Below are 57,671 nucleotides of genomic sequence, written 5' to 3'. Positions count from 1 at the left end.
GATGTCGTGGCAGGCTATAGGCGCCTCATTCGACCTGTTGTTCGATCACGCCGCGCCAGCCGAGCCCGCTATAGGTCTCGTAGCCGGGGGTCTCGTGGAAGGCGACGAGGCGGTCCCGCTCGTCGCGGTAATGGCCCTGGGACCGTCCGTCCGTGCGCAGGCGGTAGGTCTCGCTCAGCACCCCCTCGCCCCGGGAGCAGGCGATCACGCGGTTGCGGGCGTCGAGCAGCATCACGCGAGTCCGCTCCCGCTCGCCCGCGCCCAACCGGACGCCCTGGACGATGGCGCGGGCCTGCGGCTGCCAGTCGAAATGGATGGCGAGAATGCCGAGTGGCGCCCCCTCCGGGCGACCGCCGTCCCGCACGCTGGCGCAGTAGGTGGCGACCTGCGCCCCGCGCAGGCGCGGCTCGGTCCGCACGTCGACCGCCGTGAAGGCGTCGCCGCTGTGCAGGGCGCAGGCATCCCGGAACCACGCCTCGGCCTCGACCTGCGCCCCGACGACGCCGGGATAGGTGTCGGGCCGGCCGCTGGCGATCACCCTGCCCTGGAGATCGCACAGCCAGAGATCGAGATAGACCGTGTAGGCCGAGAGAATCACGCCGAGCCGCTCGGCCGCGTAGGCCGCGGCCTCCGGTGCGGGATGCTGTGCGCAAGCGACCAGGGCGGCGTCGGTCGCCCACCAGCGCACGTCGCAGGTGCGCTCGTAGAGATTGCGGTCGATCAACTCGACGGCGTTCAGCGCGAGGTCCACGCAGCGGGTGGCGCGGGCCTCGCCTGCCAGCCGCGCGACGGCCCCGGTGAGGTCGTCCACGCCGGTTCTGAGGCCGAGCCCGAGCGCGGCGGCCAGGGTCTCGACCTCGCCCGAGACGGTTCGGACTTCCTGCGCGACGACCGAGAAGCCCGCGCCCTTCTCGCCGGCATGGGCCGCCTCGATGAGCGCGTTCAGGGCCAGCAGCTTCATGCGGCTCGCAATCGACTGAATGGCACCGAGATTCGATGAGGCCTCGTTCTTCAGGGCGCGCGCAGACGCACCAACCACCTCGGCAAGGGATAAGTCGTTCATGCAACCCCCGAGAGCACTCTACGGCTGTGCTTCTTAGCATTGATCAGACTGTGCTGAGGTTTAGCGAAATTGTTCTTAAATTACTTCTAAAATACCTTTCAGTTTGCTTGGCTATTATTTTGGCGGTTGGCGTGTTTTTGGGCGATTCCATCGGGTTTAGGCTTGGGCCGAGAGATATTGGCCCGCGATAGGCTCACGGCGGACCGGATTGAGGCGACCGACCGGCCGGCTTTCCTGGCCGATCCGCAGGCCACCGCGATCGACGACACGATGCGGGCCGATGGCAGGACGAACCCGAAGGTCTCGACCTCAGAAGTCGTGCGGACGCACGATGCCGGAACCCCGGATGGGTCTGGGGCCGAATCCGGTTCGGCTCAGGCCGGAGGCCCGGCCAGTCGGTCTCCGGCACCGCGGACCGCGTCCGATCCGCCTTCCCCGCCGCGCAGAGCAGGTCGGCGTTGCCGTCGTACCCGTTCCGTTCTAGTGGTTTCGGGCCGCTGGGAACCCATCTCCGTCCCCGGATACTGTTTTCCCGCGCGGCACGCCCGTTGCCGTCCGAACGATCGAGGGGGCGCCGCATCCGGGCGGCCCGGATCCGCCGCAGAGAATTCGTCGCCCATGGCCACAGCCAAAGCCCGCAAAGCCGAGACCACGGCCAAGGATGCCAAGATCAAGGATGCCAAGATCAAGGACGCCAAGAACAAGGCCTCCACGAATAAAGTGGGAAGCCAGGACACGGCCGAGGCGAGGACCGACGCACGGCTGGCCGCCCTGTTCGACGCGGCCGCCCCGGCCGCGCGCGACACCCGCGTCATCTCGGTGCGTGGCGCCCGCGAGCACAATCTCAAGAACGTCGACCTGACGATCCCCCGCGATAAATTCGTGGTGTTCACCGGCCTGTCGGGCTCGGGCAAGTCGTCGCTGGCCTTCGACACGATCTACGCGGAAGGGCAGCGCCGCTACGTCGAATCGCTCTCGGCCTATGCCCGCCAGTTCCTGGAGATGATGTCGAAGCCCGACGTCGATCAGATCGATGGGCTCTCGCCGGCCATCTCCATCGAGCAGAAGACGACCTCGAAGAACCCGCGCTCCACCGTCGGCACGGTGACCGAGATCTACGACTACATGCGCCTGCTCTGGGCGCGCGTCGGCATCCCCTACTCGCCGGCCACCGGCGAGCCGATCGAGAGCCAGACCGTCTCTCAGATGGTCGACCGGGTGCTGGAATTGCCGGAGAAGACCCGGCTCTACCTGCTCGCGCCCGTGGTGCGCGGCCGCAAGGGCGAGTACCGCAAGGAGATCGCCGAGTTCCAGAAGAAGGGCTTTCAGCGCCTTCGCATCGACGGCGAGTACTACGCGATCGACGACGTGCCGAAGCTCGACAAGAAGCTCAAGCACGACATCGACGTGGTGGTGGACCGCATCGTCGTGCGCGACGACATCGCCGCGCGGCTGGCCGATTCCTTCGAGACCGCGCTGGAACTGGCCGACGGGATCGCCGACATCGAGTTCGCCGATGCGCCGGAAGGCGAAACCCCGAAAAAAATCACGTTCTCGTCGCGCTTCGCCTGTCCGGTCTCCGGCTTCACCATCCCCGAGATCGAGCCGCGGCTGTTCTCGTTCAACAACCCGTTCGGCGCCTGCCCGACCTGCGGCGGCATCGGCCACGAGATGCGGATCGATCCCGAACTGGTGATCTCCGACTCTGCGCTGACCCTGAAGCGCGGCGCGGTGGGTCCCTGGGCGAAATCGACCTCACCCTATTACGACCAGACGCTCGACGCCCTGGCCAAGCATTTCGGCTTCAAGACCTCCGTGGCGTGGTCGGCGCTGCCGGAGCAGGCCCGCGCGGTGATCCTGTTCGGCACGGGCAAGGAGTCGGTGCGCTTCGACTACAATGACGGCCTGCGCTCCTACTCGGTCAACAAGCCGTTCGAGGGCGTGATCCCGAACCTGGAGCGGCGCTACAAGGAGACCGAGAGCGACGCCTCGCGCGAAGAAATCGGCCGCTTCATGAGCGCCACCCCTTGCGCCGCCTGCGACGGCAAAAGGCTCAAGCCCGAGGCACTCGCGGTCAAGATCGACCGGCAGGATATCGGCCAGGTCACCGCCCTCTCCGTCCGCGAGGCGCATCGCTGGTTCTCGGAGATCTCGGGCAAGCTCACCGACAAGCAGAACGAGATCGCGGTCCGCATCCTCAAGGAGATCCGCGATCGGCTGACCTTCCTCGTCGATGTCGGCCTTGAATACCTGACGCTCGCCCGCGGCTCGGGCTCGCTCTCAGGCGGTGAGAGCCAGCGCATCCGGCTCGCCTCGCAGATCGGCTCGGGGCTCACCGGCGTACTCTACGTCCTCGACGAACCCTCGATCGGCCTGCACCAGCGCGACAACGAGCGCCTGCTCGGCACCCTCAAGCGCCTGCGGGATCTGGGCAACTCGGTCATCGTGGTCGAGCACGACGAGGACGCGATCCTCCAGGCCGACTATGTCGTCGATGTCGGCCCGGGCGCCGGCATCCACGGCGGCGAGATCGTCGCCCAGGGCACGCCGGAGGAACTCCTGAAGGACCCGGCCTCGCTGACGGCCAAATACCTGACCGGCGAACTCTCGGTGCGGACGCCGAAAGCACGGCGCAAGCCCGGACGCGGGATGCTGCGGCTGGTGGGCGCGCGCGGCCACAACCTGAAGAACGTGACGGCGGAGATCCCGCTCGGAACCTTCACCTGCATCAGCGGCGTCTCCGGCGGCGGCAAGTCCACGCTGATCATCGACACGCTCTACAAGGCGGCGGCCAAGCGCCTCAACGGTGCCCTGGAGCACCCGGCCCCGTTCGAGCGGATCGACGGGCTGGAGCATCTCGACAAGGTCATCGACATCGATCAATCGCCGATCGGCCGCACCCCGCGCTCGAACCCGGCGACCTACACGGGCGCTTTCACCCCGATCCGCGACTGGTTCGCCGGCCTGCCCGAGGCCAAGGCCCGCGGCTACCAGGCCGGGCGCTTCTCGTTCAACGTGAAGGGCGGGCGCTGCGAGGCTTGCTCAGGTGACGGCGTCATCAAGATCGAGATGCACTTCCTGCCCGACGTCTACGTCACCTGCGACGTGTGCAAGGGCAAGCGCTACGACCGCGAGACGCTGGAGGTGCGCTACCGCAACAAGTCCATCGCCGACGTGCTCGACATGACGGTCGAGGAGGCCGCCGACCTGTTCAAAGCCGTGCCGTCCATTCGCGAAAAAATGGAGACGCTGGCGCGCGTCGGCCTGCACTACGTCCGCGTCGGCCAGCAGGCGACCACTCTGTCGGGCGGCGAGGCGCAAAGGGTGAAGCTCTCCAAGGAGCTGTCGAAGCGCGCCACCGGGCGCACCCTCTACATCCTCGACGAGCCGACCACCGGCCTGCACTTCCACGATGTGGCCAAGCTGATGGAGGTGCTCCACGAACTGGTCGATCAGGGCAACACCGTCGTGGTGATCGAGCACAACCTCGAAGTCATCAAGACCGCCGATTGGGTGATCGACATGGGCCCCGAGGGCGGCGACGGCGGCGGCCGCGTCGTGGCCCAGGGCACGCCGGAGGAGATCGCCGCGAGCACGGCGAGCCATACCGGGCGCTTCCTGCGTGAGGTGCTGGCGCGGCGTCCCGCCGGGAAGCCGGAGACCAAGGGGGCCGATAAGGCCAAGCCGGGGGCCGCCCCGCGCCGCCGCGGCGCGGCTGCAGGCCGGCAAGCCGCCGAGTAGGGGGCGGGCTCCGCCTCCACGCGAGGGCCGGCACAACCTGACGACGGCCGGCTCCGAACCGGCTGCAGCGAGGGGCCGAAGCGATGATTCGGAGCGCCGTGCGCGGATGCAACGGCCCGGCCGGGCGGGAATCCGGCATTCGCACTTGCGCAATCGCCCGCCCTGCCCTGCCGAAGCCTCCCGGCCGGACGTGACAGCCAATTGCTTGATGAAAATGTACTATTTCACCTGCATCCACCCTGTCGCACTGCATTGGCCGAAGGTAGAAGCGGTAAGGATTCGTTAAGGGCTTGGTTGCTCCGCAGCGAAAATGCGGCTTTTGCGCAACGGTGAGATCCGAACTGCCGAGATTGAAGGCAATCCCCTGTCTTTCGCGGCCGGTCTGTAGAATAGTTCCCAACGTCGAGACTTGAGGTGCGGCCGTAGGGGGCCCCGGCATCACACCAGCCGTCCCGCTCTGGGGAGAGAGGGAGGCGAAAGGTGTGCGGGCGCTACGGGGCGGACGCCTGAAATCCTTGGGAAGGAACGAGAAAAATGATGAAGAACTGGCTCGCCGCAGGCGCGATCGCGCTAACGGCCGGAATGACGACGACCGTCGCCCAGGCGCAGACGACCACGGTTCCCGGTGAGCAGGTCGGTCTGGCCGTCGGCGCGCCGCTCCCCGAGGGCATCTACGCGATCAACACCTTCACCTACCGCAGCCCGGACGGCCCGAATGCGACCGCGGTCGACACCGCCGTCAACATCCCGATCCTGGTGTGGTCGACCCCCTTCGTGCCGTTCGGCGGCCGCCTCGAGTTCGTCGTGGCTCCCCCGACCGTGTTCACCTTCAGCCGCGCCGCTGGCAGCCGTGACACCTCGATCAACGTCGGCACCTTCGTCGGCGCGATCTGGGCGTTCGACCTCGGTGGCAACATCGGCGTCAGCTTGCTCGGCGGTTCCTACCTCAACGAGCTCAACGCCGGTCGTGGCGGCGGCCTGAACATCCTGGCCTCCAACACCTACCGCGTCGGCGGCGCGATCAGCTACACCGGCGACGGCTGGAACTTGACCGCCAACCTGACCTACAACTTCTACGACTCGCCCAGCCGCTTCGACGGCCGCAACGGCATCCCCGGCTTCTTCGGCCCGGTGCAGATCTCGGACGCGTTCAACCTCGACCTGACCGCGACCAAGAAGTTCGGCAAGTTCGAGATCGGCGCCATCGGCTACGGCACGGTCAACCTCGACCCGAACCTGCTCGCCTTCCCGAACAACCCGAACAGCCGCATCGGGCGCGGCGGCCGATTCGCCCTCGGCGGCCTCATCGGTTACGACTTCGGACCGTTCTCGGTTCAGGCTTACGTCGCCCGCGACGTCGTGACGACGAACCGGCAGACGGACATCATCGGTGGCGTGCCGGTCGCGTCGAACCGGGAGGCTTACTCGACCGACGGCTGGTTCCGTATCATCGCCCCGCTCTACACCCCGGCGGCGGCGGCCCCGGCTCCGGCTCCGCTGGTTCGCAAGTACTAATCATTCGGACCGGGAACGCACCGCGTTCCCGATCTCCGGAGTTGGAAGCCGTCCGGCCGTGAGGCCGGGCGGCTTCATCCGTTTCCGAAGGATCGTGGCGCGACGACCGGACCCCGACACGGGCGCCATTCGACGCGGTGCCGGACGGGTGTCGGAGTGATGTGCGCCGCCTATCTGTGCCGGAAGCGCCGCCCGTCAGCGTGGAGCCGCCTCGCGGAAAGGCCTTCCACGGACGGCAGCAGGGCGAGGCACAGGGAAATCGAAGACCATGTCCGCGCACGGCGAATTCAGGATTCCGGCCGCCCAGCAGCCGAAGGCCGGCGACTACGCCTACAATCTGGAGCGGGCGCTGACCTCGGTGGTCTCCCTCTCCAGCCGGGTGCCGGCGGAAGCCTTTACGGCGGAGACGCTCGGCACCGAGCGGGCGGGCAACGGCGTGATGATCCGCGAGGACGGGCTGGTGCTCACCATCGGCTACCTCGTGCTGGAGGCCGAGAGCGTCTGGTTGACGACCCATGATGGGCGTTCCGTGCCGGCCTACGTCGTTGGCTATGACGGGGAGACCGGCTTCGGTCTCGTCCAGGCGCTGGGCCGCCTCGACCTGCCTGCCCTCAGGCTCGGAAGCGCGGACGCGCTGCAGGTCGGCGAGCGTGCGGTGATCGCCGGGGCGGGCGGGCGCTCGCACAGTGTCGCGGTCGAACTCGTCGCCCGGCAGGAATTCGCCGGATACTGGGAATACGTCCTCGACGAGGCCCTGTTCACCGCCCCCGCCCACCCGCACTGGGGCGGTACCGCCCTGATCGGGCCCGACGGGGCGCTGATCGGCATCGGCTCGCTGCAACTGCAACAGGGCGGCTCGGGCGCGGGCCGGGCGATCAACATGGTCGTGCCGATCGACCTCCTGCCGCCGATCCTCGCCGATCTTGAGACCCGCGGTCGCGCCGACCGCCCGCCGCGCCCCTGGCTCGGCCTCTACGCGACGGAGACCGAAGACGGCGTCGTGGTGATGGGCGCCGCCGACAAGGGCCCGGCGGAAGCCGCGGACCTGCGTGCGGGCGACGTGCTGATGGAGGTGGCGGGCGAGCCGGTGGCCGATCTCGCCGGATTCTTTCGGCAGGTCTGGGCGCTCGGCGAAGCGGGCGTGCGGGTGCCGCTCACCGTCAACCGGGACGGGCGCCTGACGCGGCTCGCGCTCACGTCCGTCGACCGCGATCGCTTCCTGATGGGGCCGAAGCTGCACTGACCGGCGGCGCTCGGGGCGGGATCACGCGATCAGGACATCCGCTCCTCCCCAATGTCTGGGCGGCCTGGGCACCGAAGGGCTGTCCGGCAGGACGTCAGGCGCTCGCCCGCATTGATCGCGGACCGGCGTGGTTCTATCCCGTCGTGATGAGCAACCCGATCCATATCGTCGGCGGCGGCCTCGCCGGTTCGGAGGCCGCGTGGCAGATCGCCCAGGGCGGCCGCACGGTCGTGCTGCACGAGATGCGGCCCCATCGCGGCACCGATGCCCATCAGACCGAGGGGCTGGCGGAACTCGTCTGCTCCAACTCCTTCCGCTCGGACGACGCCAACGGCAACGCCGTCGGCCTGCTGCATCAGGAGATGCGCAGCCTCGACTCGCTGATCATGCGCGCGGCGGACGCGAACCAAGTCCCCGCGGGTGGGGCGCTCGCCGTCGATCGTGACGGGTTTTCGGGGGCCGTCACCGCGGCGCTCGAAGCGCACCCGAACATCACGATCATCCGCGAGGAGGTCGCGGACCTGCCGCCGGAAGAGTGGGGCTCGACCATCCTCGCCACCGGCCCCCTCACCTCCCCGGCGCTGGCCGAGGCCGTCGGCACGCTGACGGGCCGGGAATCGCTCGCCTTCTTCGACGCCATCGCCCCGATCGTCCATCGCGACTCGATCGACATGGGGCGTGCGTGGTTCCAGTCCCGCTACGACAAGGCCGGTCCCGGCGGCACGGGGGCGGATTACCTCAACTGCCCGATGGATCGGGAGCAGTACGAGGCCTTCGTCGCCGCCCTCATCGCCGGCGAGAAGACGGCGTTCAAGGAATGGGAGGCCACCACCCCCTATTTCGACGGCTGCCTGCCGATCGAGGTGATGGCCGAGCGCGGACCCGAGACCCTGCGCCACGGCCCGATGAAGCCGGTCGGCCTCACCAACCCGCACAACCCGACGGTGAAAGCCTACGCCATCGTCCAGCTCCGGCAGGACAATGCGCTCGGCACCCTGTTCAACATGGTGGGCTTCCAGACCAAGCTGCGCCACGCCGAGCAGGTCCGGATCTTCCGCACGATTCCGGGCCTTGAGAACGCCGAGTTCGCGCGCCTCGGCGGTCTGCATCGCAACACCTATCTCGACAGCCCGCGCTTGCTCGACGCGACCCTGCGGCTGAAGGCAAGGCCGCAACTGCGCTTTGCCGGCCAGATCACCGGCTGCGAGGGCTATGTCGAGAGCGCCGCGGTCGGGCTGATGGCCGGCCGCTACGCGCTGGCGGAAGCCGAGGGGACCACGCTCGCCCCCCTGCCGCCGACGACGGCGCTCGGGGCGCTCATCGGCCACATCACCGGCGGCCATGTCGAGGCGAGCGAGGATGCGGGGGCCAACGCGCCGCGCTCGTTCCAGCCGATGAACGTGAATTTCGGGCTGTTCCCGCCGCTGGAGCGGATGCCGCGCAACGAGACCGGCAAGCGCCTGCGCGGCCCCGAGAAGGCGGCGCTCAAGAAGCGGGCGCTGACCGATCGAGCGCGAGACGACCTTGCCGCCTGGATCGGGGGAACGGGCCTTCCGCACGCGGCGGAGTAGAGCCGGCTTCGCCGGTCTCAGGGCGCCGCCCTGAACACCCGCCGAAGGGCCTCACGGCCCTTCGGAAACCCGGAATTCGGAACGGGCATCAACCGGACGGTGCGGTTGACGTGATCGATCGAGGACAGAACGGGTCCGCACCACCTTGGTCGAGACCGTGCCGCCCGTGTCTCTCACGATGCTCTCGCCGCGGTCCGAGAGGACGCGGCCGGGGAGCGGGGGCATTGAGCGGTCACCCTCGGTCGGCATCCCTGAGCCTGCCGCCGGGATACGCAGATTGCGGCGAGGCGCGCTGAATGCCAGGGGCGAAGCCTCGCCGGAACGGCTTGCCGACGGTGTCTCAGCCGGAAAAGGAACCGAACCCTTCGAAGGCGTTGGTCGGCGACACAGTCGCTTTCTGATGACGTTCGGCCGTATCTTGTTCGTCGGCAACAGGTTGATCGGGGGCGTGGTCGAGATTTTCTGGATAGTTCTGGTCAGAGACAAAGGCGAGCGGCGCGGACGTGCGATCAGGCTGCTTGTCTATGGTCATCCAAACTCCTCGGAGAATCGGCGCTGATAAGGCCAAGCTTGGGATAAGCCTTTCAGCCTGATTTGCAAGGCATGTCTTCCACTGTGTTTCGGCGTGCAACATCGGTTCATCCGGCCTTCCAGTGCCGAGGAGCCCCAGCGCTGCCCTCCTCCCGCGAACGCAGCGCATGCCGCGCAGGGCCTGCTGGCGCGCTCGGCCGAACGGAACGCCTCACAAAACTCCCGGTCACCGACCGTTCTGGCTCTGGCGAGGAACGCGCAGCGGGAGTTTTGTGAGAGACACTGAGCGCGGTCCCATCGGAGCGATGGGCGAAGGGAAGATGACCGAGGCCGCGGCAGACTCCACCACAGCCTCGACGCGTCCGGATCACCGGGGGCTGGAAGGCACGCGGATTCACACAGAGACTTGCCAAGACTGGCAGGAAGCCGAGGGCTACCTTGAGCCCCGTAGCCCGAATACAAAAAACGCCGTCAGGGGCTCAGTGGGGCGATCCTGCGGCAGGGGCTGAATGGTTGAGGCTGGGAGACACGGTGCGGGCTGGTGAGAGTTCACCGCCGGATCAATGAAAGTGGCGCGCCAGACCGATCCCATATGGCTGGGAGCGACGATGAGCCAGCCATCCTCCGTTCGTAATCGGACCCAATCGGCCTCAAGAATACTGACGGACGGCAGCCGCGACCGCATTCGGTCAAGCTGTAATCTTCCCTTCACCCCGCGGTCTGATGGCACAACTTAGAATTTCGCTCATTGTCCCATGGTCCGACGTCCGGCCGCGTTCCAGCACGGTAGGGCGGCAGGCTCCAGTGATCGATCCTTGGAGATTTCCATGACCCTGACTGTTCGCCGCCGCGTTATCGCCTCCGCCGCCGCGGCCGCCCTCGTTGCGGGCGGCGCTGCCGGGTTCGGTCTGACCGAAGCCGCCATGCCGGCCCATGCCCAGGCCCTGCCCAAGACCCCGATCGAAGCCCCCGAGCACCCGCCGGGCTCCTTCGCCAACGTCGTCGACAAGGTGAAGCCCGGCGTCGTCGCCGTAAAGGTGAAGCTCGACAACAACCTCGACGATGACGACGATGGCCCCGGCGGCCCCAACCTGCAGCAGGTGCCGCCGCAATTGCGCGAGTTCTTCAGGCGCTTCGGCCAAGGTGGACCGGGCGGGCGCGGCATGCCGCAGCGCGGCGGGGTCGGCTCCGGCTTCATCATCTCTGCGGACGGCTACGTGGTCACCAACAACCACGTCGTCGACAAGGCCAAGACCGTGCAGGTCACCCTCGACGACAGCCGCACTCTCGACGCCAAGGTGATCGGCAAGGATCCGAAAACCGACATCGCCCTCCTGAAGATCACCGAGAGCGGCAGCTACCCCTATGTCCAATTCGGCAAGGGGGCGCCGCGGGTGGGCGACTGGGTCGTGGCCATCGGCAATCCGTTCGGCCTTGGCGGCACGGTGACGGCGGGCATCGTCTCGGCCCGCGGCCGCGACATCGGCGCCGGCCCCTACGACGACTTCCTGCAGATCGACGCGCCGATCAACAAGGGCAATTCCGGTGGGCCCACCTTCAACGTCAACGGCGAGGTCGTGGGCGTGAACACGGCGATCGCCTCGCCGTCCGGCGGCTCCGTCGGTCTCGCCTTCGCGATCCCCGCCGAGACGGTGCAGACGGTGGTCGATCAGCTCCGGGCCGACGGCAAGGTGGTGCGCGGCTATCTCGGCGTGCAGGTCCAGCCGGTGACGAAGGAAATCGCCGAGGGGCTCGGCCTCGACAAGGCCAAGGGTGCGCTCGTCAATGACGCCGAGAGCGGTACGCCAGCGGCCAAGGCGGGTCTGAAGTCGGGCGACGTGATCGAGTCGGTCAACGGCGTGCCCGTGAACAACGCGCGCGATCTGTCGCGGCTGATCGCCGGCCTCAAGCCCGGCACCGAGGTGAAGCTCGCCTATCTGCGGGGCGGCAAAAGCGAGACGGCCACCGTCCAACTCGGCACGCTGCCGGGCGACAGCAAGATGGCGAGTCGCGGTGACGACACGCCGAGCGGTCGGGTCAGGCTCGGACTCGACCTGGCGCCGGCCAGCGAGACCGGCCTCGGCGACGAGGGCGTGGCGGTGATGGATGTCGATCCAACCGGACCGGCCGCCGCGAAGGGCATCTCCCAGGGTGACGTGATCCTGGATGTCGGCGGCACCAGCGTCTCGAAGCCCTCCGACGTTCAGGCCCAGATCCGCGCCGCGGAGTCGAATGGCCGCAAGGCCGTGCTGATGCGCGTGAAGAGCGCCAGGGGCCAGATCCGCTTCGTCGCCGTCCCCCTCACCAAGGAGGGCTGATCCGCTCCGAACCGCCTTCTTCGACGGCGTCCGCCTCAATGCCTGCAGCATCGCGGGCGCGCGCAAGCGTACTGATCCGGTCCGGCCCGTCGGCGGAACCGTATATCGACGATCGCGGGATGCTCTTGCCGACAGTGTGAGGCTATCCCGCGTTCGGGACGGACTGGCGACCTGAGAATTCTTGCCTCGCAAATGGTCGCATGTTGTATCTTTTAAGTTGCAATCGTTCGGAACCACCCCGGCGGTGGCCGTTCACGCTAGAGTTGGGACAGCGACTTTCGACGACATGCTGGTCCTGGAGGCCCCTCACACAAGTGGGCTATCCTCATCTTCGTGTTTGGCCCGGTCGATCCTGCTGATTTGGTTTCCGGGCCTCAGTCACCCGAACAAGTCGAACGTCCAGCCGCATCAAATCATAAGGCATCATCATTTGACGCTGGCGCGACCAGTGATCGGCCCGTCGCACTGAGATCTGTTGGCCGGCGAGATCGCCGGACTTCGGCACTCGGAATTTCGAGGCGATGCGGTCGATGGCATCAAGCCAAGACAAAGGAGCTCATCATGCGCACAGGATCTTCGAAGACTTACCTGCTGTCCGCCCTTGCGGTCGTCTTATCCGCCGGTCTCGTTCAGGCCGAAATCTCTAGCGGGAAGAGCGCCGATAAGAATCAGGAAAAGTTGGCGAGCAAGCCGCTCGAAAAAGTCACCTACGAGGAATTCAACGGGTTCGAAGATACGTTCAAACCAAAAGTCGTCGCCTGGGCCGCAGGCTACAAACAGGGGCAGAAGAAGCCCGATGTGGTGGCGATCGATATCGCTGGAGTCGAGAAGGTCACACCCCTGATCGCTGAAGAGTGCAGGAAGGCGCCGTCCGCTTCGTTGTGGTCGAAGATCGATGGAGAGCTGAAGAAGGTGTTCTGATGCAGATATGCCTGCATCATCGAATGACCTTTCTGCATCGGCGCTTCGACAGTGCTCAGCGGTCGATCCGTCGGCGAAATCCGGCTGATCGATGAGCGTCATCCCTTCTGCGGCGGGTCGAGTGTCGACTTCAGAGGGCGATATCGATTTGCTCGATACTCAGAGTGCCTCACAAAACTCCCGGTCGCCGACCGTTCTCGCTCTGGCGAGGACAGTGCAGCGGAAGTTTTGTGAGAGACACTCAGCCCTTTCCTGTCCAGGCGGTCGAACCGGCAGGCCCTGGACGGGGCCGAGTGAGCGGGGCTGCTGGAAGAAGAGGCGCCGAGGATGAGGGGGGCCGAACGCGCCTCCATCCGTCGTTTCCGTGTTGTCCGAAGTGCTGCACAGCTTGGCACGCTCCATGGAGGTTCGCCCATGATGAAGCGATGGATCATCGCCACTGCGGCGCTTGCCGCCAGCACGGTGACGCTCGCGCAGCCCCTTCCGCCACCGCCCGGTCCCCCTCCACCGCCGCCGCCGTTGGTTTTGCCGCCGCCGCCGCCGCCTCCCCCGCCGCCGCCGGTACTGCCCTTGCCGCCTCCACCGCCGCCTCCGCCACCCGTATGAAATGTTGCGGCCTGACGCGGCATTTATCCTTGAGCGGATCGTCTATCGCTCCGAATCCGTGCCGCAGCCGGGATCTCCGGCGTGGCATCCGGGCCGCGCCTCGCTCGGACGTCAACGGCGACGGCGGCCGGCCTCGACGACCGCCTCGTCCCGACCTGTCGCCTCCGAACTCCGGCGGCCCGGCCCTCGGGGCGGCCGTGCGGGAAGAGTTGCGGCGGCGAGCCGTCAACGAGTGCCTTGGCCGGCTTGGAGGCGGACGTCAGAGCCGCGCACGATCCCGATCGGCCGCCAGACCGATATCCGGGCCGTTGTCCGGGCTCTTGGCCGGCACCCTGCCGGCCTGGGCAAGGGCGCGTTCCAGCATCTGTTCATAAATCGGGCGGCCGCCGAGCCATTGGGCCGCGAGGCTCGCCGTCAGGCAGGCCGTCAGCATGGGCAGGACGAGCGCATAGGCGGTCGTGAGTTCGAGCACCAGCACCACGCCCACGGCCGGCGCGTGCACGGTTGCGCTGAAGAGCGCGGCCATCGCCACGATGCCGAAGGAAACGGGCGTCACCCCGATGCCGGACAAGACCTCGGGGAACATCATCTGGGCGAGCAGGCCGAAGGCCAAGCCGATGCAGGCCGCCAGCGAGAGGATCGGCGCGAAAATGCCGCCCGGCGTGCCGACGGAATAACAGACGACCGCCAGCATCAGGAGCACGCCCGCACTCGGGGTCAGAACGGCGATCTGTGAAATGACCTGTTCCCCGCCCGTCACGGTGCGCGGAGCGAGGATCAGCAGGGTGCCCACGAGCAGCCCGACCAGGGCAGGCCAGACATACGGGGCACCCTTCTGCCAGGCGGCGGCGATGTCCAGCATCGCCAGGATGCATCGATTGAACAGCACGCCCACCGCACCCAGGATGATGCCCAGAACGGCGAAGGCCGGCAACGACGCCAGCGCCGTCGGCCCGGCGGAGAGCGGCAGGTCCGGCCGCGCGCCCGAGATCATTTGGGTCACCGCGGTTCCGGTGATCGCGGCCGCGAACACCCCCATGTAGTTCCGGAAGCTGTAGGGAAACTGCTTGCGCGTTTCCTCGATGACGAACAGCACGGCCGCCATCGGGGCATTGAAGGCGCAGGCGAGACCGGCCCCCGCACCGGCCGCCAGCAGCGCCCGCCGATCGACGTCTCGCACCCGGAACATCTCGGACGCCGCGAGCGCCGCCGAGCCGCCCATGTGAATGGTCGGTCCCTCCCGGCCGAGAACGAGCCCTGAGCCGATCGCCGCGATGCCGGCGATGAACTTCACCGGCAGCACGCGCTCCCAGTGGACATGCCGGATGCCGGCGATGGCCCCCTCGATCTCCGGAACCCCGCTCCCGCTCGCTTCCGGGGCGAAGCGCCGGGTGATGAACACGGCGAAGACCGTGGCCGCCATGGTGATGACGGCGCTCGCCGCGATCAACCGCCAGCCCTCGGTCTGGCCGGCGAGCCATGCCGGCCAATCGATGATCCTGTCGATGGCGAGATGGAAGAGGCCGCCGAACACGCCCGTAAGGGCCCCGACGATCAGGGCCACGGCGACGAAGCGTGCCTGCTGCCAGGGCGGAGCGGGTTGATCTGCCGGCTTCATTCTCGCCCGTTCCTCTCGCTGTTCGCCAGCAAACCCTGGACTTCTCGCGGTCCGTCCCCGGAACGGATGTCTCGCTGGGACGCGCCGAAGTCCCGCGGAGGCGGTTTCGCAGGCGCCCGGACCGCCGTCAGGCGGGCCGACCCTGCCTCGCCGTCCTCTGTCTCACGCGCTCGCGCAGGGTTTGGACCGTGACGTAGAGCATCGGCACGAGGAAGATGCCGATCGAACTGGCCGCGATCATCCCGCCGAAGACCGCGGTGCCGACGTCGCGACGGCTGATCTGGGCCGCGCCGGTCGCGATCACGAGGGGGACGAGGCCGAGGATGAAGGCGATGGAGGTCATCATCACGGCGCGGAACCGCTGCTCGGCGCCGCGGATCGCGGCCTCCCGGATCGGTACGCCCGCCTCCCGCTGGTCCTTGGCGAACTCGACGATCAGGATGCCGTTCTTGGCCGCGAGCGCGATCAGCACCACGAGGCCGATCTCGCTGTAGAGGTCGAGGGAAAGGCCGGCGAGCTTGACGGCAAGGTAGGAGCCGAAGGCGCCGACCACGACGGACAGAAGGACCGGAATGGGGATCGTCCAGCTCTCGTAGAGGGCGACGAGGAACAGGTAGGCGAACAGGAAGGCGAGGCCGAGGACGATCCAGGTCTGGCCGGACGCCTGCTGCTCCTGATAGGCGGTCCCGGTCCACTCGTAGCTGTAGCCTTCCGGCAGCGTCCGGTCGGAGATCTGCCCCATCGCGGCCATCGCGGCGCCGGAGGAGATGCCGGGCGCCGGGCTGCCGTTCACGCTCACGGCGCGGAAATTGTTGTATCGAGTCAGCACCTGCGGTCCGAGCACGATGCGCTCGCTCGCGACCGAACGCATCGGCACCATCTGGCCCGAGGCGCCGCGGACATAGATGTTCCAGATGTCGCGAATGTCGCCCTGTTGTCCGCCTCGCCCTCCACATTCACCTGCCAGGTGCGGCCGTAGAGGTTGAAATTGTTGACGTAGACCCCGCCGAGCGTGGCTTGAAGCGAACTGAAGACGTCGCTCATCGCCAGCCCGAGCACCTGTGCCTTGGTGCGGTCGATGTCGAGGAAGATCGAGGGATTCGATGCCGTGAAGGTGGAGAAGACGCGGGCGAGCTGCGGGTCGCGGTTCGCCGCCGCGGCGAGGCCGCGCACGACCGCGTCGATCGCAGCCGGGTCCTGCCCCTCTCGCGCCTCGAGCACGTATTCGAAGCCGCCGCTCGTCGAGAGCCCGACGATGGGCGGAAGATTGAAGGGCCGCACCGTTGCCTGCTCGATCGCCGCGGCCGCCACGTAAGCGCGCCCGATCAGGGCCTGGGCGGATTCCGCCGCGCTCCGGCGATCGGCGAAGGGTTTGAGCTGCGCCACCAAAAACGCGGAATTCGGCTCGGCCGCTCCGTCCAGAAGCGAGAAGCCGACGATCGCAAGCACCTGATTGACGCCGGGCATGTCCTTCAGGAGCCTCTCGACCTCCGACGCGACCGCGCTCGTGCGGGCCACCGACGCGCCGTCGGGCAGTTGGACCGAGACGAAGAAGGCGCCTTGATCCTCCTCTGGGAGGAATCCGGACGGCGTGATCCGCGAGAGGCCGAAGATGCCGCCCGCGAACAGGAGGACCAGCACGAGTGAGAGAGCGGACACGCCGACGAGGCGGCGGACGCCCGCTGCATAACGGTCCCGCACCCAATCGATTCCGCCGAGCACCCGGCCCATGATGCCGCGCCGCGCGCGCGTGGGACGCAGGAACACCCCGCACAGCGCGGGCGAAAGGGTCAGCGCGTTGATCGCCGAGATCAGCATCGCGGCGCTGATCGTGACGGCGAATTGCCGGAACAGCGTTCCCGACACGCCGGGGATGAAGGCGATCGGAACGAAGACGGATAGGAGCACGAGCGTGATGGCGATGATGGGGGCGGTAATCTGCGTCATGGCGAGCTTCGTCGCCTCGGCCGGCGACAGCTCCGGATGCTCCTCCATCACCCGCTCGACATTCTCGACGACGACGATGGCGTCATCGACCACGATGCCGATGGCGAGCACCATCGCCAGGAGCGAGACGGTGTTGGCCGAGTAGCCGAGCACGTAGAGCACCGCGAAGGTGCCGATGAGGCTCACCGGCACGGCGATGGCGGGGATCACCGTCGCCCGCAGATTCCCGAGGAACAGAAACACGACGAGGACGACGAGGACGAAGGCCTCGGCCAGCGTCCGCAGCACCTCGGAGATGGTATCCTTCACGAAGGTCGTGGAATCGTGCACGACCACGTATCGCAAACCTGCCGGGAAGCGCGCCGAAAGCTTCTCCAGGGTCGCCTTCACGGCGGTCGCGGTGCTGACCGCGTTGGCACCGGGCACGAGATAGATGGCGACGGGGACGCCGGGCCGGCCGTCGAGCCGGGATTCGCTGTCGAAGCTCTGCGCGCTGAGTTCCACTCGGGCGACGTCGCGGATGCGCACCACGGAGCCGTCGGGGTTCGTGCGCAGGACGATTGCGCCGAACTGTGCCGGCGTCGACAAGCGACCCTGCGTCTGCACGTTCATCTGGATCTGCTGCTCGTTCGTGATCGGCGGCGCGCCGATGCGGCCGACCGGCGCCTGAACGCTTTGCGCCCGAATGGCATCCACCACGTCCGACGGCGCGAAATTCAGGCTCGTCAGGCGATCCGTGTCGAACCAGATGCGCATCGAGTAGTTCATCCGCGCGAACAGGTTGGCCTGCCCCACTCCGGCCGTGCGCGAAATCTCGTCGAGCACGTTGATGATGGCGTAGTTCGTGATGAAGAGCGGGTCCTGCGCGCCCGTCTCGCTGTAGAGGACGGCAAACAGCAGGATCGCGGACGACTTCTTCTGCACCTTGAGCCCCTGCAGCTGCACCTCGGACGGGAGCTGCGACAGGGCCGACTGCACGCGGTTGTTGACGCTGACCGTGTTGATGTCCGGGTCGGAGCCGAGGTCGAAACTCACCGCCAGGCTGTAGCTGCCGTCATTGGCGCTCGTGGACTTCATGTAGATCATGCGGTCGACGCCGATGACTTGTGCTTCGAGCGGCTGGGCGACGCTTGCTTCGACGACCTCGGCGGAGGCCCCCGGATACGTCGCCGACACGCTCACCTGCGGCGGCACGATGTCCGGAAACTGCGCGACCGGGATCCGCAGCAGCGCCAGCCCCCCGGCGATCGTGATGATCAGCGCGATGACGATCGCGAGCCGGGGGCGGTCCACGAAGATGGATGAGATCATGACGCGCCTCGGGCTCGGTCGCCTGGGCCAAACGACGTGCGATCCGGGACGAGGGGCCGCGGAGCGGGGCAAGGGGGGCGGCAAGGGACGGGGCGAGGGAGGCGTCCCATGCTGCGCTAACGCCGGCGGTTCGGGCTGCCGCTCGCGTTCGGGCCGGCACCGCTGGCCGCTCCGGTCGGACCGTGTCCGGCCGGTGGCGAAACGGACGCAGCCGGCCCCGCGCTGTCTTCGTTCACGGCGGAGTTTCGCATCATCCTCTGCAGAATGGCGTCGGCGGGTTTGGGCGAGACCGCCTCGCCCGCGCGGACCCGCTGCAAGCCTTCGGCGATGACCTGCTCTCCGACCTTGAGTCCGCTCGTCACCGCCGCGAGCGTCGTGCTCGATTGGCCAAGCTGAATCCGACGCTCCTCGGCCTTATTGCCCGGCCCGATCACGTAGACGTAGCTGCCCCGCTGGTCGGCCAGGACGGCGGCGCGGGGGATCGCGACCACTTCGACCGGCTCGACGCCTTCGAGGAACACGGTCACGAACTCACCATCCGTGAGTTCGCGGATGGTGGCGGCCGTGCGGCTGTGAGCGAAGATCGGGGGATTCGGCAGCACGCCGCGAAGCAGGATCGTGTCCGTATTCGTCGCGATGGTGTTGTTGACGAAATCGAGCGTCCCGGTGTGATCGTAGAAACGGCCGTCTGGGAGTTGCGCCCGGATCAGGGCAGCGCCGAATCCGCCCGCCGGCCCATAGCGCGTCCGCAGATTGATTGCTTCACGGACCGGCACCGGAAACGTCACGAACATCGGGTCCTGGCTGACGATCGTCGTCAGCACCCCGGAACTCGGCCCGACGACGTTGCCGATCGTCAGGGACGTGCGCCCGATCTGGCCGGCAATTGGCGCGCGGATCTCCGTGTAGCCGAGATTGATCTGCGCCGTGTCGAGCTGGGCTTGTGCGGCTTGGAGCTGCGCCTCCAAGGCCCGCTCGTTCGCAAGCGCCGCGTCGTAGGTCGATTGCTGCCCGGCCGGCCCGCCGAGCAGGATTCGGGCGCGCTGCGTCGTGAGACGCGCGTTACCCAATTGCGCTTCGACCTGCGCAATCTGCGCCTTCTGAGCGGCCACGGCCGCCTGGAACGGGGCCTGCTCGAGACGATAGAGGAGCGTTCCTTCCTCGACATCCGTGCCCTCGACGAAGAGCCGCTTCTCGATGAACGCCGTCACCCGGGCGACGATGTCGACACGCTGCTTCGCCTCGATACGGCCGATGAATTGCTCCGTCTGGGTGATCGGCTCCTTGCGTGCCGCGATGATGCCGACGACGGGCGGCCCAGCCGGCTCGCCCTGCCCCTGCGCGAACGCCGTCGAAATCGCGGGCAGGCAGGCGGTGCAGAGCGTCGCCGCGGCCCACCCAATCCCGAGCGTGAACCGGCCGGACACCGTCACGTCCGCCTCCGGGGAATCGCCAGGCGAAACACGACGGACGGCCGAATGCCTTGGCCCCCCGCTTCCCGGCCCTGCAGCGTGCCGAGCTGGCAGGGCGTCGCGGCACGCGCGGCGCCTTGCCTGACCCGATGCCCCTGACGCGCATCCGCGATGGTGAAAGCCCCCAGGCTCGCACCATGCGCCGCTTCGCGGAGCCCGGCGCCGACCATGCCGCCCCGAACGCCTGATACGAGGCGGCACACCGGATGCCCGCTCTGCCTCATCCGTCCCAACATCGACGCTTGCTTCTGCAAGGGATGTTCAGAAGGACGGCTTGTTGCCGATGCATTTGCATCGCTTCGATTTCAAGATCCGGCAGCGGCCGCTGCAGCAGTCTCTCGCGCTGCGTCCGACCCATCCGTTGCCGCGGCATTCGATGTTCATGTCGCGCGTCGTCATGATCTGGCCCGGCCGACTCATCGCCGCCGTCGCAGTATAGATATTTATTCCTATAAGCATTGCCGGAACAGCAGCGAGTATTGCAACGCTTCGCATGGCGCATCCTCCGTGATGATTGATTGATCGGCGAACGACCGCACAAAGCGGCGACCTATTGCTATCATGAGACGATTGAATACGAACTATACAATGTCAGATTGTGTCTTGGGCGGTTTCGCTCGACTTCGGTCGTTTGGGCACCCTCGACGTGGTTCGAAAGACGAAAGCTGTCCGGCGCGAGCTTTGAGCCGATACTACTTTTGATTTCTCGTGTTGCGGCGGCCGGGATTTGCCGAAGACCAGCTTTGAGGCGCCATTCAGGGTGCCACGACGACGTCGCGGGCGGCGCTCATCTTCGACCGAGCGAATCTGCAGACGATCGCTTCGCCGAAACTCTGGAGATTGCGGGCGGCCGCGGCGCCGCGGCCGCTGATGCGGGCGTCGGCACAGAGTATAGTCGATACCGGCGCACCGGCTCGTTGATGGTGATCAATCCGGTTCCTGCAAACCTCCACCCGAGACCCTCAGGATCGGTCCATCGATCCAGGAGACTGCGGACGGGCACAGGAACCGGGCCGGCCACGGCCCTGACGGAGCCGCCGATCAAGACGGTTTCAGCAGCCATCGAAGCGGCAGGGCGACGAGCGTCAGGCTCACGACACTCATCGCCCAGAGCAGCACGAACCAGCCGATCCGGCCAAGTTTGCCGGTCATCGCCGCCCTGCGGAGGCGTGCGGCGTCGGGCACGAAGGCAGGCTCCGTTGTCGGCTGATGAAGACCCATCAATGATATCCGGATTCCGGTGTGACCTTGCCGCGGAACAGCCAGTAGACGTAGGCCGTGTAGCCGAGCACCATTGGGATCAGCACCGCCGCACCGGCGAGGAGGAAGGCCTGGCTGCTCGGATGCGTGGCCGCGGCCCAGATCGAGATATCCGGGGGCACGATCATCGGCCAAAGGCTGATACCGAGCCCGATATAGGAGAGCAGGAAGAAGCCGAGCGCGCAGAGGAAGGGCATGATCTCCTCCCGCCGCTCCAGCGCGCGCTGGAAGCGCAGCGCCAGCAGCCCGACGAGCACGGGCACCGGTGCCCCGACGAGAATGCCGGGGAACGAGAGCCAGCGCTCGCGGAAGGGAGCGCTGAGGACGAGCATCGTGAGCGAAACGATGGCGATCAGGACCAGGGTCGCCAGACCGAGAGAGCGGGCGAGGCGGTAGGCGCGGATCTGCAACTCGCCCCCCGTCTTCCAGATGAGCCAGCAGGCCCCGAGAAGCCCGTAGCCCACCACCAGCGCCGCGCCGGTCAGCAGGGAGAACGGGGTGAGCCAGTCCCACCAGCCCCCGGCATAGGCGCGCCCCTCGACACGGATGCCCTGAACGAGGGCGCCGAGCGCGATGCCCTGGCAGAAGGCCGCCACGTAGCTGCCCCAGGAGAAGGCGCGGTCCCACCAGAGCTGCCCCCGCACGGTCGCCATGCGGAAGCGCATCTCGAAGGCGACGCCGCGGAAGACGAGGGCGAGCAGCATCAGGATCAGCGGCATGTAGAGCGCCGGCAGGATCGTCACGTAGGCCAGCGGGAAGACCGCGAAGAGGCCGCCGCCGCCGAGGATCAGCCAGGTCTCGTTGCCGTCCCATACGGGGGCGACGGAGTTCACCATCACGTCCCGATCGGCCTTGGCGGACACGGCCGGGAACAGGATGCCGATGCCGAGATCGAACCCGTCCATCGCGACGTAGAGGAACACCGCCGTGGCGATCAGGACGGCCCAGATCAACGTGAGGTCGAGAGACATGGAAGACCCGTCCTTCACTCGGCCGGCTGAGCGTTCGGGCCGGCGGCGATCGCCGGGGCCGGGGTGATGCCGGCGGTGCGGACCGGCCGGCCGGTGGGCACACCCGCCTCGTGTGGCCGCGGCGGCTGATTGAAGAGGTGGAGGAGGTACCAGATGCCGGCCCCGAACACGACGAAGTAGACCACGGCGAAGGCCGCGAGCGAGGCCGCGACGGCGGGGGCGGCGATGGGTGAGACGCTGTCGGCGGTGCGCAGCAGCCCGTAGACCGTGAAGGGCTGACGCCCGGCCTCCGTTACGACCCAGCCCGCCGTGACGGCCACGAGGCCGGACGGGCCCATCGCGACCGCGCAGCGCTGCAGCCATCGTGAGCTGTAGAGCCGTCCTTTCCAGCGCAGATAGAGCGAGGCCATTCCCAGCGCGATCATCAGGAAGCCGAGCCCGACCATGACCCGGAAGGACCAGAACACCAGGGGTAGGTTGGTCGGCCAGGTGTCGCGGGGCAGTGACTTCAGCCCGCGCACCTCGGCGTTCAGGTCGTGGGCGAGATACAAGCTCGCGAGCCCCGGAATGCCGATCGCCCAGCGCGTCGTCTCGGCCTGCGCGTCGGGCCAGCCGAACAGGATCGAGGGCGCGCGCCGCTCGCTCTCGAAATGGCCCTCCATCGCCGCGACCTTGGCGGGCTGATAGTGGTAGGTGTTGGTCCCGTGCAGGTCGCCCAGGACGAGTTGCACGGGAGCGACGACGGCGGCCATCCACATCGCCATCGAGAACATCAGGCGGGCGCGCGGGTTCGACCGGTCACGCAGGAGATGCCACGCCCCCACCGCACCCACGATCATCGCGGTGGTCAGGTAGGCGGCGGTGACGGTGTGGGCGAAGCGGAAGGGGAAGGACGGGTTGAAGATCGCCGCCCACCAATCCTGGGGCGCGAAATGGCCGTTGGCGTCGAGCACGTAGCCCGCCGGCGTCTGCATCCAGGAATTGGCCGACAGGATCCAGAAGGCCGAGGTCAGCGTGCCCACCGCGACGAGGCAGGTGGCCAGGAAATGGAGGCGCGGGCCCACGCGCTCCAGACCGAACAACATCACCCCGAGAAAGCCCGCCTCCAGAAAGAAGGCCGTCAAAACTTCGTAGCCGAGGAGAGGACCGAGGATCGGGGCCGTCTTGTCGGAGAAGACCGACCAGTTGGTGCCGAACTGGTAGCTCATGACGAGCCCCGAGACGACGCCCATGGCGAACGCGATGGCGAAGATCTTGAGCCAATACCGGTAGGAATCAAGGTAGACGGCGCGTCCCGTGGCGAGCCAGAAGGCTTCCAGCACCGCCAGAAAGCTGGCCAGCCCGATGGTAAAAGCCGGGAACAGAAAATGCCAAACGACCGTAAAGGCGAATTGGCTTCGGGCAAGATCGAGGGCGCTGGGGAGGTGGTCGGCCAACATTCCTGACACTCGATTCACGAAAGTGACGAAGTACGGCTTAAGCCCGATCTCGAATAAGCTGCCCGCGACGGCCATGGCGGTCCAATGCGCGCGCAATCATCTGCGATGGTCCAGTGACCGCCAAAGTCGCTACAGCGTCAAAAGTCGACGCTGGCTAAGCTTGAATTGTTCGTCTTACATGTGCTCACCGGCGCCGGGCAGTATCCTCCGGGAGTCCGTACGGACTCATAGAGTATTATGCCTAATACAATAGCGGAAGATGCTTTTTCTACCCTTCTCCTGCGTCATCGCCCCAGTATTTCCGGATGATCTTGCGCAACGCGGGCGCGCGTAAGGGGCCTCGCTTGCATCCATGTTCATCTGGTCCGCCCTGTCGGATGGAGGCACCCTTCACGAGCACCTCGACAGGAAAGCCCATCACGTCAGGAAGCACCTTGATATAGATCAGCCGGGAGCAGCGAGGCGCGAATTGATCGCAGTTGCCACCGGAACTCCGACCCTTGCGGAGGAAGCCCGTGGCAGGGTTCGCCGCCTACCCCGAGTTCGAGACGAAGCCCTCGGCCAGCACTCAGAGCCTGTTGGAGGTCCTCTGCCGGCCGTCCCGATCTGCCTCGTGTGCAAACACAAATTCCGCTGGGCGCGGTGGAGTGGAGAGCAGATGTGGACGGATCGGCATCGGACGCGTCATGAGGCGCGCCGAAGGACATCCGAGGCCAAATCAACGCCAAGGCGCTCTAACTCAACAAGAGGCTTCATGACGGCGACGGAACGCTGCTGCACCTCGGATGCCGGAAGCGCACCAGCGAGCGCCAGCGGGCTTCCTTGTGAGGTCGGCTGATTGACCGGCTTGCGCTCACCATGTGCTTGCCAAAGGCAGTCTCTGGTAAGCAGATCCAGAAATGCAAAAAGGGCTGGATGCTATCCAACCCCTTGTCCCCGTCTCATTGAAGTAAATGGCGCGCCCGAAAGGATTCGAACCTCTGACCCCCAGATTCGTAGTCTGGTGCTCTATCCAGCTGAGCTACGGGCGCCCTTTTTTGTCTTGACGCCCTTTTGAGGCGTTTCTCTTCTTGTTTGGTCGGAGTGGCAGGATTTGAACCTGCGACCCCCACGTCCCGAACGTGGTGCGCTACCAGACTGCGCTACACTCCGATGCCGCCCCCGAAGGCCGACGAGCGGGCTTATAGCCGGCACTTTTCGCAGTCGCAAGCGGGTCGCTGCCTTTCATGGCGCTTCTTTCGCGGAAGGGGGGCAATTTAGCCCCTCACAGCATGGCCGTATCCTAATTAAGTATCTGAGAAATACGGGTATTTAAAAAATCGGCCTCTTGGACGATTGCGGTGCCGTGGCCCTGGGCGTGAGAGCCTGTAGGCCGTCCGCCGCCTTGGCCGCTCTCCGTCTGTTAGGGCATCAATCGGATGCATTGGTGTCGGCACCCCCCCCGGGCAGCCGTTCGTGCCGGCTCATCGTCGGAGAGCGAGCGAACCAACAGACCGGCACACCCAAACCGGGGTAGGCTGAAGCGGCTGCGGATCGAAGTCGCCTCCGACTGAGCGAATGGGCGTCGACCGCCGCCGCATCGTCCGGCCCAGCTCACATCACATCGGGGAAGTCCTGTTCTGGAAACAATCAGGAATTGATTTCGGATTGTTCCAAGAAACGAAACAATTTTTCCGTCTGAACTTTGCTATGCTCGCTGTGGTTATGGGCGGATGTGATAGATGGCAAGGAGGGTTGCGCGTGGCTTCCGTTCAGCGGCCGGGTGCGCAGTCACGTAATGACTGGGTGGACCGCGCAAAGATGCCGCATCCTCAACTGCTACGCGATATGGCTCTCTTCGTCGAAGTCGCTCGTAGGAAGAGCTTTAGTCAGGCCGCCGCCGCGCTCGGCATGCCGATTTCTTCCCTGTCGCGCCGAATTACCATGTTCGAGTCGACGGTAGGGCTGCGACTTCTGGATCGGACCACACGCAAGCTGGCGTTGACGTCCTACGGCGAGGCCTACCTCGCGCAGGTGTCCCGCCTCGTCGATGAGGCGCAGCGGACCTTCGACGACATGATGGCCGTGGCCAAGGGACCGAGCGGCTTCCTCAAGATCGCTGCGCCGCCGGATTTCTGGGTGCTGCGTCACCTGTCGGGGGTGATCACGGAGTTCTCCGCCCTCCACGAGCACATCCACGTCCACGTCGATCTGAAGCCGGCGCCGGTCGATCTGGTGGGCGACAATTATGATCTTGCCGTTGCCATCGAGGAGCCGCGTGAGACGTCTCTGATCGTGCGCAAGGTCGCCGAGGTCGAGAACGGCATCTTCGGCTCGCCCGCCTATCTCGCCGAGCGCGGCGCGCCGATGACGCCGTTCGATCTCGAAAAGCATCAGGTCATCCTGCCGATGCAGGGCACCTCCGCCACCTGGACGCTCAGACGCGGCAGCGAGTCCGTCGCGATCACCGTGGGTGGTCCCTTGTCCTGTAACTCGCTGAGCCTCGCCCGGCGCTTCGCCGTGGCCGGACAGGGATTGACCCGGGCCAACGTCATCAACGTCGACAACGACCTCTCCACGGCCCGCCTCGAGCGCGTGCTGCCGGACTGGAACCTGCCGGCGACACCGGTCTATTTCGTCACCACCTCGCGGCTCCTGCCGGCAAAGGCGCGCAGCTTCATCGATTTCGCGACGAAGCGGCTGGCGGCTGTGCTGGCCAACGCGTCGGGCGATGTGCGCCGTGGCGGCGTACGCACGGCTGGTCGCTCCGTCGAGCCGGCCAGCCTTCCCTGAGCGGAAGCGCTTCAAACGCCGAGGGGACGCCGCATCGACGCCCCCTGCTGCGAGCTTGTCCGAGAATTTAGTGTCTCTCACAAAACTCCCGCCGCGCCGTCCCTGTCAGAACAAGAACGGCCGGTCACCGGGAGCTGTGTGAGGCGCTCTCAGGCGTAGACACTGCTCGGCGCCTGCGGGAATTTTTCGGCGAGGGCCCGGCGCAGCTTCTCCAGGGCCCGGTTCTCGATCTGGCGAACGCGCTCCTTCGAGATGCCGAGGCGGTGTCCCAACGCTTCGAGGGTCGCTTGATCCTCGGCGAGCCGCCGCTCCCGGAGGATGCGCAGCTCGCGCTCGGAGAGCACCGTCAGCGCCTGCCGTAACCAGACGAGGCGACGCTCGCCGTCGACCAGCGCCGAGACCGTCTCGTCGGGCAGCGCCGCGTTGTCGACGAGGAAATCCATCCGCTCGGAGGACGCCTCGCTCTCCTCGCCTACCGGCGCGTTCAGCGACATGTCGGGACCGGACAGGCGTGCATCCATCAGCGCCACGTCCTCGCGCGAGACGCCGATCGCACTGGCGATCCGGCCGTGGATCTCGGAGCCAACCTGCTCCTCGGTCGACTGCATCAGCCGGGCGCGCAGGCGGCGCAGGTTGAAAAACAGCGCCTTCTGCGCGGAACTCGTTCCGCCGCGCACGATCGACCAGTTGCGCAGGATGTAGTCCTGGATCGATGCGCGGATCCACCACGTGGCGTAGGTGGAGAAACGGACATCCCGTTCCGGCTCGAACCGGGCGGCGGCTTCCATTAGGCCGACATGGCCCTCCTGGACGAGGTCGGCCATCGGCAGGCCGTAATGGCGGAAGCGTCCGGCGAGCGCGATCACGAGGCGCATATGTGCCGAGATCAGGCGGTGCAGGGCGCGCTCATCGCGCGCCTCCTTCCAAGCCACCGCCAGCCCGCGTTCTTCTTCCCTCGCAAGGAACGGCGCCTCCATCGCTGTCCGAATGAACTGACGCCGCATCCCCGCGATCTCTGCCATCCCCGCCTCTCTCGTTCGAGCGTTCTTGGTTCGAGCGTTTCGGATCAGCCCGCTTGAGCCTCTTGGTCGGCGAAACGCCGGGCGAGGCCATCGGGGCAAGCCATCCGTGGCAGAGGCACAACACATCCGTGCGACGCTGGTTCCCTGCGGGCGCGTGGCGTCGGGGAGGAAATGATCAAGAGGTCTGCGGACGGCGCATGAAAAAAGGGCCCGGCGTGGCGCCGAGCCCTCTGGTTAGCAAATGTCAATCGTGCAGCGATGCGATTCGCCGAGAGGCGCCTCAGGCGGCCTCCTCCTGCACATCGTCATCACCTTCGGCGTCGGCTTCCGCCTCGGCGTCGGCCTTGGCGCGACGCGGCGACTTGGCGAGGCTCTGCTCGATCAGCTTGAGCGCCTCGGTCTCGGTAATCCGGTTCACCGAGGAGATCTCGCGCACGACGCGGTCGAGGGCGGCCTCGTAGAGCTGGCGCTCGCTGTAGGACTGCTCGGGCTGAGCCTCGGAACGGTAGAGGTCGCGCACCACCTCCGTCACCGAGATCAGGTCGCCGGAATTGATCTTGGCCTCGTATTCCTGGGCGCGGCGCGACCACATCGTCCGCTTGATGCGGGCGCGGCCGGTCAGCACGTCGAGAGCCTTCTTGACGAGTTCGGGCTCGGCGAGCTTGCGCATGCCGACGCTGTTGGCCTTCGCGGTCGGCACGCGCAGGACCATCTTGTCTTTCTCGAACGAGACGACGAACAATTCGAGCTTATAGCCCGCGATCTCCTGTTCCTCGATCGCGGTGATCCGCCCGACGCCGTGCGCCGGATACACGACCGCCTCGCCGGTCTTGAAGCCTTGGCGGCCTGCTGCCGTCGTCTTCTTGGCTGTGGTCATGCGGAATGAGCCTCCACTGTCATCCACGCGGGGCGCGCATCCACGCCCGCACGCTCGTCACCTCCGGGGCGGGACACCCGGCGCATGCCCTTAGTCCAGTGCCGCGCCGTCGAAGCGCTGACCGGTTCCCGGGCTCTCGCGTTGCTCCCACCACACGAAAGAACGCGCCGGGAGCGAAATGCTTCCGGCGGTCGATCGCAGCCAACCTCTTTTCCAGGAAGATGGAACTCGCCGCTTGTGCGAGAGGAGGGGGGCGCATCGGGCGTGAGCGACGGCGAGCCCTCATGTAGCACGAACGGGCCGGCGAATCAAAGGATTGCCGGCGCGCGAACGCGTCTCCGCATGGGAGGATCGAAGGTTTTGCACGGCTCGGAAAGAGCGTTGCCGGGGCCTCCGGCGGATCTTTCGAGGTAGGCCGTGGCGCGTTCGGGGCTTCGGCGGGGATCGCGGCCGGACCGGCAGCCTGCGGCGAGAGGCCGCCGTGCTTCGGAGTGGCCTCGCCCTGCCGGATGGTCAGTCGCCGGAGCCGGGATTGGGCGAGAAATGCGCCTCCAGCTTGCCGCTCACCCCGTCCCACTGCTTGGCGTCGGAGGGGGCATCCTTCTTCTGGGTGATGTTGGGCCAGGTCTTGGCGTAGTCGGCGTTCAGCTTCAGCCAGCTCTCAAGATTGCCCTCGGTGTCGGGCTTGATCGCCTCGGCGGGGCATTCCGGCTCGCAGACGCCGCAATCGATGCATTCGTCGGGATGGATGACGAGCATGTTCTCGCCCTCGTAGAAGCAATCCACGGGGCACACCTCGACGCAGTCCATGTACTTGCACTTGATGCAGTTGTCGGTGACGACGTAGGTCATGGGCCGTTCGGTCCTTAGATCCGCTTGTCCTCGCGGGGTCGGGAGGGCCTTGTCGCCGGCCCGCCACCCGCTGACTTGGCGCGGATGCGATCCCCTCGTGTGGCGGTGTCATGCGATCCGGGCGCCGCCGCCGCCCGATTTGGAAGCGCTCTAGCCCCTGGCCGAAGGGCTGACAAGCGCGCCCTTCCGCCCGCCCTCCCCTGCGCGGCGCGGAGGGCTTTTCGGCAACGCTTCCACAGCGCCCCTTGCAGGGCCGCAAGTGGGGCCGCATCCCGACCCGGTCCTGCCTGCCGGCGAACCTGCGAAGTCGATCCGGCCTATTTAGATCTGCGTAGTCTTAGTCGTTGGTTAAGTTTACTGTCTTCGACAATTGAGCTTGTCCGGTGCGCAACCTTGGCCGCTATCTGGGCGTCGAATGGCACACTCCGAAAAGTCCCGGACGGGGCTCGCGGAGGTGCCGAGATCGTCCTGACGTCGCGTTCCGAGGTTGTTCCATGGCTGCCCCCCTGCTCCGCCCGAGCCTGATCGCTTCCCTTGCCCTTGCCGCCGTCTCGGTCGCCGCTCTGGCCGTGCCTGCGCAGGCCGGGGGTGCGTGCGTCAGCGCCGAGTGCTATCGCCGGGTCGTGACGCCGCCGGTCTACGACACCGTCGCGGAGCGGGTGCTGGTCCAGCCGCCGCGCACCGTCTACCGCACGACGCCGCCGGTCTACGACACGGTGTCCGAGCGGGTGCTGGTCGCCCCTGGCGGGCGCCGGTGGGAGACGCGCATCGACGCCTATGGCCAGCTCGTCGGCTGCTGGGTGACCACGCCGCCGCGCTACGCGGTCCAGACCCGCCGCGTGCTCGTGCGCCCGCCGGAGGCGATCCCGCACACCCTGCCGCCGGTCTACGCCACCACGCAGCGCCGCGTGCTGGTCCAGCCCGCCCGCGCCGCCTGGGTGCCGGCCGCAGCCCCCGTCGCCGGGCCTGATTTCGGTCCCGGCCCCGGCTACGGTCCTCTTGGGGTCGGTTCGATCCCGGACGCGCTGGGTCTTGCCGGCGCCTCCTCCGCGGACATCGCCGTCGGTCTCGGCTTCTCGCGGGGCAGCATCTACGACGGGTATTGAGGGCGCGCTCGTTCGGGCACTCTCTCGGCCGCCTTCGCCGGTGGCCTTGAATCGAGGCGGGATCGCCGTAGCTCATGACCCGAAGCGAGCGGGGAGGAGCGGATCATGGCGGCGTTCAGGGCCTGGGTGATCGACAAGGGTGAGGCCGGGCAGAGCCTTGCCCTGCGCGACTTCGACGAGGCCGACCTGATGGACGGCGACGTCACCGTGCGGGTCTCCCATTCGGGCCTGAACTACAAGGACGGGCTCGCCATGACCGGCCGGATGCCGGTGGTGCGCCGCTTCCCCATGATCCCCGGCATCGACTTCGCCGGCACCGTCGAGGCCTCGGACCATCCCGACTACAAGCCCGGCGACGCGGTGGTGCTCACCGGCTGGGGCGTCGGCGAGACCCATCTCGGCGGGTTGGCCGAGCGCGCCCGGCTGCGCGGCGACTGGCTGGTGCCGCTGCCCGAGGGCTTGAGCCCGGCCGAGGCCATGGCGATCGGCACGGCCGGCTATACGGCGATGCTCTCGGTTCTCGCTCTGGAGCGGCACGGGCTCACCCCCGAGGCCGGACCAGCCCTGGTGACGGGTGCCTCCGGCGGCGTCGGCTCGGTCGCGGTGGCGCTTCTGAAGCGCGCCGGCTGGCACGTCGTCGCCGCGACCGGCCGGGCCGACGAAGCCGATTACCTGAAGAGCCTCGGCGCGGCCGAGATCCTGGAGCGTGAGGCGCTCGCAGGCGAGCCGCGCCCCCTCGGAAAGGAGCGCTGGGCCGCCGGCATCGATGCGGTCGGCGGACGGGTGCTCGCCAACGCCCTGTCGATGACGCGGGGCGGCGGTGCCATCGCCGCCTGCGGCAACGCCGGGGGCATGGATCTGCCGAGTTCGGTCGCGCCCTTCATCCTGCGCGGCGTCTCGCTTCTCGGCATCAACAGCGTGACGACGCCGCAAAAGCCCCGCCGCGAGGCCTGGGCCCGCCTCTCGCGCGACCTCGACCGCGACCTCCTGCGGCGGATGACGCGGACGGTTCCCCTGGAGGAGGCCGGCGGCCTCGCCGAGCCTCTGCTCGATAGTCAGGTGCGGGGCCGCACGGTCGTCGCGATCGGGTGAGCCAGGGCGCCGGACCGTGGGAACTGTGGTGCAGGCTTGGGCATTTCATGTCTCATGAGCAAAGCATTTGTCCGTGAGCCCGAAGACGGCGACGCTGTCGAGGAGTTGCCCGATCGTCTGATCTCCACCCATTCCAACTATGTGACGCCGGAGGGGCTCGCGAAGATGGAGGCCGAGGTGGCGCGACTGGAGGCGGAGTTGTCCGCTTTCTCGCCGCAGCAGAACAAGGCGGACCACGCCCGCATCGCGCGCGACCTGCGCTACTGGAGCGCGCGCAAGAACTCGGCGGAACTCATCGAGGCGTTCGAGGGCGACGTGGTGCGCTTCGGTGCGACCGTGACCGTGCTGCGCGAAGACGACACCCGCCAGACCTTCCGCATCGTCGGCGAGGACGAGGCCGATCCCGCAGCCGGCTCGATCGCCTACGTCGCGCCGCTCGCCCGCGCGCTTACCGGCAAGAGCGTCGGCGATACCGTGACGGTGAACGACCACGAGTTCGAGATCGTGGAAGTTCGCTGAGCGGAGGCCAGAGGTTTCGAGAGGATCTGTCCTTTCGCGGGTCCAGGGCGCAGCCCTGGTTGAAGGGATGCCGGGGTCCCACCCCGGCTCCCCGCCGAAGGGATGATCCCTTTGGAAACCCGAACCTGAATCAGGTGAACAGGCTCGACACGCTCGACTCAGTGGCCGTGCGCCCGATCGCCTCGCCGAGCAGTGGCGCGATCGAGATCACGCGGATGTTGCGGGCGAGCTTCACCGCCTGCGTCGGCAGGATCGAGTCGGTGATGACGAGTTCCTTCATCCGCGAGGCGGCGATGCGCGAGACCGCCCCGCCCGACAGCACACCGTGCGTGATGTAGGCCGAAACCTCCTTGGCGCCGGCGTTCAGCAAGGCCTCGGCGGCGTTCACCAGAGTGCCGCCAGAATCGACGATGTCGTCGACGAGGATGCAGGACTGGCCCTCGACGTCGCCGATGATGTTCATCACCTCCGACTCACCCGCCCGCTCGCGGCGCTTGTCGACGATGGCGAGCGAGGCGTCGATGCGCTTGGCCAGCGCGCGGGCGCGGACCACGCCGCCCACATCCGGCGAGACCACCATGCGCTCGCCGGGGGCCAGCCGCTCCTTGATGTCGCGCACCATCACGGGCGCGGCGAAAAGATTGTCGGTCGGGATGTCGAAGAAGCCCTGGATCTGGCCGGCATGGAGGTCGAGGGTCAGGACGCGGTCGGCGCCGGCCTCGGTGATGAGGTTGCACACGAGCTTGGCCGAGATCGGCGTGCGGCCCGAGGTGCGCCGGTCCTGCCGGGCATAGCCGAAATAGGGGATCACCGCCGTGATGCGCCGCGCCGAGGACCGACGCGCGGCGTCGATCATGATCAGCAGTTCCATCAGGTGGTCGTTGGCGGGGAACGAGGTCGATTGGACGATGAACACGTCCTCGCCGCGCACGTTCTCCTGCAGCTCGACGAAGATCTCCATGTCGGCGAAGCGCCGGACCATGCAGTTGGCGAGCGGCAATTCGAGGTAGCTGGCGATCGCTTCCGCGAGCGGGCGGCTCGCGTTGCCGGCGATGATCTTGATGGACGACGTCATGCCGGGCGTCTCTCGGCTCACTCTTCAAGTCACTCGCGGGACGCGCGCGAACCCAATCACGTCCGGGGCCGTATCAACATCCGGCCGCGCGGCTCATATCAGCGGGGCCGGCGCGTCACAATGGCTTCATGCCGCAGCCCCGCCACAATCACGGTTCGAGCAGGCGGTGCAGGTGGACGATGAAGTAGCGGGTCTGGGCGCTGTCGACGGTGGCCTGCGCCTTGGCGCGCCACGCGGTCTGGGCCGAGGCGTAGTCGGGGAAGATGCCGACGATGTCGAGATCCTTGATGTCGCGGAAGCGTACGCCCGAGACGTCCTCCAGCTCGCCGCCGAACACGAGGTGGAGCTTCTGGTCCGAGTCGATCGTCGTGGTCACGCGCCTCTCCTGCCGGATGCCGGGGCCCGCTGCCGGTGTGGTAGGAGCCGTGCCGCTCGGTCGCAGAGCCGGCCGGGCCGGTCAAGCCGCCTCCCACGCAAGGAGGGGGCGACGCGGGGGCGGGGCGAGAAAGCCGGCCCCATCCCTCTCCCCCTTCATCGTTCGAGGCCGCTGCGCGGCATTCCGGAACGAAGGGGCGCCATCGAACTCGCCGCTCAGAACAGCGAGCCTTGCCGCGCAGCGGGCTCGGGCGCCGTCTCCTTGGGCTTCGGAGCCGGCTCGGTTGCGATCCGGCGCAGCGCACGCTTCGCACGCGGCGGCGAGGGCGGGGCATCGGCCAGGGGAGCGGCCGGAGCGTCCTCGGGCCGCGCGAAAACCGCCCCGTCGGCGAACTGGAGCTGAAGCCGGGCGGCGGCGGCGGCGGCCTCGCGCGAGCGCACCGGCAGGCCGTCGGCGTCGCGCACCAGCGCGTAGCCGCGGGCGAGCACCGCCTTGTAGCTGAGCGCCCCGAGCAGGCCGGATTGCGCCCCGAGCCGGTCGCGGCGGCGCTCGATGATGCGGGATATGGCGGTGCGCGGGCGATGGTCGATCCCGGCGAGCCGCGCCCGCGCCTCGGCCAAGGCGATCGCCGGCGAGCGCCGGGTCAGACGGTCGGCGAGGCGGTTCAGGCGCTCGCGGGAATCGCGGGCATTGGCGGCGAGCGCCGGGCGCAGGCGCGCGTCGGCGAGGTCGAGGCGCTGGCGCTTGGCGGCGAGAAACGCGTCGGCACCGGGGATCGCCCGCACCAGGGCGCGGAAATCGCCCCGCTCGCGCTCGACCCGCCGCAGCATCGTGCCCGCCTGCCGGGCGCCGAGGTCGTGGATCTGGGCCAAAAGTTCGGCGCGCACCGGCACCGCCATCTCGGCCGCGCCCGTGGGCGTCGGCGCCCGGCGGTCGGAGGCGAAGTCGATCAGCGTCGTGTCGGTCTCGTGGCCGACCGCCGAGATCAGCGGGATCCCGGACTCGGCGGCGGCGCGCACCACCGCTTCCTCGTTGAAGGCCCAGAGATCCTCGATCGAGCCGCCGCCGCGGGCGACGATCAGCACGTCCGGCCGCGGGATCGGGCCGTCGGGGATGAGCGCGTTGAAGCCCCGGATCGCCGCGGCGATTTCCTCGGCCGCCCCCTCCCCCTGCACCCGCACCGGCCAGACCAGCACGGGGCGGGGAAAGCGGTCCTCCAGCCGGTGGAGGATGTCGCGGATCACCGCTCCGGTCGGCGAGGTGACGACGCCGATCACCCGCGGCAGGAACGGGATCGGCCGCTTCCGGTCCACCTCGAACAGCCCCTCCGCCGCGAGCTGGCGCTTGCGCTCCTCCAGCAGCGCCATCCAGGCGCCGATGCCGGCGGGCTCCATCGAATCGATGACGATCTGGTACGAGGATTTCCCGGCAAACGTCGTGATCTTGCCGGTGGCGACGACCTCGAGCCCTTCCTTGGGCTTCTGGCGCAGACGCCCGAGCACGCCCTTCCACACCACCGCGTCGATCTTCGCGGTGCCGTCCTTGAGTGAGAAATAGGCGTGGCCCGAGCCGTGCGGCCCGCGATAGCCCGAGATCTCGCCGCGCAGGCGCACATGCCCAAAGGCGTCTTCAAGGGTGCGCTTGAGGGCGGCGGCGAGATCGCCGACCGACCATTCGGGGGTGTTGGCCTGGAGCAAAGCCGAGGGCGCTGGCTCCCCCGGCGGCGGCCCGGCGGCGGCATAGGTCGCAGGACGTGGCGGGGGCACGAGCGGCATGGGGCCGAACGCTACGGGAACCGGCCGGGTGAGGTAAAGGCCGCCGAGCCGATCGGCTGGGGAAGGGCGCGCGAGTGTGGCGCCGGGGCCGCTGCCGCTCGTCTCCGGCGAAAGCGCTCGGGGAACGGCCCGAAGTCAGATCAGGCGCGAAAGGATCAGCGCCGCCGTGACGGCCGGCGCGGCGGCCGCCGCCATGGCCCAGGGCCAGACCGGCGCCAGTCGCGAGCGGCGGTTGTCGTTGGCGGCCCGCGGCGCCGAGCGACGCTGGACCACGTAGTCCGAGAGTCGAACGACCGCGTGCGCGCGGGGCGGGCGGGCGGGGGAGGCGATCGAGTGGCGACAGATCGGCATGGCCCTCATCAACAGGTGAGCCCGGCGAACCGTTCCGTCCGGCGCACGGGATAACAGTTCCTCGCACGACACCCGGTCACCGGCCGTTCACCCGCCGGAGAGGACAGGGCGGCGGGCGTTTTGGGATAGACACTCGGACGATCTCGGAGGGGGGCGGACGGTAGGCCGCAACGGTCCGCTCACCACAGCGAGAACTCGGTGGCGAAATCCGTCGTCCGCAGCGGGCATTTCGGCGCGGGGCAGGGCTCGACCGGCACGGTGGCGAGCACTCCGTCCGCCCCCGCCTCGAAGCGCAGGCGCACCGGCTTGTCGTCCTCCTTGGCGTAGGCGAGCCGCACCTCGAAGCGCACCGCGTCGAAGGCCTTGCGGTCGGCGTAGACGATCACGTCGCGGGAGACGGATTCGCCCGGGTTGAGTTCAGAGGGCTCGCTCGGCAGGTCGGTCGCACCAGAGAACAGTACGCCCTGGCGCAGGATCGGTGCACCGCTCTCGCGCACGTAGTCGCGGGCGGACTCGACGCTCGCCGAGCCGGAGAGCGCGGCGCGGAAGGCGGCCTCGCGCGCGGTCGCCTCCGCCGCCGCGTGATCCGGCTCGGAGAAGCGGGTGCGCAGGCCGATCACGGTGTAGGTGAGCCCGAGCACGCGCACGCCCGCCTGGCCGACATTGGTGCGGGTCACGGTCGAGCGGATCGCCACCCGATCGCCGCGTTCGCCGACCCGGACGAGGTCGGTCTTCACCGAGACCGAGGGCGGAGCGAGCCCCGGCTTGATCCGCGCCTCGTAGACGAAGGTGTAGACGCCCCAGGCCCCTGCCCCGAGGATCGCCAGCGTCTGCACCAGGGTGCTGACGCCCGTGAGGCCGAGCCGGCGCCGTCTCCGGCCCGGTCGTTGAGGATGGTCTCGATGCGGGTCTGGCGGCGCCATGCGGCGGGTTCTCCCTCGCGTTGCCGGATGTGTGGCCGGGGCAAACGCGAAACGCCCTTTCCCCGGCCCGAAATTTTTTGGATAGGGTCTCGTCATGACCGAGCCCTTCACCATCCTGCTCATCGGCTCCGGCGGGCGCGAGCACGCGCTGGCCTGGGCCATCGCGAAATCGCCGCTCTGCGCGAAGCTGTTCGTCGCGCCGGGCAATCCGGGCACCGCCCGGCACGGCGAGAACCGGCCGGATCTCGCGGTCTCCGATCACGCGGCGGTGGTCGCCTTCTGCCGGGCGGAAAAGGTCGGGCTGGTGGTGGTGGGGCCGGAGGCGCCGCTGGTCGCCGGGCTCGTCGACGACCTCCAGGCTGCCGGCATCCCCGCCTTCGGGCCGACCAAGGCCGCGGCGCAGCTCGAAGGCTCGAAGGGCTTCACCAAGGATCTCTGCGCTGAGCACGACATCCCGACCGCCGCCTTCGCCCGCTTCACCGATCTCGAACCGGCGCTGGCCTATCTGCGCGCGCGGGGCGCGCCGATCGTGGTCAAGGCCGACGGGCTCGCCGCCGGCAAGGGCGTGACCGTGGCCGAGACCTTGCCCGAGGCCGAGGCCGCCGTGCGGGCGATCCTCGACGGCAGCGAAGGAGGCGCGCTCGTGATCGAGGAGTGCCTGTTCGGTGAGGAGGCGAGCTTCTTCGCGCTCTGCGACGGGACCCGCGCGGTTCCGATCGGCACGGCGCAGGACCACAAGCGGGTCCATGACGGCGACCGCGGCCCCAATACGGGCGGCATGGGCGCCTATTCCCCCGCCTCCATCGTCACGCCGGAGATCGCCGAGACGGTGATGACCCGGATCATCGCGCCGACGCTGGCCGGCATGGCCGCCCGCGGCACGCCGTTCTCCGGCATCCTCTATGCCGGGCTGATGCTGACGGCGGAGGGCCCCAAGCTCATCGAGTACAACACCCGCTTCGGCGATCCGGAGGCGCAGGTGCTGATGCCGCGCCTGTCGGGTGATCTCGTGCCGGCGCTGCTGGCGGCGGCCAAGGGCGATCTCTCCAGCGTCTCGATCGGCTTCGATGCCGCCCGCGCGGCGCTCACCGTGGTGATGGCGGCGCAGGGCTATCCCGGCGCGGTGACCCGCGGCACCGAGATCCGCGGCGCCGAGGCGGCCCTCGATGAGGGGGTTCTGGTGTTCCAGGCCGGCACCCGCCGCGACGGCGACCGGCTGCTCGCCGATGGCGGCCGGGTGCTCGCGGTCACGGCGCTCGGCGCCAGCGTGGGGGAAGCGCAGGAGCGCGCCTATGCGGCGGTGCGGCGGATCGACTGGCCGGACGGCTTTTTTCGGACGGACATCGGCGGCCGGGAGGTCGCCAGGGAGGCGGCTCACGGCGCGGCCGCCTCCGGCGACTGATGCCCGATTTCCTCGACCTCGCCTTTGCCGCCGCCCGCGAGGCCGCGGCGCTCGGCGAGGTGCCGGTCGGCGCGGTGGTGGTGCGCGACGGCGCGGTCCTGGCGGTTGCGGGCAACCGGCCGCGGGCGCTGTCCGACCCCACGGCCCATGCCGAGATCCTGGCGATCCGCGCCGCCTGCGCCGCGTTGCGCGACGAGCGCCTCACCGGCTGCGACCTCTACGTCACCCTGGAGCCCTGCCCGATGTGCGCGGGCGCGATCGCCTTCGCCCGCATCCGCCGGCTCTACTACGCCGCCTCCGATCCCAAGGGCGGCGGCGTCGAGCACGGGCCCCGCGTGTTCAACCAGCCAACCTGCCACCACGCCCCGGAAGTCTATTCCGGCTTTCGCGAGGGCGAGGCGGCGGGCCTGCTCAGGGATTTCTTTTCGCAAAGACGGGGGTGAGCGGGAGGCGAACCGCGGCGGTGCGCGGCGCGTTCGTCCCCCATCCCGCGATGCCGCCGCACGGAGCCCGTCCCATGGTCCCGACCTACCAGCGCGCCCTGATCGTCGGGGCCGGTTCCGGCTTGAGCGCATCCCTGGCGCGCCTGTTCGCGGCCGAGGGGTTGAAGGTCGGGCTCGCCGCGCGCAACGTCGAGAAGCTGAGCCGCCTCGCCGCGGAGACGGGGGCGGTGGTGCACGCCTGCGACGCCACGGATCCCGGCGCGGTCGAGGCCCTGTTTCCCCGGCTCGAACCGGCGCTCGGCGGCGCGCCGGACGTGGTGGTCTACAACGCCAGCGGCCGGCTGCGCGGGGCCACCGTCGATCTCGATCCGGAGGCGGTCGCCCGCGCGCTCGCGGTCTCGGCCTATGGCGGCTTCCTCGTGGCCCAGGCCGCCGCCCGGCGGATGCTGCCCCACCGCCACGGCGCGATCCTGTTCACCGGCGCCTCGGCGAGCGTGAAGGGTTTTGCCGGCTCCGCCCCCTTCGCCATGGGCAAGTTCGCCCTGCGCGGCCTCGCGCAAAGCCTCGCCCGCGAGCTTCAGCCCCTGGGCATCCACGTCGCCCATGTCGTGATCGACGGTGCGATCCGCTCCGACGCCCGCCCCGATCCGGAGGGGCGCCCCGACGCGACCCTCGATCCCGACGCCATCGCGAAGAGCTACCTCGCCCTCCTGCGCCAGGACCGCAGCGCCTGGACCGACGAGATCGCTCTGCGGCCCTGGGTCGAGAGCTTCTGAGATCTACCCTGCCAGAAAGGCCTGCAACGCCCGCAGGGTCGGCTCCGGCGCTTCCTCGGCCATGAAGTGGCCGGAGGCGATATTTGCGCCCTGCGCTGCGGGGGCAAAAGTGCGCTGCCAGGCTGCCAGGGCGGTCTCCGGCTTGTCCCGGTTGAGATAGGCGTCGCTGGCGAGCACCAAGACCGGCATCGATAAGGTGCGGCCCGCGGCGAGGTCGTCGCGGTCGGCGGCGCGGTCCGGCCCGTCGGCGCCGCCCGCCCGGTAATCCTCGCACATCGCGTGGATGCGCTCGGGCACGTTCCAGGCCTGCCGGTAGAGCGTGAGCGCGCGGGCGTCGAAGGCGGCGAGGTCGCGGCTCGCGCTCCAGTCGCGCAGCAGCCCCTCGAAATAGGCGTCCGGGTCACGGCGGATCGCCTCCTCCGGCTCCGGGGCCGGGCGCGACAGGAACGACCAGTGCGGGTTCGCGCCGGGCTTCGCCTCGATGCGGGTCCACTGTACCTCGGTCGGCACGATGTCGAGGATCGCCAGCCGCTCGATCCGGCCGGGTTCGTCCAGCGCCAGCCGGTAGGCGACGCGGGCGCCGCGATCGTGGCCGGCCAGCGCGAAGCGGATATGGCCGAGCCGCTCCATCACCGCGACGATCTCCGCCCCGAGCCGCCGCTTGGCGTAGGCGTTCTCTCCGGCGCCGGAGGCGGGGGCGGCCGACCAGCCGTAGCCCTTCAGGTCGAGGGCGATCACCCGGTGCGTTTCGGCGAGTGCCGGCGCCAGCCGGTGCCACATCGCGTGGCTCTGCGGGAAGCCGTGCAGCAGGAGGAGCGGCGGCGCGTCCCGTGGGCCCTTGGCCCGGCCGAACCAGCGGCCGGCCGACCCCTCGATCCAGAGCGGCTCGAAGCCGGGAAAAAGGTCGTCGCCCTCGGCCATCCATCAACCTCAGCCGCATCCAGGATGCGGATAACGGTCCGGCGCGGCGAAAGCTCCGGTGTCTTTCGATCGCTGGAGCGCTCAGGATTCCACGTTCAAAATTTTGCAACCTAGAAGAAACAGGTCGAATCTGTGCAATTCAGGCGGCGGCCTTCACCCTTCCCTGCACTTGGGTTTGCACTTCGATTGACAGGATTGGATCGTTAATTGGGCATGATGGCCAAGTCATAGGCATGAGGAAATATTTACATTCTGGCCTCAAAATCCCGCCTGCCTAGGGTGGTGCTATGCCTCTGAACGATCTTGAAGAACTGGCGCGGATCGCGTTCGACTGGCTCTGGGCCACCGATGCCGAGGACCGATTCAGTTACATCTCTCCGGGCGCCGAGCGTCTGCTGGGCCGCCCGCCGGAGAGTCTGATCGGGCGGGCGCGCGAGACCCTGGCCGGTGAGGAGGCGAACCTTGCGCCTTATCGCGAGACGATCGCCGCGCGCCGCCCCTTCCGTGAACTGACCTACGTCTATCGCCATCCCGACGGCACGCCGCGTTGGTTCGAGATCAGCGGTCGCCCGCTTTTCTCACCCGAGGGTGAGTTCCTCGGTTATCGGGGCGTCGGCAGCGACGTCACCGAGCAGCACCGGACCCGGCGCGCCCTGGTCGAGGCCCATGCCCAGCTCAGCGAGCAGAACCGGCGCTTCGACGCGGCCCTGGAGAACATGACGCACGGGCTGTGCCTGTTCGATGCGGGGCAGCGGCTCCTCGTGTGGAACCGGCGCTACCTGGAGATCTTCGGCCTGTCGGAGGATGCGGTCCATGTCGGCATGGGCCAGCGCGCCATCATCGAGATGTTGGTGGCGCTCGGGCGCTACAAGCGCGGCGCCACAATCGATGCGATCAGCGAGAGCACCCGCACGTCGCTCTCCGGAGACGGATCGAAATCGGTGCTGCGCGAACTCGCCGACGGGCGGGTCATCGCCGTGACCCACCGCCCCATGGCCGAGGGCGGCGGCTGGGTCGCGACCTTCGAGGACATCACCGAGCGGCGGCGCAACGAGGCGCGCATCATCCACATGGCCCGCCACGACGGCCTCACCGATCTGCCCAACCGCACCCGCCTGCGCGAGATCGGCACCGAGTGGATCGAGGCTCTGCGCGCCGAGGCGGCGCCGCTCGCCGTCCTCTGCCTCGACCTCGACCGGTTCAAGCCGGTCAACGACAGCTTCGGCCACGCGGTGGGCGATGCCCTGCTGCGGGCGGTGGCCGAGCGGCTGCGGGGGCAGGTGCGCAGCCACGATGTGGTGGCCCGGCTCGGGGGCGACGAGTTCGCGGTGCTCTCCCGCGTCGAGGACGCGGCCGGGGCTGCGGCCCTGGCCGAGCGCCTGATCGAGGCCGTCGCCGCGCCCTACACCCTCGATGGGATCACCGTCGAGATCGGGATGAGCGCCGGCATCGCTCTGGCCGACGAGGGGGTCCCGCACGACATCGAGCGCCTCCTCAAGGAGGCCGACCTCGCCCTCTACGAGGCGAAGACCGAGGGGCGCGGCACCGTCCGCCGGTTCGAGCCGCAGATGGACGAGACCCTGCGCGAGCGGCTCGGCCTCGAGCGCGAACTGCGCGAGGCGCTCCAGCAGGACCGCTTCGAACTGCACTATCAGCCGCTCGTGGACCTGTCCGAAAACCGCATCACCGGCATGGAGGCGCTGGTCCGCTGGCGCCATCCCGAGCGCGGGCTCGTGAGCCCGGCGGTGTTCATCCCGCTCGCCGAGGAGACCGGCCTGATCGTGCCGATCGGCGAGTGGGTGCTGCACCGGGCCTGCCGAGATGCCGCCGCCTGGCCCGACGCGATCAGCGTGGCGGTCAACGTCTCGCCGCTGCAACTGCGCCACCGCGGCTTCGTCCAGAGCGTGCTCGGCGCGCTCGCGGCCAGCGGCCTCAAGGCGAGCCGGCTCGAACTGGAAATCACCGAGAGCGTGCTGCTCGACGACACCGAGGCCAACCTCGAAACGCTCCACACCCTGCGCAAGCTCGGAATGCGCATCTCCATGGACGATTTCGGCACCGGCTATTCCTCGATCAGCACCCTGCGTCGCTTCCCCTTCGACAAGATCAAGATCGACCGCTCGTTCGTGCGCGACTGCGCCGGACAGTCGGATGCCGGCGCGATCATCCGCGCCATCGTCAGCCTCGGGGCGAGCCTCGGCATCACGACGCTGGTCGAAGGGGTCGAGACCGAGCCGCAGCTCGCCACCATCCGCGCGGAGGGGGCGCAGGAGGTGCAGGGCTACCTGTTCAGCCCGCCCCGGCCGGTCCACGAGATCGCCAGCCTGCTCGAGACCGGCTCCGCGCCCGAGGGGCGGCCCGCGCACACGCTGGCAGCCTGACACGCTCCCGGCAGAAATCTCATCAAGAATGGCTTCGGTCGTCCCGCTCGCACGGCCGGAAGATCCTCCGGGCGCGTGGGTGTGGGGGCGTCCGGTCTCGCCCGGCCGGCCGGAACAGAGGCTCCGCAGCCGCCGTTGCTCCCCGAGGGGTGGATGAAGTCGGGATCCCGCCGCTGCCCGGAACGCTTCGGCCCGGCAACCGTTTTCAGCGCCATCGACGGAACGAATCCGGCAGCTTGGCAATTCTCCAAGCCAGGACAGACTTACGAGACACCGTCCAAGACGGACGTCAGGAGGATACCATGATCGGTTGGGCTGTAACCTTTCTCGTCGTCGCTCTGATCGCCGCTCTGCTCGGCTTCGGCGGCATCGCCGGCACCGCCATGGAGGCGGCCAAGATCGTGTTCTTCGTCGCGATCGCGCTGTTCCTGATCTCGGCGGTGATGGGCGCCGTGCGCGGTCGCTCGCCGCGGTTGTGACCGGCCTGAACCGCGCGGTTCGATGAAAGGGCGGCCCTCGCGGGCCGCCTTTTCCTTTTGCGCGGACCCACGCTCTGGTAAGGGGCGCGGATGACCGACAATCCAGACCCCTCCCCGGCCGTACCCGCGGACCAAGCCGCCGCGCCCGAGGGCGAGCGCATCGCCAAGACCATCGCCCGCGCCGGCATCGCCTCCCGCCGCGACGCCGAGGCGATGATCGAGGCCGGCCGCGTCACCCTCAACGGCAAGGTCCTGACCTCGCCGGCGATCAACGTCACCGAATCCGACCGCATCACCGTGGACGGTGAGCCCCTGCCCGTCCGCGAGCGCACCCGGCTGTGGCTGCTGCACAAGCCGCGCGGCGTCGTCACCACCGCCCGCGATCCGGAAGGGCGCCAGACGGTGTTCGACGGGCTGCCCGACGACCTGCCGCGGGTCGTCGCCATCGGCCGGCTCGACATCAACACCGAGGGTCTGCTGCTGCTCACCAACGATGGCGGGCTGGCCAAGGTGATCGCCCATCCCGATACCGGCTGGCTGCGCCGCTACCGGGTGCGCGCCTTCGGCGACATCACCCAGGCCGATCTCGACCGGCTCAAGAAGGGCGTCACCGTCGACGGTATGGAATACGGCCCCGTCGAGGCCACCCTCGACCGGGTCCAGGGCGACAACCTCTGGCTCACGCTCGGCCTGCGCGAGGGCAAGAACCGCGAGGTCAAGCGCATCCTCGAACATCTCGGCCTCTCCGTGAACCGGCTGATCCGGCTCTCGTTCGGGCCGTTCCAGCTCGGCGACCTCGAAGTCGGTCTGGTCGAGGAGATCCGGACCAAGGTGCTGAAGGAACAGCTCGGAAAGAGCCTCGCCGAACAGGCCGGCGTCGATTTCGAGAGCCCGGTGCGCGAGGCCATCGCCCCGTTCGGAAGCCCCAAGGCGACGAAGGCCGCCTCACCCGCCGGGCGGGGCCGTCCGGGCGCCCGCGACGAGGGCCGCGAACAAAAGCGTTCGGAGCCCCGCTCGGGCGCCCGCGGCGGAGCAGCCGGCCGTCCGCCGCGTGATCCCGCGCGTCCTGCCGCCCCGCGCGCCGCCGCGCGCCCGGCCCCGCGGGCGCCCTCGCCGACCGTGTGGCGGGCCGACGACGAGACCCGTCCGCGCGCGAGCAAGGTGCCGCGCCGGGGCATGGACCCGAAGACCGCCCGCGCGGCGGCGGCCGAGCGCGGCCGCGAGCGGGTCGGCGCGATCCAGGCGGCCGGCGAGCGCCGGGTGCTGGTCGAGCGGCTCCAGCCGACGCCGGAGACCCCCGCCCCCGAGCCGCATCGCCGGGTCCGCTTCCGCAAGGAGGAGGAGCGGCCCGAGCGGCAGGAGCGCCCCCGCCAAGAGCGTCCTCGCCAAGAGCGTCCGCAGCAGGAGCGCGGCTACCAAGAACGCAGCCGTGACGATCGGCGCGAGGATCGACCGCGCCGGGACGCGCCGACAGGCGATGCCCGTCCCCGCCGCCACGAGGCCGGCGAGGCGACGGCGCCCGAGCGGCGCGGCCCGCCGCGCGAGCGCCAGACTGAGCGCCAGGCCGAGGGCCGTCCGTTCCGCGAGCGGAGCGACAGCCGTCCCGCGCGGGACCGTTACGAGGGGGCGCCCCGCCGGGAGCGTCCCGCCGAGGGTGGGGCGCCGGAGCGCCGCGGCCCCCCGCGCGACCGGCCCCGCACCGCCGAAGGCGAGCGTCCGGCTCGCCCGCCGCGCGGCGAGGGCGGCGGCTTCCGTAAGGGACCGGGCGCCGGTCCGGGCGGCAAGCCCGGCTTCAAGGGCGGCGCCCGCGACGGGGCCAGAGGCGACTTCAAGGGAGGGCCCAAGGGGGGCGCGCGGGGTGACTTCAAGCCCGGCGGACGACCGGGCGGCGGGCGTCCCGGCGGAAAGCCTGGCGGTGCCGGTGGCCGTCCCGGCGGTGGCAAGCCGGGGCCGCGCGGAGGCGGTCGTCCCGGCCGTCCGCCGCGCGGCGACGCCTAGGGTCTAACCCGTGCGGATCGTCGGCGGCGAATGGCGCGGGCGCCGGCTCGCCGGGCCGAAGGCGGAGGGCATCCGCCCGACCTCTGACCGCCTGCGCGAGGCCCTGTTCAACGTGCTGGCCCACGCCTACGACGACGCGGTCGAGGACGCGGTGGTGCTCGATCTGTTCGCGGGCACCGGCGCGCTCGGCTTCGAGGCGCTCTCCCGCGGCGCGGCGCGCGCCGTCTTCGTGGATGAGGGGCGTCAGGCCGGCGCGCTGATCCGGGAGGGCATCGCCGCGCTTGATTGCGGGAACCGTGCCCGGCTGATCCAGCGCGACGCGACCCGACTCGGACCCGCCCCGGAGGCCGCCTCCCTCGTCTTCTGCGATCCGCCCTACCGGAAGAACCTCGCCACCGCGGCGCTCGCCGCGGCGGCAGCCGGCGGCTGGCTCAGCCCCGGCGCGCTGGTTCTGGTCGAGGAGGCCGCCGAGGCCGGCCTTGTCCTGCCGCCCGGTTTCGCCGAGCTGGAGCGGCGCAGCTACGGCGAGACGGCGGTGACGTTCGGCCGCTTCGGGGAATGATCCCTTCGCCGATGCGTTGAGGTTGCCCTATCTCGCTCGGGCCACGCCCGTCCGCGAAGGAGGCCCGCGCCCATGCCGCCCGTCCTGCCGCCCATCCCTCCACTTTCCCGCCGAACCCTCCTGCAGGCCGCCGCCGCCCTCGCCGGAGCCAGGCTCGCCCCGGCCCTGCTGCGCCCGGCCCATGCCGCCGACGCCCTGATCACCCGGCCGATCCCCTCCTCCGGCGAGCGTTTGCCGGCCATGGGCATCGGCACCTCGCGCCGCTACGAGGTGGCGGTGACGCCCGAGGCCACCGCCCCCTTGCGCGAGGCGGTGGAGCGCTTCGTGGCGCTCGGCGGCCGGGTGATCGACACCGCCCCGAGCTACGGCACGGCCGAGGACGTCCTCGGCCTCATCCTCCAGGGCCTGCGCGAAAAGGTCTTTCTCGCCACCAAGGTCGCGGCCCGCGGCCGGGCGGCGGCGGAGGCCGAGACCGAGCGCTCGTTCCAGCGCCTGCGCACGGACAAGATCGACCTCATCGCCGTGCACAACCTGATCGACACGGAGGCCAACCTCGCCGTCCTGCGCGCGCTCAAGGAGACCGGCCGCATCCGCTATGTCGGCGTCACGGTCTGGCGCGACGAGCAGTTCCCCGAGCTCGAGACGGTGATGAAGCGGGAGAAACTCGACTTCTTGCAGGTGAACTACGCCCTCGACAGCCGGGCGGCGGCCGAGCGCATCCTGCCGCTGGCGGTCGAGCGCGGCGTGGCGGTGATGGTCAACGTGCCCTTCGGCCGCGACCGTCTGTTCAAGGCGGTGAAGGACAAGCCCCTGCCCGATTTCGCCGCCGAATTCGGCTGCAAGAGCTGGGCGCAGTTCTTCCTCAAATACGTGCTCGCCAACGAGGCCGTCACCTGCCCGATCCCCGGCATGGCGAAGGTGGCCTATGTCGAGGACAATATGGCCGCCGCGACCGGGCGGCTGCCGGATGCCGCCGAGCGGCGCAAGATGGAGGCCTTCATCGATGCGGTCTGACTTTTTTGGGATGTTGTCCGTTCGGCGCGGGGTGCTGGCTCTGCTGGCCGGCACGCTTCTGCTTCCGGCCCTGCCCGCTCTCGCGCAATCCGAAAATCCCAAAAGGATCGGGATCATCGGAGCGGGCAATATCGGCAGCACGCTCGGCCGGCTCTGGATCAAGGCGGGCTACGAGGTGTTCTTCGCCTCTCGCCATCCGGAGCAGTTGAAGGCGCTCGTGGAAGAACTCGGGCCCCAGTCGCGGGCCGGCACCCCGGCGGAAGCGATCGCCTTCGGCAACGCCGTGCTGATCGCGGTGCCCTACAAGGCCTATCCGGAGCTGGGGCGTGAGCACGCCGCTGGCCTCAAGGGCAAGGTGGTGATCGATGCCGGCAATGCGGTGAAGGCCCGCGACGGGGCCGTCGCCGACGAGGTCGAGCGCGACGGCATCGGCGCCACATCCGCCAAGTACCTGGCCGGTGCGCAGGTGGTGCGCGCCTTCAACGCGGCGAATTATCGGGTCTTCCAGAAGAACGCCGGCCGGCCCGAACCGCGCATGGCGGTGCCGATCGCCGGCGACGACCCGAAGGCGCTCGAGACCGCCCGCACTCTGGTCTCGGATGCCGGCTTCGACCCCGTGGTGGTCGGCGAACTGAAGGCGGCCGACACCTTCGCCATGGGCTCGCCCGGCTTCGGCCACGACCTCTCGGCGCCGGAGCTGAAGCAGAAGCTCGGGGTGAAGCCTTGAGCGAGGCCCCGGCCTCGTCTTCGGGCTCCTCGCTCTCGGACCGCCTCGCCCGCCTTGTCGATGTGCGGCCGGGCGAGGGGCCGGCGCTGGCGTGGTCCTGGGCCTACATCTTCGCGCTTCTGGCGAGCTACTACGTGCTGCGCCCGATCCGCGACCAGATGGGCGTGGCGGGCGGGCTCGAAAACCTGCCCTGGCTGTTCCTGGCCACGCTCATCGGCATGCTGGCGCTCAACCTGCCCTTCGCGTGGCTGGTCAAGCGCCTGCCGCGGGCGCGGTTCGTGCCCCTCACCTACCGCTTCTTCATCCTCAACATCCTGATCTTTGCCGGCCTCATCGCCGTGGCGGAGGGGGAAGCGGCGGTGTGGGTCGGCCGGGCCTTCTTCGTCTGGCTCTCGATCTTCAACCTGTTCGTGGTCTCGATCTTCTGGGCCACGGTGGTGGACGTGTTCTCCACCGAGCAGGGCAAGCGCCTGTTCGGCTTCATCGCCGCGGGCGCCACGCTCGGCGCCATCTGCGGCTCGGCGGTGACGGCGACGCTCGCGCGTGATGTGCCGACCTGGGCGCTGCTCATCGCCGCCGCCGTGCTCCTGGAGGCGGCGGTGTTCGCCATGCGGGGACTCGCGCGCCTGATCGGGCGGCTCAACGCGGTGCCGGAGGACGCGCGGGCGGGTGACGTGATCGGCGGCGATGTCTGGGCCGGCATCCGGCGCACCGTCACCTCACCCTACCTTCTCAACATCGCGCTGTTTCTGGCGCTGTTCTCGGTGACCGCGACCTTCCTGTATTTCGAGCAGGCGGCGGTGGCCAAAAACAACTTCCCCAATCGCGGCGCGCAGACCGCCTTCTTCGCCAGCGTCGACCTCGCGGTGAACGTGCTGACGCTCGGCGTGCAGCTCTTTTTCACCGGGCGCATCACGAAGCGGCTCGGCGTCGGCGTGACGCTGGCCCTGCTCCCGGCGGCGAGCGTCGTCGGGTTTGCCGCGCTGGCGCTCTCGCCGACGGTCGCCTCGGTGGTGGTGATCTACGTGCTGCGGCGGGCGGGCAACTTCGCCATCGCCCGGCCGGTGCGCGAGGTGCTGTTCACGGTGGTGCCCCGGGAGGACCGCTACAAGGCGAAAAGCTTCATCGACACGGTGGTCTACCGCCTCGGCGATCAGGTCGGCGCGTGGTCCTATACCGGGCTCTCCGCCCTCGGCTTCGGCGGCCACGCCGCGGCCGTGGTGGCGGTGCCGCTCTCGGCCGCGTGGCTTCTCAACGCGCTCTGGCTCGGACGGGCGCAGGCGCGGCGGCAGGCGCAGCGGGAGACCGAACGGATGGAGGACGAGCCAGACCCGGCGACGGCCGCGCGGTCATCGGGCTGACGGACATCGTTGCAAAGGTTATTTTTCGAATTCGATAGTCTCCGGCGGCTCGATCAGCCCGCCTGATCGGCTGGGGACGGGCAGCGATGCGGCATCGCGGCACGCCTGTGTTTTGAGACGCAATCGGACATAGAACAGAAACAGTGGCCGTGCGGTATCCGCCGGCCCGACCCCGCCCGCGGCCCCGGCAGGCTTACCGGACATCGACCGGAGACCCATGGGACTCGTCCAGTACGCCCTCAAGTTCCGCATCACGACCTACGTGCTTGCCGTGCTGATGATGCTCGGTGGCGTCAGCGCCATCGTCGTGACGCCGAAGGACGTGCTGCCGGCGGTCGACATCCCCGTCGTCGTGGTGGTCTGGACCTATACGGGCCTGTCCGCGCCGGAGATGGAGAAACGGATCACGACCTATTCCGAGTTCGGAATCTCCAACAACGTCAACAACATCGCCCGGATGGAATCGACCAGCCTTCAGGGCACGTCGGTGATGAAGATCTATTTCGACCAGAGCGTCAGCATCGATCTCGCCATCGCCCAGGTCGTCTCCTCCACGAACTCGATCCGCGCGCTGATGCCGCCCGGCGTGCAGCCGCCGGTCATCGTGCGCTTCTCCGCCTCCTCGGTGCCGGTGATCCAGCTCGCGCTGACCTCGACCAAGGACAGCCTCAACAAGGTCTACGACTACGCTCAGTACCGCATCCGCCAGCGCCTGACCCAGGTGCCGGGCTCGACCCTGCCCTCCCCCTTCGGCGGCGCGCCGCGGCAGGTGATGGTCGATCTCGACCTCCACGCGCTCCAGGCGCTCGGGATGACGCCGCTGGAGGTCACCAACGCGATCACCTCGCAGAACCTCACGATCCCCTCGGGCCTGACCAAGATCGGTGAGCAGCAATACCCGGTGCAGATGAACGCGACGCCGGACGCGATCGCGGCGCTCAACGAGATCCCGATCAAGGTGGTCTCTGGCCAGCCGGTGCTGGTGCGCGACGTGGCCTATGTCCGCGACGGCGGCCCGCCGCAGGTCAACGTGGTGCGAGCCGACGGGGCCGCCTCGGTGCTGATGCGCGTGCTCAAGAACGGCACCGCCTCGACGCTGGACGTCGTCAACAACGTCAAGGCGGCGCTTCCCGACATCCGCGCGGCGGCCCCCGAGGGCATGGAGATCAAGCCGCTCTTCGACCAGTCGGTCTTCGTCTCGAACGCGATCGAGGGCGTGTGGCACGAGGCCGTCATCGCCGCCTGCCTCACCGGCCTGACCATCCTGCTCTTCCTCGGCTCGTGGCGCTCGACCCTGATCGTGCTCGTCTCGATCCCGCTCTGCCTGATGACCTCGCTGGCGCTGCTCGCCGCCCTCGGCCACACCATCAACGTGATGACGCTCGGCGGGCTGGCGCTCGCCGTCGGCATCCTCGTCGACGACGTGACGGTGGCGATCGAGAACACCTACCGCCTGTTCGAGGAGGGCAAGCCGTTCCGCAACGCCGTGGTCGAGGGTGCCGCCGGCATCGCCAAGCCGGCGTTGATCTCGACGCTCTCGATCTGCGCCGCCTTCGTCTCGGTCTTCGCGCTCACCGACACCCCGAAATACCTGTTCACGCCGCAGGCGCTCGCGGTCGTGTTCGCGATGCTGACCTCCTACCTTCTCACCCGCACTCTGGTGCCGGTGCTGATCGACGTGCTGGTCGCCCGCGAATACCTCCAGCACCATGGCGGCGAGGGCGACGCCCCGCGCCGCGGCCGGATCGAGCGGGCGCTCGTCTGGCTGCTCTCCCCCGTCTTCCGTTTGGCCGGCGCCTTCCGCCGCGGCTTTGAGGCGCGGTTCGAGCGGTTCCACCATGGCTATGTCGGGCTGCTGCACGCGGTGCTGCGCCATCCCATCGTGACGGTGACGACCGTCGCCCTGCTGTTTGCCGGCACCGGCGGGCTGTTCGTCTTCACGGGCCAGGACTACTTCCCGCAGGTCGAATCGAGCCAGATGACGCTCCACCTGCGCACCCGGCCGGGCATGCGCATCGAGACCGCCGAGCAGACCTTCGCCGCGGTCGAGAAGGTGGTGCGCGAGGTGATCCCGGAGGACGAGATCGACCAGATCCTCGACAACATCGGCTTGCCCTCGAACAACTACAACTTCGCCTTCTCCGACGGTTCGTTCGTCTCCTACAACGACGGGCAGATGCTGATCGATTTGAAGGACGAGCACGGACCCGTCGCAGAGTACCAGCGCCGCCTGCGCGAAATCCTGCGCGAGCGCTTCCCCGACATGATCGTCTACTTCCAGCCCTCGGACATCATCACCCAGATCCTCAATTTCGGTGTCATCGCCCAGATCGACGTGCAGGTCTCGGGCCGCAACACGGTCAAGGATCTGGAGGCCGCCCGGCGGATCGAGGCGCGGCTGAAGGAGACGCCCGGCCTCGTCGACGTGCACCTGCACCAGATCGTCGATACGCCGCAATTCTTCGTCGATGTCGACCGGCGGCTCGCGGCCGAACTCGGCCTGACCCAGCAGCAGGTCGCGCAAAGTCTCAACGTGTCCCTGTCGGGCTCCTTCCAGGTGAACCCGAACTTCTGGACCGACCCGAAGACCGGCATCCCCTACCAGCTCTGGGTCCAGACGCCGGAATACCGCAACGCCTCGCTCACCGCCCTGCAGAACACCCCGCTCTTTGCCCGCACGAGCGCCACCGGCAACGGCCCCGGCGCGCTGACGCTCTTGTCGAGCATCGCCACGATCACCCGCCAGCCGACGCAGACGGTGATCAACCACGTCAACACGCAGCCGACCTTCAACGTCTACGCCGCGGTACAGGACCGCGACCTCGGTTCGGTCGCCCGCGACATCGACCGGATCGTCGCCGAGGAGCAGAAGACGCTGCCGGCCCCCGACAAGATCACCGTGCGCGGGCAGATCGAGAACATGCGCGCCGCCTTCTTCCGGCTCGGGATCGGCCTCGGCATCGCGATCGTGGCGGTCTACCTCCTGATGGCGGTGAACTATCAGAGCTGGGGCGACCCCTTCGTGGTGCTGGCCGCTCTGCCCGTCGCCTTCTGCGGCATCGTCGCCAGCCTGTTCATCACCGGCACCACCTTCTCGATCCCCTCGCTGTTCGGGGCGATCATGTCGGTGGGCATCGCCTCGGCCAACTCGATCCTGCTCGTCACCTTCGCCAAGGAACACCGGGAGGCGACGGGCTGTTCGGCTAAGCAAGCGGCGATCGTCGCGGGCGAGACCCGCCTGCGGCCGGTGCTGATGACCGCGAGCGCGATGTTTTTGGGCCTGGTGCCGATGGCGCTCGGCACCGGCGAGGGCGGTGAGCAGAACGCGGCGCTCGCCCGCGCCGTGATGGGCGGCATCGCGCTCGGCACGCCCTCGACGCTTCTGTTCGTGCCGTTCCTCTACAGTCTGCTGCGGCGGGGCGAGGCCAAGCCGCTGGAGGATTACGTCTGATGCCTGTCCGTAACGTGCGAAGGATCGTCCCGTGAGCCAGCCCGGACGGACAGGCGAAGACACGAAAATCCCGCCCCCGCCGGGCAAGGGCGGCTTCGTGCTGGCCGGGCTGATCGTGGCGGGCCTCCTAGCTTACGGCGGCTACGGTCACTGGCAGCGGGCGGCCCGTGCCGAGGCGACGCGGGCCCGGCAGATCGAGTTCGTGCCGAAAGTGCGCACCGAGGAGGCCAAGCGCCTCGACGGGCCGGTCGAGCTGACCCTGCCGGGCCAGACCGAGCCCTTCGCCACAGCGCGGATCTACGCCCGCGCCACCGGCTACATCGCCGAGCGGCACGTCGATCTCGGCTCGCGGGTGAAGAAGGGCGACGTGCTCCTGCGCATCGCCGCCCCCGACCTCGACCAGCAGCTCGCCCAGGCCGAGGCGCAGCTCGGCCAGCTCGAGGCGCAGCTCCTGCGGGCGAAGGCTATGGTCGATCAGGCGCGTGCCAACGTGAACCTCGCCCAGGTCACGAACTCGCGCACCTCGACGCTCGCCGGCCAGGGCTGGGCCTCGAAGCAGAACGCCGACAACACCCAGGCCGGCGTGCTCTCGCAAACGGCGAACCTCGCCTCGGCCGAGGCCGACGTGAAGGTGGCCCAGGCCAACATCAAGGCGCAGCAGGCGACCGTGGGGCGTCTCAAGGCGCTGACCGGCTTCGAAATCGTCACCGCACCCTTCGACGGGGTGGTGACGACCCGCAACGTCGATGTCGGCGACCTCGTCCAGGCCGATGCCGGCTCGGGCACGCCGCTCCTGTCGATGGACCGGGACGATGTGCTGCGCATTTCGGTCAACGTGCCCCAGAACGCGGCGGTCGGCGTGCAGCCCGGCATCTCCGCTCGGATCAAGGTGCCGCAGATGCCCGACCGCAGCTTCTCCGGCGAGGTCGAGCGCAGTTCGGTGGCGCTGCTCGCCGCCTCGCGCACCCTGACGACCCAGGTCGATGTGCCGAACCCTGATCTGACCCTAAGGCCCGGCCTGTTCGTCTACGTGACCCTGGCGATCCCCCGCACCGGGGGGGCGACGGTGGCGGTGCCCGCCGAGGCCCTGGTGTTCAACCAGTCCGGCACCCGCGTCGCGGTCGCCGGCGCCGAAGACCGCGTGACCTGGACCGAGGTCCATATCGCCCGCGACAAGGGCACCCTGGTCGAGGTGGACAAGGGCCTCTCGGGCGGCGAGCGTCTCGTGCTGAGCCCGCCGGCCGACCTGAAGGACGGCGGGCGCATCGCCCCCCAGCCGAAATCGGACAAGCCGATGCAGGCCGCGCAGCGATAGGCGCGCGCAGCGCCGCTTCCTCGCATCGCCAACCCGCTCCCTCATCCTGAGGTGCCGGAGCGAAGCGGAGGCCTCGAAGGATCCTCCAGAATGCGCTGTGATTTCTGGATTCCTCCTTCGAGGCCGCTGCGCGGCACCTCAGGATGAGGTCGCGGGTGGGATCGGCAGGCGCCCGTTGGACCTTTCAGCAGGTTGCGCCGGTGGCCTTGCTCGGCTCACATCCCGGCCGGAAACGGATTCCACAACAAGGGCCACCCATGACCGACCTCAAGACGCTTCGCAGCCTGTCCGGCCTGCCGCCGGAGCCCGCCGCCCTCTCGGGCTCAGGCTTGGTGATGATCGATCTGCAGAACACCTACCGCGAGGGCGTGATGCGCCTGGAGGGCGTCGAGCCGGCGATCCGCGAGGCGAAGGCGCTGCTGGAGCGGGCGCGGAATGCGGGCATCCCGGTTTTCCACGTCCGCCACGATGCCGGGCCGGGCTCGCCCTACGACGTCACCGCGCCCATCGGCCAGATCAGCGACGAGGTCGCCCCGCGGGACGGGGAGCCGGTCATCACCAAGGCCTATCCGAGTTCCTTCGTCGGCACCGATCTTCAGGCGCAGTTGGAGGCGGCCGGCGTCAAGGACGTGATCCTAGCCGGCTTCATGACGCATATGTGCATCAACTCGACCGCGCGAGGCGCCTTCAACCTCGGCTTCCGCCCGACGGTCGTGGCCGCGGCCACCGCCACGCGCGCCCTGCCGGGTCCGGACGGCACGACCGTCCCGGCGGCCGCGCTCCAGGCCGCAAGCCTCGCGGCGCTCGGCGACCTGTTCGCGGTGGTCGCGCCGGATGCGGCGGCGATCCGCGGGTGAGGGCTCAGGCCGCGCGGGACTGCGCGGCCTCTTCCACCGCCGGCCCGCCGAACATGCGCTGGTAGAGCGCGGCGGGGCTGTGGCTGCGGCCTTCCGAATCGACGATGCGGACATCGTTCAGGCCGGAGGTGGTCAGCGACAGGCCCTGCTCCAGGGCGCTCAGCAGCGAGCCGTGCTGCCAGGAATAGGTCCGCGACGCGGTGCCGGCGCTGACGGTGAAACTCACGGACAACTTCCTAATGTTGGTGCCGGCTGGCGACGATGCCGCCGGATGTGATGAAAGAAAGGGCAGCCCGCGTCCGGGTTCCTAAAACTTGATCTTTAATAGTGGCTCTTGGTTGACGAAGTCTTTGCGGAAGCTGTCCCTTTCGGTGGCGGAACCGCGGGCGCCCGATGGCGGTATGATGGCAGCGGCGCCATTCGCGCCCCGCAGGGCGTCCACCTGTTCCGGTGCGTTGCCGGACCACGCCCGGCCCCTCAACACGGCGGCGCGCGGTCTCGCGGCGGGCCGCTTCCCGACAGCCACAGCGGAGTGATTCCATGGAATACCGGCAGTTCGGACGCTCGGGCCTCAAGGTGCCGGTGCTCAGCCTCGGCGCCGCCACCTTCGGCGGCACGGACGCGTTCTTCCAGAACTGGGGCAGCACCGACGTGGCGGAGGCGAGCCGCCTGATCGACGTCTGCCTCGATGCGGGCGTCAACTTCATCGACACCGCCGACCTCTATTCGAGCGGAGACTCGGAAAAGATCCTCGGTGCAGCGATCAAGGGCCGCCGCGACCGGCTGCTGATCTCCACCAAGGCGACCTTCCGGGTGGGCGAGGACGTCAACGCGGTCGGCTCGTCGCGCCACCACCTGATCCGCGCCTGCGAGGCGAGCCTTAAGCGGCTCGGCACCGACCATATCGACGTCTATTTCATGCACGGCTTCGACGCGCTCACCCCGGTCGAGGAGACCCTGCGGGCGCTCGACGACCTCACCCGTGCGGGCAAGATCAGCTATATCGGCGCCTCGAACTTCTCCGGATGGCAATTGATGAAGGCGCTGGCGACCTCGGAGAAGGAGGGGCTCGCCCGCTACGTCGTCTATCAGGGCTACTACTCGCTGATCGGCCGCCATTACGAGTGGGAGCTGATGCCGCTCGGCCTCGACCAAGGCGTCGGCCTGATGGTGTGGAGCCCACTCGGCTGGGGCCGGCTCACCGGCAAGATCCGGCGCGGGCAGGCAGCCTCGGGCGGGCGCCTCTCGACGGCGGGCGGTGCGGAGGGCGGGCCCACCGTCTCCGACGCGTATCTCTACGACGTGGTCGATGCCCTCGACGCGGTCGCCGCCGAGACCGGCAAGACCGTGCCGCAGGTGGCGCTGAACTGGCTGCTCAGCCGCCCGACCGTGTGCAACATCGTCGTCGGCGCCCGCAACGAGGAGCAGTTGAAGCAAAATCTCGGTGCGGTCGGCTGGTCGCTCAGCCAGGACCAGATCGCCCGCCTCGACGCGGCGAGCCGGGAGCACCCGATCTACCCCTACTGGCACCAGATCGGCTTCGACGAGAGGAACCCCAAGCCGACGGCTTGGTGAGGCGATCCGGACTCCGTCATCGCGAGCGGCAGCGAAGCGATCCAGAGCGCGACCTTTTCAGAAAGCGCAGCGCCCTGGATTGCTTCGGCTCCGCCTCGCAATGACAACGGTGCTCGACCGCTCGGGCCAAGCCGCCTTCACATGCTGATCTCGGGGCCGTGCTTGTCGCCGTCGTCCGGCACGGGGCCGGGCTCGCCCTCCCAGGGCAAGCTCTGCCAGGGCGGCTGGCCGGCGCGGGCCTCGTACGCCTCCAGGGTCAGAGTCGTCTGCCCGCCCTCCCCGTCCTGAACCCGGACATGGCTCGGGCGCGGCTGCTTCGGCGGGCACAGGAACAGGCCCTTGAACGAGGTCGCCATCGTCTAATGACCCTCCGGCTGCTCGCCCTGGGGCGCGTGGTGCGCGCGCACCGGACGAGCCCGCAGATAGCCCTTGAAGCGCAGATATTCGGCGACGATCTCGCAGATCGCCCGGTCCCGCGGCAGGCGCTCGACCGCGCAATGCTCGTCCAGCGCCGCCACCACCTCCGGCGGGAAGGTCAGGATGCCGGCGAGCTTCGGCTCGCCGGAGGGATCGTCGTGTTCGGTGTCGCTCACGCTGTCGTCCTCCCCTGCCTACACGCCAGACCCGACCGGCGGCACGCCCTGTTCCGGCGTCGGCACGACGCCGAGCCCATCCGCGTCGCCGGGGCGGGTGGCGCCGAGGCGCCGCAGCAGCGCCTCGTAGGTCTGCACCGCCGGGGAATCATCCTGAAGCGCGCGGGTATCGGCGAGAAGCCGCCGCACGTCCTCCACGAACAGGTCGCGTGCCTGCCCGCCCCCCGGGCTCGCCTCGAACAGGCGGCCGAGCGCCAGCTCGAACACGCCCATCAACAGGCCGAGCCGCTCGGTGTCCTCCGCCATCGTCCTCTCCGGATGCTGCGCCGAACCGCGTCCCTCGTCCGGCTGAAGGCTTGAACGCCGGGAATGCGCCCCGCGGTTCCGACGCCGCGCGCCCGGTGACGAATCCAATCTGCCGCAACCGCACCGCATGGGAAGACGCCGTCCGCGCTCTAATCTATGTTGTCGCACCTCTCGCGCGAGACGTGCGGCCCCCGCCAGTGGACTGACGTTGCCCGCCCGGGCGCCGGCGCCATCGGACGGATTGTTCTCGTCTCGAACCCTGAGCCGCTCTTGCCGCCCCACGCGCTCCTTCCCCTCGCTCGGCCTCCGGCACCCGATGACGGACTGTGCGGTGGGCTGGGCGACGAGGCGGAGGACGCGCATGGCGGCTTTCCCACCCGAGCCATCGCCCGGCTGCGTCGGTCCGGGCTCCTGTCCGCTCCCCTGCCCGCGGCGCTCGGTGGACGCGGCCTGTGCGAGCCGGGCCGGGTCGATGCGCTTCGAGGGCTGCTGACGGAGATCGGCCGCGACGACCTCGCGGTCGGGCGGCTTTACGAGGGGCACGTCAACGCGCTCGCGCTGGTGCTGCGCTACGCCGACGAGCCCGGCGCCTGGCGGCTCGCCCGCGACGCGGCGCAGGGGCATCTCTTCGGCGTGTGGAACACCGAACCGGCCGAGGGCGGCCTCGTCCTCGACGGTGCGGGCGGCCTCCACGGCTCGAAGAGCTACGCCTCGGGGGCGGGCTTCGTCACCCGTCCGCTCGTGACGGCGCGGATCGCCGACGGGCGTCGGCTGATGCTGGTGATGCGCCTCGAACCGGGCGCACGGGCCGATCTGTCGGCGTGGCGTGCCCACGGCATGCGGGCGTCGGCCACCGGCACGGTCGACTTTTCCGGCCTCGGCCTTCGGGACGGCGAGGTGATCGGTGCGCCCGACGATTACGGGCGCCAGCCGTTCTTCTTCGCCGGGGCGTGGCGCTTCCTGGCGGTCCAGCTCGGCGGGATCGAGGCGGTGATCGAGACGCACCGGGCGCATCTCGTCGCCACCGGCCGGGCCGAGGATCCGCACCAGCAGGCGCGGTTCGGGCAGGCCATGGTCGCGGCGGAGACGAGCCGGCTGCTCGTTGCCCGCGCGGCCCGGATCGCCGCCGCGGAAGCCGGCCCGCCCGAACGGGTCATCGCCTATGTCAATCTCGCCCGCGCCGCGGTCGAGCAGGCGGGGCTCGACGTGATCGCCCTGGCGCAGCGCTCCATCGGGCTTGCGG

Annotated in this window: 46 protein-coding genes, 2 tRNA genes and 1 pseudogene (1 of these 49 cut by a window edge); 26 read left to right on the top strand and 23 right to left on the bottom strand. The window is 68.8% G+C overall.

The features are described 5' to 3' along the window. Positions 1-25: 25 nt before the first annotated feature. Complete coding sequence (locus LPC10_RS19895) at positions 26-1,063, bottom strand: methyl-accepting chemotaxis protein (protein ID WP_231343998.1); 1,038 nt, start codon at positions 1,061-1,063, stop codon at positions 26-28. Positions 1,064-1,681: 618 nt separating this feature from the next. Between LPC10_RS19895 and uvrA the strand changes: the two genes are divergently transcribed. The 4 genes from uvrA to trmFO all read left to right on the top strand — a co-directional run bounded on the left by uvrA (position 1,682) and on the right by trmFO (position 9,133). Further along, positions 1,682-4,804 carry an excinuclease ABC subunit UvrA gene (gene uvrA, locus LPC10_RS19890; protein WP_231343997.1) on the top strand — a complete coding sequence of 1,041 codons (3,123 nt, stop codon included), beginning with the start codon at positions 1,682-1,684 and terminating at the stop codon, positions 4,802-4,804. 534 nt (positions 4,805-5,338) lie between these two features. Further along, positions 5,339-6,319, top strand: coding sequence for a transporter (locus LPC10_RS19885; RefSeq protein WP_231343996.1), 981 nt, complete (start codon positions 5,339-5,341; stop codon positions 6,317-6,319). 268 nt (positions 6,320-6,587) lie between these two features. Next, the gene (locus LPC10_RS19880; RefSeq protein ID WP_231343995.1) at positions 6,588-7,562 is read left to right on the top strand and encodes a S1C family serine protease; all 975 of its coding nucleotides are present in this window, start codon (positions 6,588-6,590) and stop codon (positions 7,560-7,562) included. A 146-nt stretch (positions 7,563-7,708) separates the two neighbouring features. Further along, positions 7,709-9,133, top strand: a complete 1,425-nt coding sequence (gene trmFO / locus LPC10_RS19875) for a methylenetetrahydrofolate--tRNA-(uracil(54)-C(5))-methyltransferase (FADH(2)-oxidizing) TrmFO (protein WP_231343994.1) — start codon at positions 7,709-7,711, stop codon at positions 9,131-9,133. A gap of 340 nt (positions 9,134-9,473) precedes the next feature. On the opposite strand, the gene LPC10_RS19870 is transcribed toward trmFO, so the two are convergent. Next, positions 9,474-9,665: a hypothetical protein gene (locus LPC10_RS19870; RefSeq protein WP_231343993.1), complete on the bottom strand. Its 192-nt coding sequence runs from the start codon at positions 9,663-9,665 to the stop codon at positions 9,474-9,476. 826 nt (positions 9,666-10,491) lie between these two features. Here LPC10_RS19870 and LPC10_RS19865 point away from each other — a divergent pair. Both LPC10_RS19865 and LPC10_RS19860 read left to right on the top strand, forming a co-directional pair. Next, entirely contained in the window at positions 10,492-11,982 is a 1,491-nt protein-coding gene (locus LPC10_RS19865; RefSeq protein WP_231343992.1) for a Do family serine endopeptidase, read from the top strand. Between the two features lie 561 nt (positions 11,983-12,543). After that, positions 12,544-12,903, top strand: coding sequence for an acid-activated periplasmic chaperone HdeA (locus tag LPC10_RS19860; protein ID WP_231343991.1), 360 nt, complete (start codon positions 12,544-12,546; stop codon positions 12,901-12,903). An 865-nt stretch (positions 12,904-13,768) separates the two neighbouring features. Here the strand turns inward: LPC10_RS19860 and clcA are convergent. The 3 genes and pseudogenes from clcA to LPC10_RS19845 all read right to left on the bottom strand — a co-directional run bounded on the left by clcA (position 13,769) and on the right by LPC10_RS19845 (position 19,818). Next, positions 13,769-15,127 (bottom strand): H(+)/Cl(-) exchange transporter ClcA, encoded by a 1,359-nt coding sequence (clcA, locus tag LPC10_RS19855; RefSeq protein ID WP_231343990.1) that lies wholly within the window; start codon positions 15,125-15,127, stop codon positions 13,769-13,771. 127 nt (positions 15,128-15,254) lie between these two features. Continuing rightward, positions 15,255-18,385 (bottom strand): annotated as a pseudogene (locus LPC10_RS19850) (efflux RND transporter permease subunit). Between the two features lie 116 nt (positions 18,386-18,501). Further along, a complete protein-coding gene (locus LPC10_RS19845) occupies positions 18,502-19,818 on the bottom strand; it encodes an efflux RND transporter periplasmic adaptor subunit (protein ID WP_231347094.1) in 1,317 nt (438 codons plus the stop codon). Positions 19,819-20,140: 322 nt separating this feature from the next. Between LPC10_RS19845 and LPC10_RS19840 the strand changes: the two genes are divergently transcribed. After that, positions 20,141-20,296, top strand: a complete 156-nt coding sequence (locus LPC10_RS19840) for a hypothetical protein (protein ID WP_231343989.1) — start codon at positions 20,141-20,143, stop codon at positions 20,294-20,296. Between the two features lie 602 nt (positions 20,297-20,898). Here LPC10_RS19840 and LPC10_RS19835 read toward each other — a convergent pair. From LPC10_RS19835 to LPC10_RS19815, 5 genes are all read right to left on the bottom strand, one after another. Next, positions 20,899-21,042 (bottom strand): DUF2474 family protein, encoded by a 144-nt coding sequence (locus LPC10_RS19835; RefSeq protein WP_231343988.1) that lies wholly within the window; start codon positions 21,040-21,042, stop codon positions 20,899-20,901. Between the two features lie 35 nt (positions 21,043-21,077). Then, a complete protein-coding gene (gene cydB, locus LPC10_RS19830) occupies positions 21,078-22,088 on the bottom strand; it encodes a cytochrome d ubiquinol oxidase subunit II (RefSeq protein WP_231343987.1) in 1,011 nt (336 codons plus the stop codon). A 14-nt stretch (positions 22,089-22,102) separates the two neighbouring features. Next, positions 22,103-23,527: a cytochrome ubiquinol oxidase subunit I gene (locus LPC10_RS19825; protein WP_231343986.1), complete on the bottom strand. Its 1,425-nt coding sequence runs from the start codon at positions 23,525-23,527 to the stop codon at positions 22,103-22,105. A 954-nt stretch (positions 23,528-24,481) separates the two neighbouring features. After that, positions 24,482-24,558: transfer RNA gene (locus tag LPC10_RS19820), tRNA-Arg, on the bottom strand. A 44-nt stretch (positions 24,559-24,602) separates the two neighbouring features. Next, positions 24,603-24,679: transfer RNA gene (locus LPC10_RS19815), tRNA-Pro, on the bottom strand. 405 nt (positions 24,680-25,084) lie between these two features. Here LPC10_RS19815 and LPC10_RS19810 point away from each other — a divergent pair. Further along, positions 25,085-26,299, top strand: coding sequence for a LysR family transcriptional regulator (locus LPC10_RS19810; protein WP_231343985.1), 1,215 nt, complete (start codon positions 25,085-25,087; stop codon positions 26,297-26,299). Between the two features lie 149 nt (positions 26,300-26,448). On the opposite strand, the gene LPC10_RS19805 is transcribed toward LPC10_RS19810, so the two are convergent. The 3 genes from LPC10_RS19805 to fdxA all read right to left on the bottom strand — a co-directional run bounded on the left by LPC10_RS19805 (position 26,449) and on the right by fdxA (position 29,050). Continuing rightward, a complete protein-coding gene (locus LPC10_RS19805) occupies positions 26,449-27,321 on the bottom strand; it encodes an RNA polymerase factor sigma-32 (RefSeq protein WP_017484286.1) in 873 nt (290 codons plus the stop codon). A gap of 280 nt (positions 27,322-27,601) precedes the next feature. Then, positions 27,602-28,198: a CarD family transcriptional regulator gene (locus tag LPC10_RS19800; RefSeq protein WP_012456050.1), complete on the bottom strand. Its 597-nt coding sequence runs from the start codon at positions 28,196-28,198 to the stop codon at positions 27,602-27,604. A 513-nt stretch (positions 28,199-28,711) separates the two neighbouring features. Beyond that, positions 28,712-29,050, bottom strand: coding sequence for a ferredoxin FdxA (fdxA, locus tag LPC10_RS19795; protein ID WP_108941608.1), 339 nt, complete (start codon positions 29,048-29,050; stop codon positions 28,712-28,714). Between the two features lie 494 nt (positions 29,051-29,544). Between fdxA and LPC10_RS19790 the strand changes: the two genes are divergently transcribed. From LPC10_RS19790 to greA, 3 genes are all read left to right on the top strand, one after another. Then, positions 29,545-30,156: a hypothetical protein gene (locus tag LPC10_RS19790; protein ID WP_231343984.1), complete on the top strand. Its 612-nt coding sequence runs from the start codon at positions 29,545-29,547 to the stop codon at positions 30,154-30,156. Positions 30,157-30,261: 105 nt separating this feature from the next. Then, positions 30,262-31,248 carry an MDR family oxidoreductase gene (locus LPC10_RS19785; RefSeq protein WP_231343983.1) on the top strand — a complete coding sequence of 329 codons (987 nt, stop codon included), beginning with the start codon at positions 30,262-30,264 and terminating at the stop codon, positions 31,246-31,248. Between the two features lie 54 nt (positions 31,249-31,302). Beyond that, positions 31,303-31,767, top strand: coding sequence for a transcription elongation factor GreA (gene greA / locus LPC10_RS19780; RefSeq protein ID WP_231343982.1), 465 nt, complete (start codon positions 31,303-31,305; stop codon positions 31,765-31,767). A 130-nt stretch (positions 31,768-31,897) separates the two neighbouring features. On the opposite strand, the gene LPC10_RS19775 is transcribed toward greA, so the two are convergent. The 5 genes from LPC10_RS19775 to LPC10_RS19755 form a co-directional block, all read right to left on the bottom strand. Next, positions 31,898-32,842: a ribose-phosphate pyrophosphokinase gene (locus tag LPC10_RS19775; protein WP_231343981.1), complete on the bottom strand. Its 945-nt coding sequence runs from the start codon at positions 32,840-32,842 to the stop codon at positions 31,898-31,900. Positions 32,843-32,990: 148 nt separating this feature from the next. Continuing rightward, positions 32,991-33,218, bottom strand: coding sequence for a DUF4170 domain-containing protein (locus LPC10_RS19770; RefSeq protein WP_063987092.1), 228 nt, complete (start codon positions 33,216-33,218; stop codon positions 32,991-32,993). 215 nt (positions 33,219-33,433) lie between these two features. Beyond that, a complete protein-coding gene (xseA, locus tag LPC10_RS19765) occupies positions 33,434-34,993 on the bottom strand; it encodes an exodeoxyribonuclease VII large subunit (RefSeq protein ID WP_231343980.1) in 1,560 nt (519 codons plus the stop codon). Between the two features lie 135 nt (positions 34,994-35,128). Continuing rightward, positions 35,129-35,344, bottom strand: a complete 216-nt coding sequence (locus LPC10_RS19760; RefSeq protein ID WP_108941599.1) for a hypothetical protein — start codon at positions 35,342-35,344, stop codon at positions 35,129-35,131. Positions 35,345-35,523: 179 nt separating this feature from the next. Beyond that, positions 35,524-36,267: a hypothetical protein gene (locus LPC10_RS19755; protein WP_231343979.1), complete on the bottom strand. Its 744-nt coding sequence runs from the start codon at positions 36,265-36,267 to the stop codon at positions 35,524-35,526. A gap of 94 nt (positions 36,268-36,361) precedes the next feature. On the opposite strand from LPC10_RS19755, the gene purD reads away from it, so the two are divergent. From purD to LPC10_RS19740, 3 genes are all read left to right on the top strand, one after another. Next, positions 36,362-37,669: a phosphoribosylamine--glycine ligase gene (purD, locus tag LPC10_RS19750; RefSeq protein WP_231343978.1), complete on the top strand. Its 1,308-nt coding sequence runs from the start codon at positions 36,362-36,364 to the stop codon at positions 37,667-37,669. Next, positions 37,669-38,112 carry a nucleoside deaminase gene (locus tag LPC10_RS19745; RefSeq protein ID WP_231343977.1) on the top strand — a complete coding sequence of 148 codons (444 nt, stop codon included), beginning with the start codon at positions 37,669-37,671 and terminating at the stop codon, positions 38,110-38,112. Before purD ends, LPC10_RS19745 begins: the two co-directional genes overlap by 1 nt. 74 nt (positions 38,113-38,186) lie before the next feature. Beyond that, complete coding sequence (locus LPC10_RS19740) at positions 38,187-38,888, top strand: SDR family NAD(P)-dependent oxidoreductase (RefSeq protein WP_231343976.1); 702 nt, start codon at positions 38,187-38,189, stop codon at positions 38,886-38,888. A 3-nt stretch (positions 38,889-38,891) separates the two neighbouring features. On the opposite strand, the gene LPC10_RS19735 is transcribed toward LPC10_RS19740, so the two are convergent. Next, entirely contained in the window at positions 38,892-39,809 is a 918-nt protein-coding gene (locus LPC10_RS19735) for an alpha/beta fold hydrolase (protein ID WP_231343975.1), read from the bottom strand. Between the two features lie 287 nt (positions 39,810-40,096). On the opposite strand from LPC10_RS19735, the gene LPC10_RS19730 reads away from it, so the two are divergent. From LPC10_RS19730 to LPC10_RS19685, 10 genes are all read left to right on the top strand, one after another. Beyond that, positions 40,097-42,190 (top strand): EAL domain-containing protein, encoded by a 2,094-nt coding sequence (locus tag LPC10_RS19730; protein ID WP_231343974.1) that lies wholly within the window; start codon positions 40,097-40,099, stop codon positions 42,188-42,190. A gap of 302 nt (positions 42,191-42,492) precedes the next feature. Beyond that, entirely contained in the window at positions 42,493-42,669 is a 177-nt protein-coding gene (locus LPC10_RS19725) for a DUF1328 domain-containing protein (RefSeq protein WP_012456035.1), read from the top strand. 90 nt (positions 42,670-42,759) lie between these two features. Beyond that, positions 42,760-44,667 carry a pseudouridine synthase gene (locus tag LPC10_RS19720; RefSeq protein WP_231343973.1) on the top strand — a complete coding sequence of 636 codons (1,908 nt, stop codon included), beginning with the start codon at positions 42,760-42,762 and terminating at the stop codon, positions 44,665-44,667. A gap of 10 nt (positions 44,668-44,677) precedes the next feature. Further along, positions 44,678-45,229, top strand: a complete 552-nt coding sequence (gene rsmD, locus LPC10_RS19715) for a 16S rRNA (guanine(966)-N(2))-methyltransferase RsmD (protein WP_231343972.1) — start codon at positions 44,678-44,680, stop codon at positions 45,227-45,229. 72 nt (positions 45,230-45,301) lie between these two features. Continuing rightward, positions 45,302-46,243, top strand: a complete 942-nt coding sequence (locus tag LPC10_RS19710; RefSeq protein ID WP_231343971.1) for an aldo/keto reductase — start codon at positions 45,302-45,304, stop codon at positions 46,241-46,243. Beyond that, positions 46,233-46,970, top strand: a complete 738-nt coding sequence (locus LPC10_RS19705; protein WP_231343969.1) for an NADPH-dependent F420 reductase — start codon at positions 46,233-46,235, stop codon at positions 46,968-46,970. Before LPC10_RS19710 ends, LPC10_RS19705 begins: the two co-directional genes overlap by 11 nt. Further along, positions 46,967-48,331, top strand: coding sequence for an NTP/NDP exchange transporter (locus LPC10_RS19700; RefSeq protein WP_231343968.1), 1,365 nt, complete (start codon positions 46,967-46,969; stop codon positions 48,329-48,331). The genes LPC10_RS19705 and LPC10_RS19700 overlap by 4 nt, the downstream gene beginning before the upstream one ends. 217 nt (positions 48,332-48,548) lie before the next feature. Continuing rightward, a complete protein-coding gene (locus tag LPC10_RS19695) occupies positions 48,549-51,782 on the top strand; it encodes an efflux RND transporter permease subunit (RefSeq protein ID WP_231343967.1) in 3,234 nt (1,077 codons plus the stop codon). A 31-nt stretch (positions 51,783-51,813) separates the two neighbouring features. Next, positions 51,814-53,097: an efflux RND transporter periplasmic adaptor subunit gene (locus tag LPC10_RS19690; protein ID WP_231343966.1), complete on the top strand. Its 1,284-nt coding sequence runs from the start codon at positions 51,814-51,816 to the stop codon at positions 53,095-53,097. A gap of 257 nt (positions 53,098-53,354) precedes the next feature. Then, positions 53,355-53,954: a cysteine hydrolase family protein gene (locus tag LPC10_RS19685; protein ID WP_231343965.1), complete on the top strand. Its 600-nt coding sequence runs from the start codon at positions 53,355-53,357 to the stop codon at positions 53,952-53,954. Positions 53,955-53,958: 4 nt separating this feature from the next. Here LPC10_RS19685 and LPC10_RS19680 read toward each other — a convergent pair whose 3' ends face one another. Beyond that, positions 53,959-54,180 (bottom strand): hypothetical protein, encoded by a 222-nt coding sequence (locus LPC10_RS19680; protein ID WP_231343964.1) that lies wholly within the window; start codon positions 54,178-54,180, stop codon positions 53,959-53,961. 314 nt (positions 54,181-54,494) lie between these two features. On the opposite strand from LPC10_RS19680, the gene LPC10_RS19675 reads away from it, so the two are divergent. Further along, on the top strand, positions 54,495-55,529 hold the full coding sequence (locus LPC10_RS19675) for an aldo/keto reductase (RefSeq protein ID WP_231343963.1): 1,035 nt from the start codon (positions 54,495-54,497) through the stop codon (positions 55,527-55,529). Positions 55,530-55,666: 137 nt separating this feature from the next. Here LPC10_RS19675 and LPC10_RS19670 read toward each other — a convergent pair whose 3' ends face one another. The 3 genes from LPC10_RS19670 to LPC10_RS19660 are packed head-to-tail and all read right to left on the bottom strand — an operon-like array spanning position 55,667 to position 56,428. Next, the gene (locus LPC10_RS19670; RefSeq protein WP_231343962.1) at positions 55,667-55,885 is read right to left on the bottom strand and encodes a hypothetical protein; all 219 of its coding nucleotides are present in this window, start codon (positions 55,883-55,885) and stop codon (positions 55,667-55,669) included. 3 nt (positions 55,886-55,888) lie between these two features. Then, a complete protein-coding gene (locus tag LPC10_RS19665; RefSeq protein ID WP_231343961.1) occupies positions 55,889-56,122 on the bottom strand; it encodes a hypothetical protein in 234 nt (77 codons plus the stop codon). A gap of 18 nt (positions 56,123-56,140) precedes the next feature. Next, a complete protein-coding gene (locus LPC10_RS19660; protein ID WP_231343960.1) occupies positions 56,141-56,428 on the bottom strand; it encodes a hypothetical protein in 288 nt (95 codons plus the stop codon). A gap of 270 nt (positions 56,429-56,698) precedes the next feature. Between LPC10_RS19660 and LPC10_RS19655 the strand changes: the two genes are divergently transcribed. Continuing rightward, positions 56,699-57,671: the 5' portion of an acyl-CoA dehydrogenase family protein gene (locus LPC10_RS19655; RefSeq protein ID WP_231343959.1), read on the top strand. Its footprint extends 197 nt past the window's final position; only the first 973 of its 1,170 coding nucleotides appear in the window; the start codon lies at positions 56,699-56,701; its stop codon lies off the right edge, out of view.

The organism is Methylorubrum sp. B1-46, assembly GCF_021117295.1.
Lineage (GTDB): Bacteria > Pseudomonadota > Alphaproteobacteria > Rhizobiales > Beijerinckiaceae > Methylobacterium.
The sequence above is the reverse complement of the archived record's forward strand: the minus strand, read 5'-3'. Positions and strand labels throughout refer to the sequence as shown.

What these genes read in the sequence shown, in the direction of transcription:
- trmFO (WP_231343994.1), top strand. Translation starts at nt 7,709, where the DNA reads ATGAGCAACCCGATCCATATCGTCGGCGGCGGCCTCGCCGGTTCGGAG.
- LPC10_RS19760 (WP_108941599.1), bottom strand. Translation starts at nt 35,344, where the DNA reads ATGCCGATCTGTCGCCACTCGATCGCCTCCCCCGCCCGCCCGCCCCGC.
- uvrA (WP_231343997.1), top strand. Translation starts at nt 1,682, where the DNA reads ATGGCCACAGCCAAAGCCCGCAAAGCCGAGACCACGGCCAAGGATGCC.
- LPC10_RS19745 (WP_231343977.1), top strand. Translation starts at nt 37,669, where the DNA reads ATGCCCGATTTCCTCGACCTCGCCTTTGCCGCCGCCCGCGAGGCCGCG.
- LPC10_RS19735 (WP_231343975.1), bottom strand. Translation starts at nt 39,809, where the DNA reads ATGGCCGAGGGCGACGACCTTTTTCCCGGCTTCGAGCCGCTCTGGATC.
- greA (WP_231343982.1), top strand. Translation starts at nt 31,303, where the DNA reads ATGAGCAAAGCATTTGTCCGTGAGCCCGAAGACGGCGACGCTGTCGAG.
- cydB (WP_231343987.1), bottom strand. Translation starts at nt 22,088, where the DNA reads ATGTCTCTCGACCTCACGTTGATCTGGGCCGTCCTGATCGCCACGGCG.
- LPC10_RS19685 (WP_231343965.1), top strand. Translation starts at nt 53,355, where the DNA reads ATGACCGACCTCAAGACGCTTCGCAGCCTGTCCGGCCTGCCGCCGGAG.
- clcA (WP_231343990.1), bottom strand. Translation starts at nt 15,127, where the DNA reads ATGAAGCCGGCAGATCAACCCGCTCCGCCCTGGCAGCAGGCACGCTTC.
- LPC10_RS19725 (WP_012456035.1), top strand. Translation starts at nt 42,493, where the DNA reads ATGATCGGTTGGGCTGTAACCTTTCTCGTCGTCGCTCTGATCGCCGCT.
- LPC10_RS19660 (WP_231343960.1), bottom strand. Translation starts at nt 56,428, where the DNA reads ATGGCGGAGGACACCGAGCGGCTCGGCCTGTTGATGGGCGTGTTCGAG.
- LPC10_RS19710 (WP_231343971.1), top strand. Translation starts at nt 45,302, where the DNA reads ATGCCGCCCGTCCTGCCGCCCATCCCTCCACTTTCCCGCCGAACCCTC.
- LPC10_RS19865 (WP_231343992.1), top strand. Translation starts at nt 10,492, where the DNA reads ATGACCCTGACTGTTCGCCGCCGCGTTATCGCCTCCGCCGCCGCGGCC.
- LPC10_RS19790 (WP_231343984.1), top strand. Translation starts at nt 29,545, where the DNA reads ATGGCTGCCCCCCTGCTCCGCCCGAGCCTGATCGCTTCCCTTGCCCTT.
- LPC10_RS19885 (WP_231343996.1), top strand. Translation starts at nt 5,339, where the DNA reads ATGATGAAGAACTGGCTCGCCGCAGGCGCGATCGCGCTAACGGCCGGA.
- LPC10_RS19670 (WP_231343962.1), bottom strand. Translation starts at nt 55,885, where the DNA reads ATGGCGACCTCGTTCAAGGGCCTGTTCCTGTGCCCGCCGAAGCAGCCG.
- LPC10_RS19840 (WP_231343989.1), top strand. Translation starts at nt 20,141, where the DNA reads ATGCATTTGCATCGCTTCGATTTCAAGATCCGGCAGCGGCCGCTGCAG.
- LPC10_RS19895 (WP_231343998.1), bottom strand. Translation starts at nt 1,063, where the DNA reads ATGAACGACTTATCCCTTGCCGAGGTGGTTGGTGCGTCTGCGCGCGCC.
- LPC10_RS19800 (WP_012456050.1), bottom strand. Translation starts at nt 28,198, where the DNA reads ATGACCACAGCCAAGAAGACGACGGCAGCAGGCCGCCAAGGCTTCAAG.
- LPC10_RS19785 (WP_231343983.1), top strand. Translation starts at nt 30,262, where the DNA reads ATGGCGGCGTTCAGGGCCTGGGTGATCGACAAGGGTGAGGCCGGGCAG.
- LPC10_RS19880 (WP_231343995.1), top strand. Translation starts at nt 6,588, where the DNA reads ATGTCCGCGCACGGCGAATTCAGGATTCCGGCCGCCCAGCAGCCGAAG.
- LPC10_RS19755 (WP_231343979.1), bottom strand. Translation starts at nt 36,267, where the DNA reads ATGGCGCCGCCAGACCCGCATCGAGACCATCCTCAACGACCGGGCCGG.
- LPC10_RS19695 (WP_231343967.1), top strand. Translation starts at nt 48,549, where the DNA reads ATGGGACTCGTCCAGTACGCCCTCAAGTTCCGCATCACGACCTACGTG.
- LPC10_RS19870 (WP_231343993.1), bottom strand. Translation starts at nt 9,665, where the DNA reads ATGACCATAGACAAGCAGCCTGATCGCACGTCCGCGCCGCTCGCCTTT.
- LPC10_RS19810 (WP_231343985.1), top strand. Translation starts at nt 25,085, where the DNA reads ATGGGCGTCGACCGCCGCCGCATCGTCCGGCCCAGCTCACATCACATC.
- LPC10_RS19860 (WP_231343991.1), top strand. Translation starts at nt 12,544, where the DNA reads ATGCGCACAGGATCTTCGAAGACTTACCTGCTGTCCGCCCTTGCGGTC.
- LPC10_RS19805 (WP_017484286.1), bottom strand. Translation starts at nt 27,321, where the DNA reads ATGGCAGAGATCGCGGGGATGCGGCGTCAGTTCATTCGGACAGCGATG.
- LPC10_RS19740 (WP_231343976.1), top strand. Translation starts at nt 38,187, where the DNA reads ATGGTCCCGACCTACCAGCGCGCCCTGATCGTCGGGGCCGGTTCCGGC.
- fdxA (WP_108941608.1), bottom strand. Translation starts at nt 29,050, where the DNA reads ATGACCTACGTCGTCACCGACAACTGCATCAAGTGCAAGTACATGGAC.
- LPC10_RS19720 (WP_231343973.1), top strand. Translation starts at nt 42,760, where the DNA reads ATGACCGACAATCCAGACCCCTCCCCGGCCGTACCCGCGGACCAAGCC.
- LPC10_RS19730 (WP_231343974.1), top strand. Translation starts at nt 40,097, where the DNA reads ATGCCTCTGAACGATCTTGAAGAACTGGCGCGGATCGCGTTCGACTGG.
- LPC10_RS19775 (WP_231343981.1), bottom strand. Translation starts at nt 32,842, where the DNA reads ATGACGTCGTCCATCAAGATCATCGCCGGCAACGCGAGCCGCCCGCTC.
- purD (WP_231343978.1), top strand. Translation starts at nt 36,362, where the DNA reads ATGACCGAGCCCTTCACCATCCTGCTCATCGGCTCCGGCGGGCGCGAG.
- xseA (WP_231343980.1), bottom strand. Translation starts at nt 34,993, where the DNA reads ATGCCGCTCGTGCCCCCGCCACGTCCTGCGACCTATGCCGCCGCCGGG.
- LPC10_RS19675 (WP_231343963.1), top strand. Translation starts at nt 54,495, where the DNA reads ATGGAATACCGGCAGTTCGGACGCTCGGGCCTCAAGGTGCCGGTGCTC.
- LPC10_RS19825 (WP_231343986.1), bottom strand. Translation starts at nt 23,527, where the DNA reads ATGTTGGCCGACCACCTCCCCAGCGCCCTCGATCTTGCCCGAAGCCAA.
- LPC10_RS19705 (WP_231343969.1), top strand. Translation starts at nt 46,233, where the DNA reads ATGCGGTCTGACTTTTTTGGGATGTTGTCCGTTCGGCGCGGGGTGCTG.